The sequence below is a fragment of the Polaromonas sp. UC242_47 genome, assembly GCF_044452385.1.
Lineage (GTDB): Bacteria > Pseudomonadota > Gammaproteobacteria > Burkholderiales > Burkholderiaceae_C > Polaromonas.
The window spans coordinates 673027-729730 of the sequence record NZ_JBIOAO010000001.1 but is presented as its reverse complement, the minus strand read 5'-3'; the positions used below and the strand labels follow the sequence as shown (position 1 = coordinate 729730).

At 58.9% G+C, this 56704-nt stretch carries 53 protein-coding genes and 1 pseudogene (2 of these 54 running past the window's edge); 28 read left to right on the top strand and 26 right to left on the bottom strand.

The window, feature by feature from the left end:
* The 4 genes from ACHMXK_RS03580 to ACHMXK_RS03565 all read left to right on the top strand — a co-directional run.
* Positions 1-94: the 3' end of a Smr/MutS family protein gene (locus ACHMXK_RS03580; protein ID WP_397437748.1), read on the top strand. It extends 569 nt beyond the left edge of the window; the window shows 94 of its 663 coding nt (coding positions 570-663); the start codon falls outside the window, past its left edge; its stop codon occupies positions 92-94.
* A 300-nt stretch (positions 95-394) separates the two neighbouring features.
* Positions 395-1273 carry a response regulator transcription factor gene (locus ACHMXK_RS03575; protein ID WP_397437746.1) on the top strand — a complete coding sequence of 293 codons (879 nt, stop codon included), beginning with the start codon at positions 395-397 and terminating at the stop codon, positions 1271-1273.
* 40 nt (positions 1274-1313) lie between these two features.
* A complete protein-coding gene (locus ACHMXK_RS03570; RefSeq protein ID WP_397437744.1) occupies positions 1314-4202 on the top strand; it encodes an ATP-binding protein in 2889 nt (962 codons plus the stop codon).
* 7 nt (positions 4203-4209) lie between these two features.
* The gene (locus ACHMXK_RS03565) at positions 4210-4596 is read left to right on the top strand and encodes a response regulator (RefSeq protein WP_397437742.1); all 387 of its coding nucleotides are present in this window, start codon (positions 4210-4212) and stop codon (positions 4594-4596) included.
* Between the two features lie 150 nt (positions 4597-4746).
* On the opposite strand, the gene ACHMXK_RS03560 is transcribed toward ACHMXK_RS03565, so the two are convergent.
* A complete protein-coding gene (locus ACHMXK_RS03560) occupies positions 4747-5622 on the bottom strand; it encodes a LuxR C-terminal-related transcriptional regulator (protein WP_397437740.1) in 876 nt (291 codons plus the stop codon).
* A gap of 160 nt (positions 5623-5782) precedes the next feature.
* Here ACHMXK_RS03560 and ACHMXK_RS03555 point away from each other — a divergent pair, with 160 nt between their 5' ends.
* Together ACHMXK_RS03555 and ACHMXK_RS03550 are read left to right on the top strand one after the other, a co-directional pair.
* Positions 5783-6838, top strand: a complete 1056-nt coding sequence (locus ACHMXK_RS03555) for a class I SAM-dependent methyltransferase (RefSeq protein ID WP_397437738.1) — start codon at positions 5783-5785, stop codon at positions 6836-6838.
* A gap of 11 nt (positions 6839-6849) precedes the next feature.
* The gene (locus ACHMXK_RS03550) at positions 6850-7068 is read left to right on the top strand and encodes a DUF1059 domain-containing protein (protein WP_397437736.1); all 219 of its coding nucleotides are present in this window, start codon (positions 6850-6852) and stop codon (positions 7066-7068) included.
* Positions 7069-7264: 196 nt separating this feature from the next.
* Here the strand turns inward: ACHMXK_RS03550 and ACHMXK_RS03545 are convergent, their stop codons facing one another.
* Entirely contained in the window at positions 7265-7684 is a 420-nt protein-coding gene (locus ACHMXK_RS03545; RefSeq protein ID WP_397437734.1) for a hypothetical protein, read from the bottom strand.
* A 1430-nt stretch (positions 7685-9114) separates the two neighbouring features.
* On the opposite strand from ACHMXK_RS03545, the gene ACHMXK_RS03540 reads away from it, so the two are divergent.
* From ACHMXK_RS03540 to ACHMXK_RS03525, 4 genes are all read left to right on the top strand, one after another.
* Positions 9115-10029 carry a hypothetical protein gene (locus ACHMXK_RS03540; protein WP_397437732.1) on the top strand — a complete coding sequence of 305 codons (915 nt, stop codon included), beginning with the start codon at positions 9115-9117 and terminating at the stop codon, positions 10027-10029.
* Positions 10030-10282: 253 nt separating this feature from the next.
* Entirely contained in the window at positions 10283-10675 is a 393-nt protein-coding gene (locus ACHMXK_RS03535; RefSeq protein ID WP_397437730.1) for a hypothetical protein, read from the top strand.
* Between the two features lie 591 nt (positions 10676-11266).
* Positions 11267-14419: an SIR2 family protein gene (locus ACHMXK_RS03530; RefSeq protein WP_397437728.1), complete on the top strand. Its 3153-nt coding sequence runs from the start codon at positions 11267-11269 to the stop codon at positions 14417-14419.
* A 114-nt stretch (positions 14420-14533) separates the two neighbouring features.
* The gene (locus ACHMXK_RS03525) at positions 14534-15154 is read left to right on the top strand and encodes a hypothetical protein (RefSeq protein ID WP_397437727.1); all 621 of its coding nucleotides are present in this window, start codon (positions 14534-14536) and stop codon (positions 15152-15154) included.
* Between the two features lie 374 nt (positions 15155-15528).
* On the opposite strand, the gene ACHMXK_RS03520 is transcribed toward ACHMXK_RS03525, so the two are convergent.
* On the bottom strand, positions 15529-16911 hold the full coding sequence (locus ACHMXK_RS03520; RefSeq protein WP_397437725.1) for a PLP-dependent aminotransferase family protein: 1383 nt from the start codon (positions 16909-16911) through the stop codon (positions 15529-15531).
* 177 nt (positions 16912-17088) lie between these two features.
* On the opposite strand from ACHMXK_RS03520, the gene ACHMXK_RS03515 reads away from it, so the two are divergent.
* Both ACHMXK_RS03515 and ACHMXK_RS03510 read left to right on the top strand, forming a co-directional pair.
* Positions 17089-17322: a hypothetical protein gene (locus ACHMXK_RS03515; RefSeq protein WP_397437723.1), complete on the top strand. Its 234-nt coding sequence runs from the start codon at positions 17089-17091 to the stop codon at positions 17320-17322.
* Between the two features lie 155 nt (positions 17323-17477).
* Positions 17478-19616 (top strand): ATP-binding protein, encoded by a 2139-nt coding sequence (locus tag ACHMXK_RS03510; RefSeq protein WP_397437721.1) that lies wholly within the window; start codon positions 17478-17480, stop codon positions 19614-19616.
* Between the two features lie 737 nt (positions 19617-20353).
* Here ACHMXK_RS03510 and ACHMXK_RS03505 read toward each other — a convergent pair.
* Complete coding sequence (locus ACHMXK_RS03505; protein ID WP_397437719.1) at positions 20354-21235, bottom strand: PaaX family transcriptional regulator C-terminal domain-containing protein; 882 nt, start codon at positions 21233-21235, stop codon at positions 20354-20356.
* Positions 21232-21561 (bottom strand): Dabb family protein, encoded by a 330-nt coding sequence (locus ACHMXK_RS03500; RefSeq protein WP_397437717.1) that lies wholly within the window; start codon positions 21559-21561, stop codon positions 21232-21234. The genes ACHMXK_RS03505 and ACHMXK_RS03500 overlap by 4 nt, the downstream gene beginning before the upstream one ends.
* Positions 21562-21864: 303 nt before the next feature.
* Between ACHMXK_RS03500 and ACHMXK_RS03495 the strand changes: the two genes are divergently transcribed.
* The 6 genes from ACHMXK_RS03495 to ACHMXK_RS03470 all read left to right on the top strand — a co-directional run bounded on the left by ACHMXK_RS03495 (position 21865) and on the right by ACHMXK_RS03470 (position 27845).
* Positions 21865-22380: a flavin reductase family protein gene (locus tag ACHMXK_RS03495; protein ID WP_397437715.1), complete on the top strand. Its 516-nt coding sequence runs from the start codon at positions 21865-21867 to the stop codon at positions 22378-22380.
* A gap of 80 nt (positions 22381-22460) precedes the next feature.
* Positions 22461-23507: a peptidase M29 gene (locus ACHMXK_RS03490; RefSeq protein WP_397437713.1), complete on the top strand. Its 1047-nt coding sequence runs from the start codon at positions 22461-22463 to the stop codon at positions 23505-23507.
* A 177-nt stretch (positions 23508-23684) separates the two neighbouring features.
* Positions 23685-24911 (top strand): acyl-CoA dehydrogenase, encoded by a 1227-nt coding sequence (locus tag ACHMXK_RS03485; protein WP_397437711.1) that lies wholly within the window; start codon positions 23685-23687, stop codon positions 24909-24911.
* Positions 24912-24914: 3 nt separating this feature from the next.
* Positions 24915-26249 (top strand): carboxylesterase family protein, encoded by a 1335-nt coding sequence (locus ACHMXK_RS03480; protein WP_397437709.1) that lies wholly within the window; start codon positions 24915-24917, stop codon positions 26247-26249.
* Positions 26250-26323: 74 nt separating this feature from the next.
* On the top strand, positions 26324-27307 hold the full coding sequence (locus ACHMXK_RS03475) for a tripartite tricarboxylate transporter substrate-binding protein (protein WP_397437707.1): 984 nt from the start codon (positions 26324-26326) through the stop codon (positions 27305-27307).
* 250 nt (positions 27308-27557) lie between these two features.
* Complete coding sequence (locus ACHMXK_RS03470) at positions 27558-27845, top strand: hypothetical protein (protein ID WP_397442579.1); 288 nt, start codon at positions 27558-27560, stop codon at positions 27843-27845.
* Between the two features lie 128 nt (positions 27846-27973).
* Here ACHMXK_RS03470 and ACHMXK_RS03465 read toward each other — a convergent pair whose 3' ends face one another.
* From ACHMXK_RS03465 to ACHMXK_RS03455, 3 genes are all read right to left on the bottom strand, one after another.
* Positions 27974-28264: a hypothetical protein gene (locus tag ACHMXK_RS03465; protein WP_397437705.1), complete on the bottom strand. Its 291-nt coding sequence runs from the start codon at positions 28262-28264 to the stop codon at positions 27974-27976.
* A gap of 521 nt (positions 28265-28785) precedes the next feature.
* Entirely contained in the window at positions 28786-28989 is a 204-nt protein-coding gene (locus ACHMXK_RS03460) for a hypothetical protein (protein WP_397437703.1), read from the bottom strand.
* Entirely contained in the window at positions 28986-29645 is a 660-nt protein-coding gene (locus tag ACHMXK_RS03455; protein ID WP_397437701.1) for an SOS response-associated peptidase, read from the bottom strand. The genes ACHMXK_RS03460 and ACHMXK_RS03455 overlap by 4 nt, the downstream gene beginning before the upstream one ends.
* A gap of 33 nt (positions 29646-29678) precedes the next feature.
* Between ACHMXK_RS03455 and ACHMXK_RS03450 the strand changes: the two genes are divergently transcribed.
* The 6 genes from ACHMXK_RS03450 to ACHMXK_RS03425 all read left to right on the top strand — a co-directional run bounded on the left by ACHMXK_RS03450 (position 29679) and on the right by ACHMXK_RS03425 (position 34289).
* Positions 29679-30119 carry a LexA family protein gene (locus tag ACHMXK_RS03450; RefSeq protein ID WP_397437699.1) on the top strand — a complete coding sequence of 147 codons (441 nt, stop codon included), beginning with the start codon at positions 29679-29681 and terminating at the stop codon, positions 30117-30119.
* A gap of 3 nt (positions 30120-30122) precedes the next feature.
* Positions 30123-31424, top strand: coding sequence for a Y-family DNA polymerase (locus ACHMXK_RS03445; RefSeq protein ID WP_397437697.1), 1302 nt, complete (start codon positions 30123-30125; stop codon positions 31422-31424).
* A 45-nt stretch (positions 31425-31469) separates the two neighbouring features.
* Positions 31470-32321 (top strand): DNA/RNA non-specific endonuclease, encoded by an 852-nt coding sequence (locus ACHMXK_RS03440; RefSeq protein WP_397437696.1) that lies wholly within the window; start codon positions 31470-31472, stop codon positions 32319-32321.
* 75 nt (positions 32322-32396) lie between these two features.
* Positions 32397-32558 carry a hypothetical protein gene (locus ACHMXK_RS03435; RefSeq protein ID WP_397437694.1) on the top strand — a complete coding sequence of 54 codons (162 nt, stop codon included), beginning with the start codon at positions 32397-32399 and terminating at the stop codon, positions 32556-32558.
* A 230-nt stretch (positions 32559-32788) separates the two neighbouring features.
* A complete protein-coding gene (locus tag ACHMXK_RS03430) occupies positions 32789-33067 on the top strand; it encodes a hypothetical protein (RefSeq protein ID WP_397437692.1) in 279 nt (92 codons plus the stop codon).
* A 310-nt stretch (positions 33068-33377) separates the two neighbouring features.
* Positions 33378-34289 (top strand): GNAT family N-acetyltransferase, encoded by a 912-nt coding sequence (locus tag ACHMXK_RS03425; protein ID WP_397437690.1) that lies wholly within the window; start codon positions 33378-33380, stop codon positions 34287-34289.
* Between the two features lie 450 nt (positions 34290-34739).
* Here the strand turns inward: ACHMXK_RS03425 and ACHMXK_RS03420 are convergent, their stop codons facing one another.
* Together ACHMXK_RS03420 and ACHMXK_RS03415 are read right to left on the bottom strand one after the other, a co-directional pair.
* Positions 34740-35618 carry a macro domain-containing protein gene (locus ACHMXK_RS03420; RefSeq protein ID WP_397437688.1) on the bottom strand — a complete coding sequence of 293 codons (879 nt, stop codon included), beginning with the start codon at positions 35616-35618 and terminating at the stop codon, positions 34740-34742.
* Positions 35615-36115, bottom strand: coding sequence for a TIR domain-containing protein (locus ACHMXK_RS03415; RefSeq protein WP_397437686.1), 501 nt, complete (start codon positions 36113-36115; stop codon positions 35615-35617). Before ACHMXK_RS03415 ends, ACHMXK_RS03420 begins: the two co-directional genes overlap by 4 nt.
* A gap of 472 nt (positions 36116-36587) precedes the next feature.
* Between ACHMXK_RS03415 and ACHMXK_RS03410 the strand changes: the two genes are divergently transcribed.
* Positions 36588-37127 (top strand): hypothetical protein, encoded by a 540-nt coding sequence (locus ACHMXK_RS03410; RefSeq protein ID WP_397437685.1) that lies wholly within the window; start codon positions 36588-36590, stop codon positions 37125-37127.
* 296 nt (positions 37128-37423) lie between these two features.
* Here ACHMXK_RS03410 and ACHMXK_RS03405 read toward each other — a convergent pair whose 3' ends face one another.
* Positions 37424-38044 (bottom strand): HigA family addiction module antitoxin, encoded by a 621-nt coding sequence (locus ACHMXK_RS03405; protein WP_397437683.1) that lies wholly within the window; start codon positions 38042-38044, stop codon positions 37424-37426.
* A gap of 253 nt (positions 38045-38297) precedes the next feature.
* Positions 38298-38795, bottom strand: a complete 498-nt coding sequence (locus ACHMXK_RS03400) for a hypothetical protein (RefSeq protein WP_397437682.1) — start codon at positions 38793-38795, stop codon at positions 38298-38300.
* A gap of 65 nt (positions 38796-38860) precedes the next feature.
* Here ACHMXK_RS03400 and ACHMXK_RS03395 point away from each other — a divergent pair, with 65 nt between their 5' ends.
* The 3 genes from ACHMXK_RS03395 (at position 38861) to ACHMXK_RS03385 (ending at position 40610) form a co-directional block, all read left to right on the top strand.
* Complete coding sequence (locus tag ACHMXK_RS03395; protein ID WP_397437680.1) at positions 38861-39151, top strand: helix-turn-helix domain-containing protein; 291 nt, start codon at positions 38861-38863, stop codon at positions 39149-39151.
* A 99-nt stretch (positions 39152-39250) separates the two neighbouring features.
* Positions 39251-39739: an HAD domain-containing protein gene (locus ACHMXK_RS03390; protein WP_397437678.1), complete on the top strand. Its 489-nt coding sequence runs from the start codon at positions 39251-39253 to the stop codon at positions 39737-39739.
* Between the two features lie 586 nt (positions 39740-40325).
* Entirely contained in the window at positions 40326-40610 is a 285-nt protein-coding gene (locus tag ACHMXK_RS03385) for an antitoxin Xre/MbcA/ParS toxin-binding domain-containing protein (protein ID WP_397437676.1), read from the top strand.
* Between the two features lie 163 nt (positions 40611-40773).
* On the opposite strand, the gene ACHMXK_RS03380 is transcribed toward ACHMXK_RS03385, so the two are convergent.
* The 14 genes and pseudogenes from ACHMXK_RS03380 to ACHMXK_RS03315 form a co-directional block, all read right to left on the bottom strand.
* On the bottom strand, positions 40774-42216 hold the full coding sequence (locus ACHMXK_RS03380) for a hypothetical protein (protein WP_397437674.1): 1443 nt from the start codon (positions 42214-42216) through the stop codon (positions 40774-40776).
* A gap of 155 nt (positions 42217-42371) precedes the next feature.
* Positions 42372-42818, bottom strand: coding sequence for a TetR family transcriptional regulator (locus ACHMXK_RS03375; RefSeq protein WP_397437672.1), 447 nt, complete (start codon positions 42816-42818; stop codon positions 42372-42374).
* Positions 42815-44746, bottom strand: coding sequence for an integrase (locus tag ACHMXK_RS03370; RefSeq protein WP_397437670.1), 1932 nt, complete (start codon positions 44744-44746; stop codon positions 42815-42817). The genes ACHMXK_RS03375 and ACHMXK_RS03370 overlap by 4 nt, the downstream gene beginning before the upstream one ends.
* Positions 44736-46640, bottom strand: a complete 1905-nt coding sequence (locus ACHMXK_RS03365) for a hypothetical protein (protein WP_397437668.1) — start codon at positions 46638-46640, stop codon at positions 44736-44738. Before ACHMXK_RS03365 ends, ACHMXK_RS03370 begins: the two co-directional genes overlap by 11 nt.
* Before the next feature lie 19 nt (positions 46641-46659).
* Positions 46660-47850 (bottom strand): tyrosine-type recombinase/integrase, encoded by a 1191-nt coding sequence (locus tag ACHMXK_RS03360; protein ID WP_397437666.1) that lies wholly within the window; start codon positions 47848-47850, stop codon positions 46660-46662.
* A gap of 352 nt (positions 47851-48202) precedes the next feature.
* Positions 48203-48637 carry a group II truncated hemoglobin gene (locus tag ACHMXK_RS03355; RefSeq protein WP_397442432.1) on the bottom strand — a complete coding sequence of 145 codons (435 nt, stop codon included), beginning with the start codon at positions 48635-48637 and terminating at the stop codon, positions 48203-48205.
* 20 nt (positions 48638-48657) lie between these two features.
* Positions 48658-51204 (bottom strand): ABC transporter permease, encoded by a 2547-nt coding sequence (locus ACHMXK_RS03350; protein ID WP_397437664.1) that lies wholly within the window; start codon positions 51202-51204, stop codon positions 48658-48660.
* Positions 51201-52757 carry a C13 family peptidase gene (locus ACHMXK_RS03345; RefSeq protein WP_397437662.1) on the bottom strand — a complete coding sequence of 519 codons (1557 nt, stop codon included), beginning with the start codon at positions 52755-52757 and terminating at the stop codon, positions 51201-51203. The genes ACHMXK_RS03350 and ACHMXK_RS03345 overlap by 4 nt, the downstream gene beginning before the upstream one ends.
* Positions 52754-53770: a formate dehydrogenase accessory sulfurtransferase FdhD gene (locus ACHMXK_RS03340; RefSeq protein ID WP_397437660.1), complete on the bottom strand. Its 1017-nt coding sequence runs from the start codon at positions 53768-53770 to the stop codon at positions 52754-52756. The genes ACHMXK_RS03345 and ACHMXK_RS03340 overlap by 4 nt, the downstream gene beginning before the upstream one ends.
* Before the next feature lie 65 nt (positions 53771-53835).
* Positions 53836-54249 carry a hypothetical protein gene (locus tag ACHMXK_RS03335; protein WP_397437658.1) on the bottom strand — a complete coding sequence of 138 codons (414 nt, stop codon included), beginning with the start codon at positions 54247-54249 and terminating at the stop codon, positions 53836-53838.
* Positions 54250-54262: 13 nt separating this feature from the next.
* The gene (locus ACHMXK_RS03330; protein WP_397437656.1) at positions 54263-55453 is read right to left on the bottom strand and encodes a formate dehydrogenase subunit gamma; all 1191 of its coding nucleotides are present in this window, start codon (positions 55451-55453) and stop codon (positions 54263-54265) included.
* A 14-nt stretch (positions 55454-55467) separates the two neighbouring features.
* The gene (locus ACHMXK_RS03325; RefSeq protein ID WP_397437654.1) at positions 55468-55707 is read right to left on the bottom strand and encodes a hypothetical protein; all 240 of its coding nucleotides are present in this window, start codon (positions 55705-55707) and stop codon (positions 55468-55470) included.
* On the bottom strand, positions 55704-56324 hold the full coding sequence (gene fdh3B, locus ACHMXK_RS03320; protein ID WP_091999127.1) for a formate dehydrogenase FDH3 subunit beta: 621 nt from the start codon (positions 56322-56324) through the stop codon (positions 55704-55706). The genes ACHMXK_RS03325 and fdh3B overlap by 4 nt, the downstream gene beginning before the upstream one ends.
* 10 nt (positions 56325-56334) lie before the next feature.
* Positions 56335-56704: pseudogene (locus tag ACHMXK_RS03315) on the bottom strand (formate dehydrogenase subunit alpha) (it continues 2607 nt past the right edge of the window).

Here is a 56704-nt window from a genome sequence, read left to right as displayed (position 1 = left end):
GCTGATCCAGAAAACCGAGGTGCTGGCGTTTGTGCAGGCACGGCCGGCCGAAGGTGGCGCCGGTGCGCTGGTGGTCTTGCTGGCGCAAAGTTGAGTCGCCTTCAGTCGCTATTCATTCAGTAGCTGCTTGCGCCCGTCCCATCTGGGCTGGAGGCCTCTTTCATTAAAACCCCCCAAGAAATACAGGCGCCAGGCCTGCTTTTTGGTATCGGCCCGGCTCGCCCTTCAAACGGGACGGCCTGCGCCCGCTGCGCATGTGGATGTTGACGTCCAGCGACAGGGCCACGCCGTCCCGGCCCAGAGACACAGTCCAGGAAACAGCGCGCTCTTCCCCTGCCTGATCCGGGCTTGGTCGCCCGGACCCAGCCCATAGACTCCATTGGAAGAAAAGCCAATGGGTAGCACCCAGCCCCATGAACAGCGATCCAGCACCGTGCACGACCAAGACATCTATTCCCTGACCCCTCTGGGTGAACGCCAGCTGCGCGGGGCCATGACCACGGCTTTTCCCGCGGAAGTTGAATTGCTGGTCCGGGTGGATGGCATCCTGACCGTGGGCCAGATCAAGGCCGGCATGAAACCTGTTGCGCCGGCCAACTTCGACGCCACCTTCTCGCGGCTGATCAGGACGGGCCTGCTGCAGCTCCGGCTGGATGACCCCTTTGCCGATCAGTTCCTGATCATGCCATCGACGAAAGCGCTGAGCTGGGCCACCGCACAAGCCGATGCCGGCAGCGCATCGCTGCAAAAAGCCGGCTATTTTGTGTGTATTGCGCACCAGCGACCGCAGCGCGCCCTGACACAGCGTCAAGCGCTGTCCGTCCTCATCGTGGAAGACGAGCCCCACCTGGCCACGTTCCTGCAGCACTACCTCCGGTTTGAGGGCTTCGATGTGCGTATCGCCGCCACGCGGGCCGAAGTCGTGGCCGAACTGCGCCAGCTCCCCGTCCCCGACTTGGTCCTGCTGGACGTGAGCTTGCCCGATGTTGACGGCTTTGACATTCTGCTCAGAATGCGCCAGCACCCGGCGTTCCAGGGCGTGCCGGTGATCATGCTGACCGGCAAGGCCACGCGCGAAGCGGTCATCAAAGGGCTGGCCGGGGGCGCCAACGGCTACGTCACCAAGCCCTTTGAAGCCGACGCCCTGCTGGCAGCCGTGCGCAGCGTGACCGGCCTGCCCGCTGACCCGCCGGCCTGCCCGCCCGGCCGCAGGTTTTGGCCCCAACCCCATCCCTCCACATCCAACCCAAGCAGCGCCTGGCACTCGCCATGAGCCGGTCCAGCGCGCGCAGGCGCACCCTGACGGCACAGCCATGAAATTCAGCTTTCTGACCAAGATCAACCTGGCCCTGGGCGCAGGACTGGCCATCCTGCTGCTGATCGGCGTGGGCGCTTACACGACCATCAATGCCTTGCTGGACGACGCCCGCAGCGAGAGCGACTTGCACGACACCGTGCTCTTGCTGGAGCAGGTGGTGTCCCAGCTGAAAACCACCGAGGCCTGGCAGCACGGCGACCTGCTCACGGTCAATACCAGCGATGGGAAGGCCTACCAGCGGGCCCACTTCGCCGTCAAACCCGCACTCACCGAGGCGCGCGCAGCCGTCGCCAACACACCCTGGCTTCGACCCTGGCCGGAAATTCCCATGGCCCAGCGCCTGGAAGCCATGGCGCAAGCCCTGAGAAGCCGGCCAAAATCCGGGCTGCAGACCGCGTCCATGCTGGTTGACAGCGACGCGAATCGCCAGCTTCTTGAAAAGCTCGACCACCTGGTCGAACGTATCAAGACCAGTGAATCCCTCGCCTTGCAGCGTTCACGCGAAACAAACCAGCGTAGCGCGCAAACCATCAAACTGCTGCTCCTGGCCGGCGGCCTGCTCTCGCTGGGACTGCTGGTCTGGGCCATCGTCGTGATCAACCGCTACGAAGCCAGGCGCCGGCGGGTCGAAGCCCAGTTGTCCGACAGCGTGGCCATGAGCCGCGCCGTGACCGAAAGCATGGCCGAAGGGGTGATCACGGCCACCGCGGATGGTCGCATCGCCAACGTCAATGCCGCCGGCCTGAAGCTGTTTGGTTATCGCCTGCCGGAGCTGCTGGGGCGTCCGGTGACGCAACTGATACCGGCCCGCCACCACCCGGCGTTTGAGGTTTTTTTCAATTCCCTGCTCTCACGGCCCGAGGGTTTCAAGGTGTCCGGCCGCGAAACACGGGGCGTGAACAAAAACGGCGACGAGATGGCGCTGCAAGTGTCATTCGGCAATGTCACGGTGGACGGCAAGCGATTGTTCACGGCCATTGTGTTTGACATCACGCAAACCCAGCGCATCAGCGATGCCCTGCACGCCAGCGAATCCCAGTTGCGCCAGATGAGCGACACCGTGCCGGCCTTGCTGGCCTATGTGGACGCGGAGCAGCGCCTGCAGTTTCACAACAAGGCCTACGAAGAAAGCTTTGACCGGACCCGCGATCAGATCCATGGAAAACACCTGCGCGAAGTCCTGGGTGACACCTTTTATCAAAAGGTGAGCGACAAGATTGAAGAGGCGCTGTCGGGTCGATCGGTTCGCTACGAAGAGGCCAGAATCAACGCCCAGGGCGAGTTGCGGAACTACGACATCACCTACCTCCCGCGTTACGGTGAAGGCGAGCAGCAAGGCCTGGTGATGGGTTATTACGCCCTGGGCAACGACATCACCGAGTTCAAGCGGATTGACCGCATGAAAAGCGAGTTTGTCTCTACCGTGAGTCACGAGCTGCGCACGCCGCTGACCTCGATACGCGGCTCGCTGGGTCTGATCTCAGGCGGTGTCGCCGGCGTGTTGCCCGACAAGGCGCAAAAACTGGTGGACATTGCCAAAGACAACTGCGAACGCCTGATCCGCCTGATCAACACCATCCTGGACAGCGAAAAAATCGAGTCCGGAAAAATGCACTTCGCGCTGCAGGTGACAGCCCTCCAGCCCCTGCTGGCGCAGGCACTGGCGGCCAACGAAGGTTTTGCCGCGCAGCACCAGGTCACGCTGGCGCTGGACGCCCCCGACAGCCGCCTGCATGCGCATATCGACAGTGACTGCCTGATGCAGGTCATCACCAACCTGCTGTCCAATGCCGTGAAGTTTTCACCACCGCAGACGCCGGTTCAGCTCAGGCTGCTGCGCGTCGGTGAACGGGTGAGGGTCGAGGTGATAGACCAGGGCTCCGGCATCCCCGAGGCGTTTCGCAAGCGCATCTTCCAGAAGTTCTCGCAGGCCGACTCATCGGATGCACGGCAAAACGATGGCACCGGCCTGGGGCTGAGTATTTCACGCGCCATTGTTGAACGCATGGGCGGGCGCATGGGTTTCAGCTCGGAACCCGGCCAGGGAACCGTCTTCTTTTTTGAACTGCCCGAGTGCCACGCCGTCGCCGGTCTGGATACAAACACCACCCCCATCGCCCCCAGCTACACGGCGCCCAGGCCACGCATCCTGGTCTGCGAAAACAACAGTGAGGTCGCGGGCCTGCTCGGCACCCTGCTGGACCAGGGCGGCTTTGACGTGGACAGGGTGGACAGTGCGGCGCAGGCGCTGGAGTTGTTGACCATCCAGGCCTACGCCGCGATGACACTGAGCCCGCAACGGCCAGACCAGGCCGGCGGCGCGCTGATACGTGCGCTGCGCGGCGAAAAATACACGCACCATTTGCCCATCGTGCTGCTCTCGGCCATGGCCAGGCAGGGACAGCTGCACTTCAGCCAGCAGCCACTCCTGGTGTCGGGCTGGCTGGAAAAACCGATGGATGAAAACCGGCTGCTCCTCGGCCTGCGGCGTGCGATTGCAGGCATCGCCGGGAACAAACCACGCCTGCTGCATGTGGCCGGCGACCAGGACATACAGCGCATCACGGCCGCCCTGTCGCAGGACCTGGGCACCTTTGAATCGGCCGCCACCCTGGACCAAGCCCGGACCCATTTGCGCACCGGCCAGGTCGGCGCGGTGCTGCTTGACCTGGATCTGGGCCCGGGGGCGATCAGCGGCGCAGAGCTGCTGGCTGAGCTGGCGCCATCCCCGCCCGTGCTGATTTTTTCAGCCAGCGATGTGAGCGCCGTCCACCAGGAGCGCAGAATCGCCCTGCTGCTGAAGACGACAAGGTCCGAGGCTGAAATGAAGGCCACGCCGGCGCCGGTTCTTGCCCGCCCCACACCACGTCAACCACACCACTAGCCTCTCCATGCCGGCCACCCTTCAGCGCATTCTTTACGTCGAGGACGAGCCCCACATCCGCGCCATTGCCCAGATGGCGCTTGAAGTTGTGGGCGGTTTGACCGTTGTCGCCTGCGCCTCAGGCCGGGAAGCGCTGGCAACAGCCCCGGACGCTGGCGTCGACCTGCTTTTGCTCGACGTGATGATGCCCGGCATGGACGGCCTCAGCACGCTGCAGGCCTTGCGCCAGCTACCGGCTACCGCCCACACGCCGGTGATTTTCATGACGGCCAAGGTGCAGTCGGCCGAACTGGCCCAGTACGAGGCGCTGGGCGCGCTGGACGTGATCGCCAAGCCCTTTGACCCGATGGAACTCTCGGCGCAAATCAGGCGGATTTTCGATCGCCCGCGCTAGGCGTCCCGGACCACAACACTTTTCGTGATGCCCTCGCGGCACGCCGGGCCGGCCTGGGCGCAAGCAGCTATTGTTTTTATAGCTGCCTGCGCTTATCTCGTATGGGCGGAATGCCATTTCTTCACAAATTCTCAGAAACAGCCGGCTGACCTAGCCCGGCTGATGTGAGGACCCGATCCGTGCCGCCGAAGCCGCGGCCGGTGACAGCGCGATGTCGTTATTGCTGGAGTGCAAGGGCTCGCGCAGCACCAAACGTTCGCTGATCTCCAGCGCCCGCATCACCGCCGCCGTGCGTGTCTCCACCCCCAGCTTCACATACATGTGTTCCAGGTGTTTTTGCACGGTGCGCGGGCTGATGGACAACAGCGCCGCGATTTCGGTGTCGGTCTTGCCGCAGGCCAGCCAGTGCATGACCTCGCCCTCGCGCAAGGTCAGCGCGGGCGGGTTGAACTCGCTCAGCCAGGGCGGCGGCGCGTTGTCGTGGGACACCACCGCGGCGCCATGGCAGGCGTGGCTGTACAAAAAAGCCAGGTGCGGCCGCAACAACTCCAGCCGCTCGCGATCCCGTTCGCTGAAGTCCAGCCCGCGCCGGTTCAGCACCACACTGACCAGGGTGCGGGGGTTGCGTTGCAGCGGCACGGCGATGGCGTATTCCAGCCCGATGCGCTGGTAGTAGTCGCCATACAGGGCGCTGCGCTGAAAGTCGTGCCGGCTCACCAGGTCGGACAGGCGCCGCGTCTGCCCGCCCCCGGCCATGCCGTGGTGCAACACCAGCGGGTGCTCGAAAAAATGCCGGTCAAAACAGGCGATCTCGTCGGCCCCCAGGCGCACGCCGGGCAGGCCCACCACCTGGCGGTGGCCGGTGAACAGGTCGCAGATCGAAAGCGTGGTCAGCTCGGACGCGACATAACCGTTGAGTGCCAGCACCGCCGCGCGCGCAAAACTGGCGACGTCCTCCGCCTGCGCCTCGATACGCGCCAGCACCTGCAAGGCACTTGCGTAATCGTTGCGGGTGAGGTGGTTCATGGTGCGGCTCCCCCATGGGTCAAACATACGCATTGCTGCGTATTGGCGCCTGGCGACGGCAGGCTCAGGATGGTGAGTCAGGCGATTTTTCCGGTTCAGTATAGGAGCCACTCCCCAGCGGTGCAAGCCAGCGCAGAGGAAGAAACGTAAGGAGAAAACCATGGCTATCAACGAAGAAAAACTCAACGCTTTCATGGGGCAGTTTGTGAATGATTTCGGCGCCGTGATGCATGCCGCCACCATCGTCGTGGGTGACCAGCTGGGCCTGTACAAGGCGCTGGCCGAGGGGCCGGCCACGGCCGAGGAACTGGCACGCCGCACCCACACCGATGCACGTTATTTGCGTGAATGGTTGTCGGCGCAGGCTGCAAGTGCTTACGTCAGTTACGCGCCCGAGAGCCAGACTTTTTCGCTCAGCGAGGAGCAGTCCTTCGCGCTGGCGCAAGAGGGCAGCCCGGCCTTTATTCCCGGCGCCTTCCAGATCACCGTGGCGCAGTTCAAGGCCATCCCGAAAATGCTGCAGGCCATGCGCACCGGCCTGGGGGTGGGCTGGCACGAACATGACGCGTCACTGTTCCACGGCACCGAACGTTTCTTTCGGCCAGGCTACGCCGCCAACCTGGTGAGCGCGTGGATTCCGGCGCTGGAAGGCGTGAGTGGCGCACTGAACCGCGGCGCCCGCGTGGCCGATGTGGGTTGTGGCCACGGCGCCTCGACCATCCTGATGGCGCAAGCCTTTCCGGCCTCGAGTTTCACGGGTTTTGATTACCACGAGCCCTCCATCCTGCATGCGCGCGACGCGGCGCAAAAAGCCGGCCTCGACGGCCGCCTGCGTTTTGAGGTGGCGAGTGCCAAGGACTACCCGGGCAGCAACTACGACCTGGTTGCGGTGTTTGATTGCCTGCACGACATGGGCGACCCGGTTGGTGCCTCGAAACATGTGAGGGACAGCCTCAAGTCCGACGGCACCTGGATGATCGTCGAGCCCTTTGCCAACGACAAACTCGAAGACAACCTGAACCCGATTGGCCGGGCATTTTTTTCAGCCTCCACGTTTATCTGCACGCCCGCTTCACGCGCGCAGGAGGTGGGGCTGTGTCTGGGCGCCCAGGCCGGCGAGGCCCGCCTGCGCGATGTGGTCACACAAGGCGGTTTCCGGCATTTCCGGCGCGCCGCCCAGACGCCGTTCAACCTGATTTTTGAAGCTCGTCCCTGAAAGGAGCCACCATGTCACGCCAATACATCGATTGCCGCGAATACCCCAGCACCATGAACTGCAGCGTGGCGCTCTCGGCCGACAGCGACAAGGAATTGCTGGAAGCCGCGGTGCAACATGCGGTGGCCATCCACGGCCACACCGACTCGCCGGATCTGCGCAAGCAGCTGGCGTCCATGTTCAAGCCGGGCACGCCGCCGCTGAAAGCCGTCCAGGCCAAAGCCACCTGAAGCCTTGATTTGCTATCTATTTGAGAGCAATCTGCGCCCGTCCGGTATGGGCGGGGGGGTCTTTTTCATCTAAGAAATTGGCTCCGCCAACTTCGCATTTACAAGGAAAAATGGCCTGTAGCCCAGGCACCACCTGCGCAGACAGCTACTGAATTAATAGCAAGTCTTGAAGCAAGCAACCTGGGGCGGGCGCACCCTAGAGTGCGACCTGCGTCATGCCCCAGGTGAGCGCCCCCAGCTGGCTCAGGTTGAGTGCGATACCGGTCACATGCAGCTTGCGAAAGCGGCTGATGGCGGTCGTGTCGCCGTCGTGCATCGTTGTGCGCAAAACGTCCATGCGGGTCAGCATCACGTGGTGCAGGACCAGTGCGAGGACCGCCATACATCCCAGGCACACGGACAGCAGCGGCCGGCCCGCCAAGGCGAAAGCAATCGTCGCTGCCGTGGCCATAACCGCGATCAGGCGGTAACAGTAGTGAAACACCTGCCGGATGACGCGCGAATCCATAGCGACGTCGTGCTTGAGGATCAGCAGCGGGGTCGACCCCAGAACGGAAAAACCCAGCGACATGAGCAGCAGGACGGTCGAAATCAGCACAAACGCTTTGAGCAGCATGACAGTTCCCCAGTCGGCGGATAAGCGATTTTCACCCCCCGCTGACGGGGGGCTGACGCGGTCGCGCGAGCTTATGCAGGACAGTTGCGCATCCACTATCTGATTCCTACTAACTATTAGTAATCAGTAAGTACCTGATTCATATCAACTTTCCCTAACTCACACTTTCGGGTCTGCACGCCCCAACGACCAATTTCGTGCGAGGGTGACTCAATTGTTTGTTGGAGTGTGCGGATTCCGGCACGTTGACAAGCAGTGCCGATCTCCACGCCGAGGCCCGAAAAACCGCGACAGATGTTTATTTTCCATCGCCATCGCCACCCGGCCACAACCGGGAGTTCAACGGCGACCGCTAAGCGGACCGAAACTCGGCCGATATTCCTCAGGAAAAATTTGCCCTCTAGCGTCTAAGCCCGGTCAATGTAAAGGAGCTCAGGGGTGCCGTTACTACTTTCCCAGCACTCTTTACCTCGACACCGTGTGGACTATGCTTGATCTTCTGTGGCACATCCGAGGCGTCCCCTACACGTCGATGAGTGAAAGTCAGAAGCTCTTGTACATGCGGCGCATCCTAGGCGGGGACTTTGGCTGGGATCTCAAATTTGCTTTCAATCCCATCAAAGTGCGTAGTGCCGACGCGTCACTCGTTTCTGAGGATGACCTTAACCACTGCAGGACGAGTCTGAATTTATTTACTTGGGCATGGAACATGCTTCGCAGCCATCAAGCCCATAGTATGTTGCCCCCCGCCGAGGTCTTTGACGGGACTAACCTCTGGGCCAGGCATCCCGATCCGTGATGCCTTGGCGGCCTGCACCAGCGGGCTGGGCCAACGCTATCCGGCGTGGCGGGTCAGTTCAGTCCGGCACGGCGGTCGAAGCAGGCCAGTGCATGCAAGTGCGTATTCCGGTCTAGTTGACCACCTGTGCCGGTAATCGTTGACCAGTAATCCTATAAATTCTGGTCTTGCCATGTGGGCTGGTAACGTACACGGCAGAGCAAATTGGCACTATCGGCGATTTTCGAACGTTCGGCCCTGAGGCAGAATACGGCCAACACCGGCCGTTCGTGTGACGTCAAGCGACCGTCTGCTACAGACCGGGAGCCGTCTTTCAAAACGTCTCCGTCACCGTCGCGATTCGACCCTGAGCGGTCTTCCCGATAAAAGTCGCAGAGCCGTCATTCAATTAGCAGACCCCGAGAACCCATTGCACATCGACCTGCTTTACGCGCAAGCTATACTTCTTGTAACACATGCGTTAGCCGCGATACAAACTGCATTGCAGGGCAATGCCCCTCTGGGAAATCGAATCTTGGTAGCGGGGATACCGATAACGGCTAACCCTTCAATCGATAGAGCGTCGCCTAGCAAACCAGGCGTTGCCTCTCATGTCAAACGTTAGTCTCAAGACTCCCACCTGAAGCACTCAATGGACGAGATACTTTCAAAGCAGCATTACCGCAGGACCTTCTTCGTTGTAGTTGGGCTCGTTCTTACACTCGCGCTAGTTGCGAGGTTCTTCGTGTTGCCGTACTTCGCGCCAGCACAGTCATTAGCGGGTGAGGCTTTACTTGGTTCGTTGCTCGACAACCTTGTCGTTTCTCTGCTCCTCGCTGTTTTCCTTGGGGGCTTCGTTTTCTGGCTTACGCCTGCTGTCGTTAAGCGATCCACAATTGAAGTGATTGCGCCAAAGCAGATCAATCCACTTCTTAAATCGGCCGCGAGTGCCACCCGATCGTGGGTCTACAAAGGGGCCTGCGGACGATATACCCGAGCTACGACCATCCCGAAACTGGCAGAAGCGGCACGAACCGAAGGCCTCGGCCGGGACATCACCATCTGCATACTAAATCCAAAGAATGACAATCTGTGTGCTGCCTACGCGACGTACAGGAGGAGCCTGAAGTCCGGAAAATCTGCCGAGCCATGGAGTCGTCAACTGGTGCAGGAGGAGATTCTCGCAACGGCCATAACCGCTCTTAAGTTCCAGTTCTCAGAGCCGCTGCTACGCATCAACGTGTTTTTTGTTGACCACTTTTCTGCGTTTCGCCTGGATATCTCGGATCAGTATGTTGTTGTCACTAAGGAAGATAAGGAAGCGTCAGCCCTGCGGGCAGATGCTGGCACGTACTTCTACGATTCGTACAAGGATGACGTTCGCCTGACAGAGCGCCAATCCAAAGTGATGGTGTGCTGCGGCAAGCTTGAGTTCTCCGGAGCTCTGGATGAGAGCAAACTGCGGGAAGCGGTCAAGTGCGCAGATATTTTTGACGAAGCGAAGCTCGCAGACTTGGACATACCCAGACTCCTGACTGCCATCAACACCCCGCACGCCCCGTACTAAGACAATGGCGCCATCAATTGAGAAACTTGAGAGCGAACTTGTGCAGGGCCGAGTCAGTCTGTCCGAGTTGCTTTCTCTCCGCAGGGAACTACATCGGCCATTCACACTGCATCCGCTCGGCTTCCTCGCATGCACACTGCTGGCCGAAGGGTCTCGGAAGTTTCGCCTGCACTTCTGGCCTGTTGAAGGGGGGTCTCCGCAGTCTTCTGAATGCCAGATTCATGACCATCTCTTTCAGTTTCGGAGTTGGGTTATGGCCGGCGCAGTGGAAAACATTGAGTACGCTGTGTCGGCTGAGGGGCAGGAGTTCGCAGCCTATCGAACCGAATACATCGGCGATCGCTCCATGCTGATCAAGAGCAACAAAACTCTCAAGCTCTCGGAACTGAGACGCAGCACGTTTGGCATTGGTTCATCGTACGTCGTTCAAGCTGGTGCGCTTCACAAAACAGAACGGGTTGGTGCTGACCCGGCTTTCACGGTACTGGTAACCACTGACCAGTCCACAAATGCGCCTTTGGTACTTGGCCCCACAACTGGACTGGATAGATACGTCTATGAGCGAGAGACTTTAGACGACACAGTTGTTGAGGCCATACTTGCTGGGCTCCAGCCCTTCTTTCCTGCGGGCTACCTTCGGGTGTAGCTGAAGGCAAAGACTGAGTGGCTTCTTCTTGTCGCCAAAGATTGCTCCTTGCCGATAGTTGAAGTCCGGGCCAGGTCCATCGAACGATAGCTTCCGCTGGATTCTGTTGAAAACCTCTGCGCTGGCGGAATCTGCAAAAATCTAGAGGGCTCCGAATCATTAACCGCAACGCGATCGTCGCTCCTGGACCGTTCTAGAGGGTCAATTTTTCAGGCCACTGCAACCTCGCAGGCTCGATCGAGTTTTCAACAGAATAGCTGCATAAGCTGCCGTTCAAAGCGACGAACCGAAAGCCTGCAGGGGGAGAAAGAGTAGCCATCGGCTAACTATCGACAACATATGTACTTATCGATAGTCAGCATAGCTGCTGGCATGAGCGAACTGCGAACACTCGGTCGCTGAGGCGAAACAGAGCCCTTCTCGACCGGCACCCTGAATCCAAGCAGCACCGATCATTCGACGGGCTACGACTCGTATTGACCTCTGTGCCGAGACACTAGTGAGCAATATCGTTTTCAGGTAACCTTGTGTAAAGCCGCCGGAAGCGGTTGGTGCTCCGTTCAGGAGCACCGCACAAGTGGAGGACTGAACTTGACCCAGACGCTGTCGGTGGACGCCATGGTGCGTTCAATAGGAATGTTGAAGGACCAGCCGTTGCTGGTCTTCTTGGGAGCCGGCGCTTCCATGAGCTCGGGAATGCCATCGGCCACTCAGTGCATCTGGGAATGGAAGCGGTCGATTTTCCTCACGAACAACCCAGGGCTTGAGCGGCAATTCGATGAGCTATCGCTGCCAACGGTCCGACAGCGAATCCAGCGTTGGCTGGATGCTCAGCGGCGATTCCCCAAGGAGGGGGCGCCGGACGAATACTCGGTGTTTATCGAGGAGTGCTACACACGCGGGGACGACCGCCGTCGCTATTTTCAGGACTGGGTGAAGGCCGCGAATCCCGGCCTGGGTTACCAGTTGCTGGCGGAACTCGCCAGGCGCAGCCTAGTGAGTTCGGTTTGGACGACAAACTTCGATGGGCTCGTCGCACGAGCAGCCACCGCCCACGGGGTCACCGCCGTCGAGATCGGGCAGGATTCTAAAGAGCGCGCAACGCGGCCGATGGCCCTAGACGAGCTGCAGTGCGTTTCGATGCACGGCGACTACCGGTACGACCCGCTCAAGAACACCCAGGGGGAACTCGCAGCGCAGGAGGCTGAGCTGCACACGGCCTTGATCCCCTTGTTGAGATCGCATCCCGTGCTCATCTGCGGCTACAGCGGCAGGGACGCGAGCGTGATGGCGGCATTCCTGGAGGCTTACCAAAATCCCAAGCAGCAACGCCTGCCCTTGTTCTGGACGCAGTACGGAGACGCGGCGGCCACCGGCGATGTGGCAAGGCTGTTGGAGACCGCAGCGGGCGTCGAGCCCCAGCGTTTCCTCGTGCCTGGTGTGACCTTCGACGACGTAATGCGTCGAATCGCCTTGCATGTGACGCGGCCCGACAATCGACAGCGGGTCGACGCTATCCTCGACAGGTTCAAGGCATCGCCCACAACGCAGCGGGCGGCCTTCTCCTTGCCGAACCTGCCGGTTACCGGTCTGGTCAAGAGCAACGCGTTTCTGATGCAGCCCCCTGGTGAGCTGCTTGAGTTCGACCTAACTCAGTGGCCAGCCCGCGGAACCGTCTGGGCGGAGCTACGTGCCCTTGGCGAAGAGCATGGGTTTATTGCCGCCCCATTCCGCGGCAAAGTTTACGCGCTCGCTTCGCCGCAGCAGATTCAGCGGGCATTCGCTGGGAACCTCGCTTCCGAGGTGAAGCGGGTGCCACTCAATGACGAGGATCTGCGCTACGAGGACGGTACTGCTAACAGCCTGATGCGACGTGCGACCGCGTTGGCGCTGGCCGCGAAGGCGGGGCTGCGATGCGATCACGAGGGCCTTATATGGGACCCCAGCAACAGCAACAAGCATTGGGTGGAAAGACGGGAATGGACTGCTTATTGGGCGGTCATTTTGCAGGTCAAGACGGTGAGCGGTGCATTGGCACTGGTATTGAAGCCGACCCTTTTTGTCACCGATGCGGAAGGCCACGAAGCGCCACGGGTGGTGGCCAATGCGGTCAAGATGAAGGTGCTTGGCTACCAGCATAACGCCGAATTCAATGAGGCGCTCGAGTTCTGGCGTGGGAAGCTTCTTCCTGAGCGTGAGACTGCGCTCCGTTTCCCTGACGTGGACGAGGGCATCAAGTTCTCCGTTTCGGCTCGGCCCTTGTTCGCCAAGATCACCGACGAGCGTACAACCTCGGTCAGGCTGAACGACAAGCATGAGCGTTTGGCCTCGCAGGTTGGGCTGCAGATCGCGGAGCCGCGGCTGTCCTTCTTGCCGAAGTCGGGGAGGGGGACGGCTTTCGATACACACCCCATCCGTGGCTTGATACAGGATCGACCATTCGATGCGCTGTTGACGGAAAGCGGGATCGCCACCAACATTCGCGCCGCCCTGATCGCGCCCGCCAGGGATGGACGGCGAGTAAGCGAGTATCTCGGTAAGCTCCAGGAGGCGATTGATCCGACTCGCTCGGATGAGGACTATTTGTTGGCCTTTCCGGGTTTCAGCAACGCGTTCAAGTGCGGACTGGAGGTGACACAGCCGGGCGGTAAAGGGTTTGTGGGTCTCGACGAGCCAGCCGACTGGACGACGGCTTCCGCACGTGAGCTGGGGGCGCGGATCGCTGCGGCCGTTTCCTCATTGAAGGCAGCTGCCAACCCCAGTGTGATCTTCATCTTCATTCCTTCCCGGTGGAGTGCTCTCCGAGGCTATGACGTCGAGGGCGAAAAGTTCGACTTGCATGACTTCGTCAAGGCCTCAGCCATCCCGCAGGGCGTCGCCACTCAGTTCCTGGAGGAAGACACGCTCACACATCCCCAGCAGTGCCGGGTTCGTTGGTGGCTCTCGCTCGCGACCTATGCGAAGGCCATGAGGAGCCCCTGGGCGCTGGAGGGCCTCGACAAGGACTCCGCATATGTCGGCATTGGCTACAGCCTGCGACATCGGCCTGGGGAGGAGGGGAACGTCATACTGGGCTGCAGCCACCTCTACAGTCCAAATGGACTGGGCCTGCAGTTCCGGCTGAGCAAGATTGAAAATCCGATTATGCGCAGGAAGAACCCCTTCATGAGTTTCGATGATGCCAGGCGCCTCGGCGAGGGCATTCGTGAACTCTTCTTCGAAGCCAACCTCAGGCTGCCCAAGCGCGTTGTCATTCATAAGCAAACCCCATTCTTAAAGGAGGAGCGCGAGGGATTGCAGGCCGGCCTGGAGGGTGTGGAATGTGTGGAGCTCCTGCAGATTCACATTGACGACACATTGCGGTATGTGGCTTCCAAGGCAGACAGGGCGGGCGCTCTACAGATCGACGGATACCCGATTCATCGAGGCACCACGATCGTTGTGGACGATACGACGGCGCTCCTGTGGGTGCATGGCGCCTCGACGGCGCTTAGGGCCAATCGTTCGTACTACCAGGGCAAGCGTCGAATTCCAGCACCTCTTGTACTGACTCGGCATGCCGGGACCAGCGACTTGATGACGCTGGCCGCCGAGATCCTAGGCCTCTCGAAGATGAACTTCAACAGCTTCGACCTCTATGGGCAACTTCCGGCAACCATCGAGACTTCGAGGCGCGTTGCCAGGATCGGCGCACTGCTTGACAGGTATTCTGATCGGTCATATGACTATCGTCTGTTCATGTGAGTGGCCGCGAGGACTTAGCGTCGGTGAGATCGTATAAGTCCGGTTTGCAAACGGGGGGGAGTTGTGATCAAAAAAAAGACTGAGATAGTTTTCGTGTCGAGCTTGAAGGGGGATGTGGCGAGCAGCGATTTCTTCGCCCGGATCTTTAGTGATCCAGAGCTGAGCAGAGATTTCATGATTGCCAGGATGGGGCCAGCCAACATCAGCGACGTGCTGCGCGAATGGATTACCGAGAACGGTATTTCATCGTTGTTCAACTACCATATCACCTGCGATTCTGTGCTACATCCGGGAATTAGGGTAGACGAGATCGAAAAGCTTATTCTTGGCTTCCTAGGCGCACTGCGAGGAGTGAAGAGCCTGTTAGTCATCGACCCGTACTTCTACACGTCGGAGCCGGCAGTTCTGGCGCTATTTGAAAACATGGTGCGCGAGTTGTCGGGCTCGCTTGAGAGCGTCACGTTCTTCACTAAGACGCATTCAAATGACAAGGATCGCGCCAAGGCCGATCCCACGGCAATGCACGCGGTTCTAACGAAAGTTGTTCCGGCGATAAAGATAAAAGACGTGAAGACCGATGAGTTCCATGACCGTTTCTGGCTCGACCCTGAAAGCGGCAAGGGATTGGTCATGGGCACGTCCTTGAATGGTGTTACGAAGAAGATTGCTTTGATTGACCACTTGACGGCTGCCGATGCTACCCAGCTCGCCAGGATGGCATTAGCGCTGGTCTAGGCCGTTGAATGAATTAATCTCTGCAGAATCACTATGGGTTAATTCTGTCCATGATTCGTTAAAACCCATTGTCAGTGTCCGCTTGTGGCCGTCGAAAGCAGTCGCAGCGGCTGACTATTGATAATTGAATTTTTTCGATAATCAGCAAATGACGGTTTGCGGCCAAATCCGGCCGGTCGATGTGGCTGCCTGATAGCGGCCGCTCGGCGCCGCTCTCGACCCAAAGCAGACGTTGTCCTGCACGGCTCACGTAGCTTTCTTCCAGTCTGTCCACTTTCGCGCGTGATCTCACGATACATAAACACTGAGGCAGCAAACCCATGTGCGACCGCATTGAGAGAACTCCTGAATGATGCGCCGTGTTTTCTGGACAGTTAAACCACAGCAGCGCTGAACGACTCGGGCCGCCGCGCAAGCAGATGAGACAGCCGTTGAAGACCCGCCTGTAAGCGTCCACGGTCCTTGATGCTGCCCAAAGAGATCCGAATGGCATTCACGGATCCGCTGCCAGTGGCGAATGCCTCCGCCGGCGTGACGGCTATGCCCTCGCTGTCGGCTGCACGCGCAAGCTGTGAGGAGTTCCAATACCCCGGCAACTCTAGCCATACATGCAGGCCGTCCCCAGCGCCGCTGTACCGCCCCGCCAGAACATCCCTGGCCATGCGGTGGCGCAGACGCGCCTCCTTGCGTACGCCTTGCATCAATGTTTCAGCCGAACCGTCGAAGATCCACTGCGTGGCCAGTGCGGCCGTCAGGGGAGCGACCATCAGCGCAAATGATCTTAGCGCGACGAGGAAACGCTCGCGTTCGTGCGGGTCACGTATGAGCACGAAGGCGACACGCAAGCCGGGCGTCAGGCATTTCGACAGGGTTGAGATGTAGACCACCTGTTCCGGGGCAAACGTGGCAATAGGTGGTGGCGGGGCATCGGCAAGGAGCCAGTAGGGATCGTCCTCGACGATGCGTACATTGCAGCGCTTCGCGATGCTGGCGAGCTCCTTGCGCCGGCGTTCTGGAATGGTGATGGCGGTCGGGTTCTGTAATGTCGGATTGAGGTAGACCAGCCCAGGCTTGTGCTCGCGGCAGGCTTGTTCAAGCGCCTCAGGCAGCATCCCGTGCTTGTCCGCTGCCACCGCAATGATGCGCCGGCCGAATTGGGTCGCTGCGGCACGCAGGCCGGGATAACTCATTGGCTCTGCCAGGATCACATCGCCAGGCTCCGTCAGCGCAAGAATCAGTGCGGCGATCGCCGCTTGCGCACCCGGACAGACAACAACCTGCCCTGAATCCAGATATCCAAACATCGGTGCTAGCCATTTGGCTCCCGCCTTGCGGTCAGAGTCGCTTCCCCCACCCAAGTGGTAAGTCATCAGCAATTCAGTATCTGCCCGCATCAATACTTGAGACAAACCTTGTTTCAACATGTCGTCGAAGTCCACGCCATCCGGCGGTGGTGGGGTATTCATGCTCAGATCGAGGATAGCGGTCAATTCGACTTTCGGCGCCGCGACATAAGTGCCTCGAGCGCCGCGTCCCTCCAACAAGTGGCGGCGTCTGGCTTCGTCGTATGCGCGCGTGATCGTCGTCAGGTCGACGTTCAACTGTGCTGCCAACTGGCGCTGCGGAGGTAGACGGTCACCCGGGGTCAAAGATCCGTCTGCCACCGCCGCCTGCAAGGCATCCGCAATCTGCAAAAAACGTGGTCCGCCCTGCGCGGCCAATCGCGGCAACCAGATTGGCAAATTGTCATCTTGCATGGTTTTCAACGGCGACGTTTTGTCTCAATGTATGGAAATTGCTTTTAAGTAGTATGTCCCGGAACGTGCAGCAACACCATCCTTGTATGGCAGTCGCTGACGTTTTCGCCTCTCTCATCTGGGAGGTAGCGCTCCTCACGATAGACAGTGTCAAGTCATAGGCTGGAAATTCTCAAAATGTTCGATTGGATCCCTGTAGTCTTCGGTACGTTCAAGGCTCTCGCGCTCGGCACGTGCATGTTCTTCGCCATCAAGTGGCATTACGACCAAGGGAAGAAGGGGGCGGACAAGCGCGGGGTGCTGCGCGCGGGCGGCAAGGTGGCTGCCGTCTTCGTGCTATCGCTCCTGGGCCTGGGGCTCTTCGCCTTCGCCCTTGCCAGGATGCTCGGTTTGGACTTGAGCCTCCCATGATGGCAAAGAATGGTCGGCCGATATCCAGTCATGCGACGAACCTTGCATTCGTCGGACGACCATAACTTGTAACTTCATCGAAGATGACGGTATTGGATAATCCATGCTTCATGGTATTCCTGCGCAGTACAGCCAACGTTTGACAGAGGTGATCTATGTTTAAGCGGCGGCATTTTGGCGCCTTGTTAATTTTTGCCGTTTGCACACTCCTATCGATACTCATTTGGGCGTTTTTTGCCGTCCAGATTCGTCATGAAAGAGACGACGCAATCAACGCACAGGCGCGGCATAACGCAAATTTGGCAATGATCTTTGCTGAGCAAGCCGTAACGACAGTGCAAGATGTTGACGGTCTTCTCATGGACATGCGTCGGGCCTACCACGACAAAGGGCGCGCGTTGCGGCTCGAAGACGTGCCAGTTCCGTTGAGCGTGGCGGCGAAAGCCCTCGTCTACCGCGCGATCATCGACGAAGACGGTCGGGTGGCTATTGGGTCTCTAATCCCTGAGCCGGTCAACGTTGCGGATCGCGAGTATTTCAAGTCGCAGAAATCCAGCCAGGCCGACGATTTGGTGGTAGGTACAGCGGTTTTGGGGCGAACCACCGGCCGCCCAACTGTTCATGTCAGTCGACGCATCAACAAGCCGGGGGGCGGCTTTGGGGGGGTGGCCGTGGCCGGCCTGGATCCGACGATTTTCACCAAGCTTTACCAGAAAGTCGAGATGGGAAAGAGTGGGCAGGTCACGTTCGTTGGGTTTGACGGCCTGACTCGTGCGCGGCGCCTGGGGTCGGTCGTGAGCTTTGGTGACGACTCATCCAAGAGCCCCAACTTCCAGAAAATTGTGGCAGAAAGGGAGCAGGCGCCCAGCGGTAGCATGTTCGTCAAGAGTGCAATCGACGGGGTAGAGCGCGTGTTCAGCTTCAAGGTGATCCCTTCCTTGTCCATGGTTGTGGTTGTTGGCACGGCGTCGGAAGAAGCTCTCGCGGCGGCAACCACGCGGGCTCGTCGCTACACCCTCACAGCGGCAGGCGCGAGCCTGCTATTTTTGTTATTGGCCTTTGTGCTGTCGGCAGCTTATATCCGGCAACGCAGGCACACCTGGCTGCTGGCAGAGAGCGAGGCCAGGTACCGCGGCACTTTCGACCAGGCCGCCGTGGGCATCAGTCACACGACCCTTGACGGCCGGTTCATCCGGGCCAACGGAAGGCTGGCCAGCATGCTTGGCTGGTCCCCTGAGACGCTCCGGGAGGCCGTTGTTGCCGATGTCACGCATCCCCTGGACCTTGCCGTGGTTTCCAAATTGCGCCGCGACCTCCTCTTGATGCCCGACCTGTCCGGTCAACTCGTCACTGAATTCCGGCTTTTGCACAAAAGCGGTGCTGTAGTTTGGGCCAGTCTGGCCTCCAGCATCGCGTGCAAGCCCGACGGCAGCCCGGACTATCTCATCAGTGTCATCCAGAACATCACCGCCAGGCGGCTGGCACAGCAAGAAATAGAGCGCCTCAATCACGAACTGGAGCAACGTGTGGAGGCACGTACCCGGGACCTCAAGGAAGCCAACAAGCGGCTCGAGGCGTTCTCATACTCCGTTTCCCACGACTTGCGCGGGCCACTGACGACGATCGATGGGTTCAGTGGCTTGCTGCAGCGCCGCGAGGCGGTAAAAACCGACGAGAGCGCGCTCGCACTTGTCGGTCATGTCCGCGCTGGCGTCGCCAAAATGTCTCTGTTGATCGACGGCCTGCTATCGCTTGCTACGCTCCCGCGAGCGGGAGTGGTCCGGAAACCTGTTGATCTCACCGCCATCGCCAAATCATTGCTCAAGCAAGCCGCCCAGACAAATCCCGAGCGGACAGTTGAGGTCGGCATTCAGGAGGGAATGGTGGTGCAGGCCGACAACCGGTTGATGAACTCGATGATGGCGAACCTGATCGGAAACGCCTGGAAGTTCACCTCGAAAACGAAGCTGGCGCGTATTGAAGTGGGCTGTCAGCCTGGCTTGGATGGGCTGGTCGTCTTTTTCGTGCGAGATAACGGCGCAGGTTTCGACATGGCGCATGCTGGCGAACTGTTCGGAGCTTTCCAGCGCTTGCACACGGCCTCCGAATTCCAGGGGACCGGCATTGGCCTGGCCATTGTCAAACAAATCATAGAGATGCACCAAGGCGAAATTTGGGTTGAGGCTAAGCCGGAACTTGGGGCAACGTTCTATTTCACGATTGGCACTGACGACCTCCAGTCAACGTCAGAGAAGGATTGCGTCAGTTTGCAAAGGCCGAAAAGCTCGGTATGAGGACGATCTTTGCTGAGGAGTACAGAGACTACATCTCGCGGCACTCGATGAACTGTGTCGTAAGGGTGAACGGGCAATACCATTGCTTCTGTCCGATTTCCTCTTTCGGCTTCAAATACAACGTAGCTGGGTAGTCGTCGATTTCGATTGCCATAGCGATTGGCAAATTCGACCTCCCCCATTTCAAGGGCAAATCGCGCCAAGCCATCAACTGCCGCTACCTTTGAGACACTATTGTCAATTTTTTGCGCAGCAGCCATCTCCCATTGCGGGGCCGTATTGAGTGACTGCTTCAGAGTTGGCCCGATGACCGCAAGGGGCCTATTCTGTTGAAAAACTCGATCAAGCCTGAGAGTTTGCCGTGGTCTGAAAAATCAGCCCTCTAGAACAACCCAGGAGCGACGATCGCCAGGCGGGTATGGTTTGGGGACCCCTGAATTTCTCCAAAATTCACCGTTGAAGAGTTTTTCAACAGAATAGGCCCAAAGCTGCCTCAGGATGCGTTGGCCGGTTGAATCCAAGGCCCGTTGCAGTCCTTCCGCTCTGGGCGAGCTGACGTTCACTGGATCTCGGCATTGCGGATGGAACAGCGGACGGGCGAAGATTGTCAGTTCGTCACCGTTGCCTCGCCCGCCGGAACATGCGGCGCCTGGATATACGGGCGACCTCGTCGAGGGGCAGCCGCGAAGCGCAGAACGAGAGACCGTTCGCCCATGTGCAGCAACGACCGCAGGCCCTCATACGTACTCGTTTATGACCTGTGTGACATGTTCTGCGGCGAGTGCGTTCAGTAGGCGGTGCAAGTCGCTGAACACCTTGCGCGCCGTGATCCCGACCCAGTTCGCCGGCAGTAGTTCGTGGGGAAGCGCAGGATCCAGGAAAGGCAGCCTTCGCCACTGCGTCATCATCGGCACGTAGAGCCGGAATGCGTCGCCCGCCGTCCCGTTGCCCTCCCGCAGAAGCGCCTGCCACTGGGCGACCTCCGGCTGATAGAGCTCCACGAACTCTTGGTATTCGTTGCCCAGCGCGTCCAGGTCCCACCAACGCGATACCTTGGCACGGAGATCGCCATAGGCGCTGGGCTGGCATACGAACAGCTCGACATACTCCCAGAGCTGATGTTCTCGGATGTACTCGACCGCATCGGATTGCAGTCGAGCCGGGCCAATCGACAGTCCGGCAACGACACTGCCGAAACCCATCCGGGCGAGTCCCGCACGAATCTTGCGGCGATGCTGACGTTCACTCTCCGGTACAGAATACGACACAAGAAGCCATGGTTCATCCACCCCCATAGCGCGTGTCGAAAAGATCCGCGCGTCGCCTGCGAGCATATGCGGCTCGAGGTCTTCGGACAACGTATAGCCACTGCCGCTCGCCGTCCTCTGGCTAACAAGCACTCCCTTGGCCTTCAGCCGCGAGATGGAGGACCGCACGCTGGAGGGTTCTAGATCCAGTCCAGCGAGGAGCCGGATCACTGCGGCGATGGGAATGACCTTCCCCGCGGGCCGTGCGTACAGTCCGAAGAAGGTGAGGACGTGTCGGTAGTGCGTCGGCTGTTCATGGCTTCCGCGTTCTCGTCCCGCAATGAATTCGTCAATGGCGATTGGGGCTTTCATATCTCGTCCGTTTTGTTTGTCGGTTGCGCTCGATTGTCGAGGCTGCTATCCAATACAACGATTTCGTTGATGTGGGGACCCAGCTGCGTCATCAAACGATCGTGGGCGGCGCCGGTCCGATAGGAATCGAGCGCCGCCTCGTCCGAGAAAACGGAAACCAGCGCGTGGGTATAGGCGGTCGAGGTACGTGATTGGTTGTCGACAAGGTCGAAACGAGCCACGCCTTCGCATTCATCAGCGATGCCCTTAAAGCAGGTTTCGATCTGCGACCTGAAGGAGGCGGACACCTCCTGGTTGAACGCCATCATCACGACATGTAAATACAAGATGCTTCTCCTTCTACTGCCCGCGGCCAAGCGGCGCCCGCCGCTTGAATTCGTTCGGTAGTTTATCCGGTCGTAACGGATAAGAGACACAGCGTCAGCCGATACAAGCTGTGAGCCTCGCGCCCGCGTTACCGGAGGCCGAGGTGATGCCACTTCAGAGTACTGCGGAGCGATCAAAATTCTTCGTGTAGGTATTTACCCTTGCTAATGTTGCAAACATAGGACGATCGCAACATACTTGAGCCATATAGGTGATTGTTTTCTTTCAAACAACGTGCAGAGCACGCCCATGGAGTAATCGCTATGAAGAACGCTGTTGGATTGGACCCCAAGGTGGTGCGCGAAGCCTTCGGCCACTACCCGTCGGGAGTGGCTGCGATCGCAGCGCTGCATGCCGGACGGCCGCATGTGATCGTTGCTTCCAGCTTTTCGGTGGGGGTATCGCTGGACCCTCCGCTGGCGGCCTTTTTTGTTCAAAGGACTTCCTCGACCTGGGGCGTCCTGTCGGCGGCCCCTCGTGTGGGCGTGTCCATCCTCAGCGCAGAGCACGCATCAATCTGCAGGCAACTTGCTTCGCACGACAAGGAAGCCAGATTTCAGAACGTGCAAACAGAAGTGACGGAAGACGGGGCGCTCCACATCCTTGGCGCGCCAATCTGGTTCGACTGCAGCATTTTTGCCGTTCACCCTGCGGGTGATCACTACGCCGTTCAGCTGTTGATCCATGACTTACATCTGAAGAGAGACACCTCCCCCCTGATGTTCCATCGCTCTCAGTTCACGCGGCTCGCGAATGGTGCGCAACTCGCATGTGCCTAGCTCGCTGCGAGACGCCTCCGATCTCGGGAACGTTCCCGGTTTTGGTTCGGATATGCAATGCTTGAAATGGAGATTTGAGAATGTTGATTGAACGCATCGAAGGTAAGTGGGTCGCCGATTTTGTCGAGGTGTTCGGCCTCTGCCGCGTCAAACCCGGCGAAGTCGCGGCGATCCTATCGGAGTCGCAATCGCGTCCAGTCTTGGCGGAGCTCGCCGAGCTGGCGCTGATCCAGTTGGGTGCAAAGGTGTTCCATGTGCGCCTCGTCACTCCGCGCCTGAAGGAGGCGGTTCCGGTGCGTTCCACGGGGACGTCCCTGGCGATCGAAGGACTCGACCCAGTGATCCAGGCGCTCTCGTCGAGCCAGTTCATCGTCGACTGTACGGTGGAGGGATTGCTGCACTCCGTGGAGCGTGCCGCCTTGGTCGCCAAGGGCGCCCGGATCATGATGATCAGCAACGAGCACCCTGAAATCCTGGAACGGGTGAAACCAAGCTTGCTCGTCCAGGAAAAGGCGCAAGCAGGCGGACGCATGATCACGGAGGCGAAGTCGATGCGCGTCACCTCCGCGGCGGGTACCGACCTTACCGTCAACCTCGACGGGGTCCAGGGACGCGGCAGCGCGGGAATTGCCGACCAGCCGGGCAGCTTCGGCTATTGGCCCGCCGGCATGTGCATCTGCTATCCCAGCAATGGCAGCGTGAACGGCAAGCTTGTGCTCGACCGTGGCGACGTGAACCTCACCTTCAAGCGCTACCTGGAGTCGCCGGTCACGCTGCGCATCGAAGACGACTTCGTCACCGCCATCGAAGGCGAAGGTCTCGACGCCGAGTTGATGCGCTCCTACTATGAAAGTTGGCAGGACCGAAACGCCTACGCGATCAGCCATGTGGGATGGGGCATGGCGCCCGCCGCTCGCTGGGATTCGCTAGCCATGTATGACAAGCGTGACACCAATGGCACCGAACTGCGCGCCTTTGCCGGCAACTTTCTGATCTCGACCGGCGCCAACCCGGCGGCCGGCCGATTCAGTGCTTGCCATTTCGACTTCCCCATGCGCAATTGCACCGTCAGCCTCGACGGGCAAGTGGTCGTGCGTGAGGGCGTATTGCAGGGAGGGTTGGCATGAGTACGGAAGCCCGCAGCCAGGTTCCCGTTCGAATTTCTGACGATCCGATCTCCGGCGTCTTCGCCGTCCCAAGTCGCAGAAGGGCGCTACAGCGTCGAACCTGCTGCTCGAACGAGCATTTTCCCAGCGTCTCAAGCGCGTCACGCGCGTGGCGGCGCACCAACCCAAAGGAACATCATGTCTGCCGTCATTTCAACTGAAGATCGTATCACCGTCCATCGTCCGCCATCAGCAGAGCAAACTGCGAGTCTCGTGGAACGGGTCCACCAAATCGGGCCGGTACTGCGCGAGTACGCCATCGCCGCGGATCGGAACCGGCTCCTTCCGCGTGAATCCGTCGAAGCGCTGGAGTCCGCCGATGTGTGGCGCATTTCCGCCCTGAAACGCTACGGTGGCCATGAAGGGGGGGCGTCGATGCTCTTGGAAGTAGCCCGCGCCGTCGGGTACTACGATCCCGCGGCTGCCTGGTGCTTGGTCATTTCTAATGGATCCGTGATGTTGGCGAATCGATTCGGCGACGACTTGCTGGATGAAGTCTTCGCGAACGGCCCCATCAAGGCAGCTTCGATCTTCGCCCAGCCGCAAGGCACCGCGACGCCGCATGGTGACGGATGGCAAATCACCGGCAAGTGGCCGTTCGCCTCCAACAGCGGCAACTCCGACTGGGCCCTGGGCATCCTGTTCATCAAGGACAACGAATCCGCGCCGTCGCAGCAAATCGGCTTCGTGCTGATGCGGCGCGACGAGTTCGAGATTCAGGACACCTGGTTCACCATCGGTATGCGCGGCTCCGGCTCCAACACGATGGTCGCCGAGAACCTCTGGGTCCCGAAGAACCGTGTCATCACATTCGAGCAGCTGATGGGCAACGGTCCCGAACAGGATCCCCATGCGACGTTTGGCCGAAGGTTGACTCCGCACCTGACGATGTCCACCACCATCCAGTCGACAGCGCTGGGGGCCGCCTATGCGGCGCTGGACTATACGACGGACCTCTCCGCCAAGCGACCCGTCACTTATACGCATTACAAGAAGCAGGTGGACTCTGGCGCCTTCGTCCAGAACCTGGGGGCAGCCAGCATCAAGGTCGACGGAGCGCGCCTGCTGCTGGAACGCGCGGCTGCGGAGATCGACGCTGTGGCGGCCGGCACCATCCCCATGCCTCTGGAGCGGCGAGCCCGTCACCGGGCCGGCATCGGACATGCCGGACATGTCTTGGTAGACGCCGTCAATGACCTGTGCTGGCTGCACGGTACGGCAGCTTTCGCCGAGAACAGCCTGCTCGGGCGGATGTGGCGCGACATCAATACAGGCACCCGTCATGCGTCCATCGCAGCCCCGATGGGCTACGAACTGCATGGAAACGGCATGACCGGGACGACCTACATCTCCACCAAGCTCTAACCCATGGGACAACGCGTGGATCCAGGAACACCTTCCGAGCAAGTGCGAGTCGCAGGCACGCTGGTACACGCCTGGCACGGGCTGCGCTACGCGGTCGCCGAGGCAAGGTTCGCGCCACCGCTGCCTGCTTCCGGAAGGATCACGGCATCCCGGCAGCACGAGGTGCCGGTCTTTCCGCAGGTAGCCAGCAGGCTGTATGCCGCGATGGGGCATGGCCATGCGAACCCGCAGTCCGAGGACGCGTTCTACCTGAACATCTGGGCGCCCTCCGAGGCGCAAGGACTACCTGTCGTTCTCTTCCTCCACGGCGGGGCCTGGATGACTGGCGGTGGCGCCATGTCTTGGTACGACGGTTCGCGTCTGGCCTCCGACGGGCTCGTCGTGATTAACGTCAACTATCGCGTGGGTCCGCTGGGGCATCTCGGCCAGCCCGACGCGCATCCGTTGCCGATCCCGGCGGCGGACCTTCTTGTCGCCCTACAGTGGGTCGTCGACCATGTGAGGGCTTTCGGCGGTGATCCTGCAAGGATCACCCTGATGGGTCAGTCGGCGGGCGGCTGGTACGCACATTTGCTATCGGTCTTGCCTCAGACCCGAGGGATGATCCATCGCGCGGCGCTCTTGAGCATGGGCACCCGTGCGCCTTGGTCTCCCGGCCAGCAGATCGAAGTGACCCGAAGGGCTTGCGAGAACGTTGGCGGAGACCTGCAGCGCGCAACGGTCACCGACGTTCTCGCGGCCGGCATGTCAGCCCTGCGCCGGGAGCCGGCAAGGTTGGGCCACGCGCCATCGGCATTCCTACCGGTCAAGGGCGAGGGCGTGCCGCAGGCGCTGCTCGATGCGGACTGGGCTGCCCAGGCATGTCATGCGAAAGCCGTGTATATCCGGTTTACCGCAGACGAGTCCGCAGCCTTCTTCTTCAACCTTCCGGGGCAGCGCGACGCCACGCAGGCTCAGGTAGACGAAGCTTTGTCTCAATGGCCGCTGGCCGACTTGCCTGCTCATCTTCAACGCGATGGCGCACTCCTTGGCGCGGCATCAGGGCTGTCGCCGTACCGACAGTTGGTGAGCGCGTCGTCCTGGCGTCAGTTTCAGAGCTTTCCCGTCGCGTTCGCTGCAGCGCTTCAGCGGCAGGGGAAGAGCGTCCAGCTGGTTCGCTTCGGAACCGAGAGCGCGCTCGAAGGCTTCCACAGCGGCCATTGTTTCGATCTGCCATTCCAGTTCGGCAATCTCGAGGCCTGGCGTGACGCACCCATGCTCTCGGGGATCGACGTCGATTGGTTCGAGGCTGTGTCGGGGCCACTAATTTCCGAAATTGCTGCATTCGCCAACGGGTGACCCTTATAGCCCAAGGTAGGCGCCGTTCTTGATCGACACATCCCAAACTCCTTCTCAACCAGAAAGTACCCACCATGAAACGACGCTCCCTGATCCGTCATGCGGCACTGTCCGCCGCCGGCTTCTCCCTCGGCGCCATCGCTGCTCCCGCGATCGCGCAGCAGCAGCCCGTGCGGCTGCTCGTTGGCTTCCCGCCCGGCGGCAGCACCGACGCCGTCGCCCGGGTGTTGGCCGAAGGCATGTCGCGCCTGCTGCAACGCACTGTCATCGTCGACAACCGCGCGGGCGCAGGTGGCCAGATAGCCGCAACCCTGCTGAAGCAGTCAGCGCCCGACGGCAACACCTTGTTCCTGTCCAACAGCCATGCACTGTCGATGATTCCGCTCACGGTACGAAACCCCGGCTACGAGACTCTCAAGGACTTCGCCTCCATCGGCTTGGTTGCGATCTCCCCGGACGTGCTGAGCGTCAATCCGTCGGTCGTGGGCCCGGTGTCCGACCTGCGCGGCTTGGTGAAATGGGCCCTTGCGAATCCGCAGAAGGCAAGCATTGGGGTGCCCGCGCCGTCGAGCGATCCCGAGTTCGCTGTGCGGCTGCTTGCCAGCACATTCAAGGCAGATCTCAACCCTGTGCCTTATCGTGGCGATGGTCCCGTGACGCAAGACGTCGTTGCCGGCCAGATCCCGGCCGGCATCGGCTCGGTAGGCGCCATGCTGCCCCACGCGCGCGCAGGCAAGCTGCGCATCATCGCTGTCAACGGCCCAAAGCGACTCGCTTTACTCCCGAAAGTGCCCACGTACGTAGAGCAAGGGCTTGAAGGTTACGACACCAGTGGCTTCGTGGCCGTGTTGGCTCGTGCAGGCACGCCACAGGACATCGTCAGGCGCTACAACTCGGTCATCACCGAGATCGTCAACTCCCCCTCATTTGCAGAGAAGCTCTCGGAGCTGGCCATCGTGCCGACAAGCAGCAGCCCCGAGGAGCTGGCAGCACGCATCCAAGAGACGAGCAACGCCTTCGGCTCGATCATCAAGAGGACGGGTTTTCAGATTTCCTGACGGTCCCGGCACATGAGCTGACGAGGCGTGGTGGCGCGGGGGTGAGGCGGAAGGCTCCGGCTTCCTCATTGCCGATCTATCGGCATCTTATTGATCCGGCCCTCAAACAGATTCATGCAGCGTATTTGACGAACGGGTCCTAGAAGAAGATTTTCACGCGCTCTGGTTTGTTGGCAAGGGCGGTCATGTGTTCGGATGCTGAGGCTTGCAACTTCGCTGTGGTTCGCACCGGCAGCCCGTGCTGGAGTGGTTGAAGTCCACGGGCGCCAAGCATCTGGCGATTCACCTCGACTTGGATGTGCTCGATCCTTCGATGTTCCGCTCCTTGCTGTTCGCAAAACCGAACGTCCCTGCTGGAACATTTGATGGGGTCGCTCAGGGTGAGCTTTCGATTGAACAGGTGGTTCGGACACTGGCTGATGTGGCACAGATGGCAGACGTGGTTGGCTTGGGAGTCGCGGAGCATTTGCCGTGGGAGGCGCTTGCGTTGCAGGGCATGTTGGCACGCTTGCCTTTGATTGGAAAGTCACCTGAGTGAGTCGCTGGTCAGCAGATGTCGCTGCCCACGCTTCAAATCTCTTCCGTGTGCGACGACAGTCTGCTTTGCGACAAACCCAGAGACTGCTGTGGGCCCAGAGCCGACATTGTTAGAGGATGATCGGCATCTCAAACACCGCCTGTGAAATAAAAGAAGTAGAACGGAAAAAGAACAAGCGACCCCAGCGCGACGCCGACGGCGAAGAAGCCTCGCATTGGGCGATTAGCCGCAAAGAACCAAGCGCCCAACACGATCATCAGCACGGCGCCCGGATAGAACAAGTAATAGCGAATTTGCTCGACGTTCGGATACCCGGGAATATCGCGCGAACTGACCCCGAAAACTCCTGAAGCGCCAACGGCCAGGGCGACTAGCCAGATCACCGCTGCAATAGCGGAGCACCAGTGTACGATCCTCATCTCTTACGCTCCTTAAATGTCCGCTTCTGGCCGCTAACCGCCAATAGATTGCTCGCGAAGTATCAAGCTTCGGCAGTACAGAGCGCATCCAACACCGGACGCAATAGCTAGTGCCAAACAATAACCTGCGGGATTTAGTATCCCAATCCCGGCGGCAATCGCACATGCAATTATCCAGGCGAAAACTTGTACCGCGCACACCTTCGCTACACGAATCCATAGCGCCTTATTAAGGCTGCGCCGATGCTTGATTAGTTGAAATGCAAGCGGAGCCCAAAGTGCAGCCAGTAAGACACTAAATAAAGTGAGGACAAAAACGAATGTGAACAACATATCACTGCATGTACTTTAATGTCCGCTTCTGGCCGTATTCTGCCATCTAGGCAAACGTCTATTTCTTGACGAGGAGTATCAATTCGCTCTGCTGCATACGTCACAAATCCACATGGTCAAGACCAGAATATTTTGGATTACTGGTCGCCGATTACCGGCACAGATGGTCAACTAGACAGGAATACGCACTAGCCGGGCACAGGCGGCGTGCCACTCTGGAATTCCTCGTTAGCCACTTCGACGGGATCTCGTCGGCCATGGGCCTGCTGAGCCTGGACCGACCAAGCCGCCACTTGATGCATATCGGCCTCGTTGTTGGCCAGCAAAAGAATTTGATCGACAAACGTCCGCCGCCAGGCTTCGCCTTGGGATTCGCCTTGCAACATCTTCATGATGCCTCCTTCGGTTCAGCGGTTGCCACCAGGCGATCAGCCGGGTACTGCTGCATGTAGCTCATGCTGTTCGCTGGATCTGCATTGAGCCAGTCGTCATACGCACCCACCGGCAGGATCACCACCATACGCTTCTCGTCGTCTGGCTTGTGAAAGTTCTTCATCACCGCATGGTCGGTGGCATTGACCGTCAGCATGGTGAAGCTGTGCACTTCGCCCTCGGGGCCTTTCCAGGTCGACCACAAGCCTGCAATACCCATGGGGTGGCCGTCTGCCCGGGCGATCCGGGTGGCGACGGCCTTGCCGCTGCGCCAGTCAGGCTCATAGAAGGCATCTGCGGGAATGATGCAGTGCTTCGCCCACTTCCAGGCATCCCGGAAGCTGGGCTTTGTGGCCACTGTCTCGCTCCGGGCGTTGTACGTCCGCTTCGCCAGCTTGAGGTCATCCGCCCAGTGCGGCACCAGGCCAAACACACCACGCACCGCCTCGCGGTCAGGCACGGCTTCGTCGCCAGAAACTGCTTCTTTTGGGCGACGGATGAAGGCGCTTTCGTAGCCTGGCCAGATGTCTGTCCGGGTTAAGCCCTTCGGCGGCTCAACCTTGAAGACCTCTTTGTAGGACTGCGGGGATTTGATGGCTTCGAAATGGCTACACATGACTGTACTTTAAGCGGGGAATATACTGTATGAATGTACAGTATTTTAGAGCCCGCGCGCCCGGCGCCACTTTCCGCCGTCAGCCTGGTGCTGCCGATGGCCGGGGACACAGTGCGGGCGGGCTTTCCCTCGCCAGCCGAAGATTTTGCGGTCAAACGCATTGACCTGACCGCCATCCTGGTTACCCACCCGCAGGCCACATTTCTGCTGAAAGTCAGCGGCTTTTCCATGATCCAAGAGGGCATATTTGACGGCGACACCCTGGTGGTCAACAAGGCCATCAAGCCGCGGCATGGCCACATCGTGGTGGCCGTGGTGGACGGTGAATTCACCGTCAAAAAGCTGTACCAGCGCAACGGCCGTATCAAGCTTCAGGCTGGCAATCCCACCTTTCCTGACATCATTCCCCACGACGACCAGACTATCGAAATCTGGGGTGTCGTGACCGCCTGCATCAAGCAATTTACGGTGTGAACCATGTACGCGCTGGTCGACGGGAACAATTTTTATGTGAGTTGTGAGCGGGTCTTTCGGCCCAGCTTGCAGGGGCGGCCCGTGATCGTTCTGTCCAACAACGACGGCTGCGCCATTGCCCGCAGCAACGAGGCCAAGGCGTTGGGCGTCAAGATGGCCGCGCCATGGTTCGAGATCCGTCATCTCGCCGAGAGCCACGGGCTGGTGGCCCTGTCGGCCAACTTCACGCTGTATGGCGACATGAGTGACCGCATGATGAGCCTGGCCGCCGGCCTTGGCCCCACACAAGAGATTTATTCCATCGACGAGAGTTTTATTGGACTGGATGGGGTGCGCGGCAATCTGACCAAACGGGCATTTGACGTGCGGGCGCGCATCAACCAGTGGACAGGCATCCCATGTGGAATAGGCATAGGTTCCTCCAAAACGCTGGCAAAGCTGGCCAACTACATTGCCAAAACTGCTGAACGGAAACCCGGCAGCTATTCCGCGGATCTGGCCCAGGTGTGCAACCTGTGCGCCCTGCCTGCCAGCGACATGGACACTGTGCTGGCGGCCACCGCGGTCGGTGAAGTCTGGGGCGTAGGCCGGCGCATCAGTAAACAGCTGCAGGAGGGCGGCATCAATACGGTGCTGGACCTGGTTCGCATGGACTCAGCCACAGTGCGCAGCCGCTGGAGCGTGGTGCTTGAGCGCACGGTGCGCGAGCTGCAGGGCCAGCCCTGCATTGAGCTGGACGATGCGCCAGCGTCCAAGAAAGAGATTGCCTGCACTCGCAGCTTTGGCCGTCCGGTGACCGACCTCCAGCCATTGATCGAGGCCGTGAGCGAGTTTGCTGGCCGCGCCGCCGAAAAGCTGCGCCGCCAGGGCAGCGTGGCTGGCCAGCTCCTGGTGTTTGCTCACACGTCACCCTTCCGGCCAGGGCCAAAGTTCTCACGCAGCACTGTGGTGCCGCTGCGGCGCCCAACTGCAGACACCGCCCTTCTGGTACACGCGGCCACCGCCGGCATGCGGCAGATCTACGAATCAGGCTACCAGTTGATCAAGGCCGGGGTGATGCTGCTGGATCTGGTGCCAGGCACCCGGCGCCAGGGCGAACTAGATCTTGAAGGCGATGATGAAGACGCGGACCGGTCACGGCTGATGACGGCCATGGACACGCTCAATGGCCGGTTTGGCAAGGGCACGCTGCATGTGGCCAGCACCGGGGTGGAAGGCCCCTGCCGAGAGTGGGGAATGCGTCAAGAGCGGCGGACGCCGCATTACACGACGAGCTGGAATGATATGCCCGTGGCGCGGGCATAGCGCCAGCCATTTCGTGGTTACTGCGCAAGTTAGCATTTAGCCTCCATGCCCAAGAAAAAAAAGCCTCACAAGCGCAGCAGTCCTGCAGCCAGCGGCATAGCTTCGACACTGCGCCGCACGGCGGTCTGGCTCCTCACCGCCGGTGCAATCTCTATCCAGGCAACAAGCTGCGGATTCTTGCCTGCGCCGTCACAGCCATCCTCGCCCTCCATTGAGCGCTCTGGCTCGAACGTTGCCACCCATTTTTCAGACTGCCGCCAGTTCTTCGCTGCGGGTGTCACTCCATCGGTTCGGAAGGCCCCGATGCAGCGCGAGCTTTGCTATGAGGCCTTCGCCATCCTGCACAGCGGCGAGAGCAGGACTCCGGTGTTCGTCGCCGAGCGCCTCAACCGCGCAAGTGTCGAAGACGCCAACGAAAATCGCACCAACAAATTCTTTGCGGATGCTCGGTTGCCGCGCAGCGAGCGCGCTGAACTCAGCGACTACAAGGGCTCTGGCTATGCTCGTGGGCATATGGCGCCTGCCGGTGACATGCCGAGTCCGACCGCCATGGCGCAGTCATTCAGCCTAGCGAACATGGTCCCGCAGAACGCGAAGCAAAACTCGGGTGCCTGGGCCAAGATCGAGCAGGACACGCGCAGGTACGTACTGCGCGCCAAGGGTGATGTGTTCGTCATCACTGGGCCAGTGTTCGGCCCCGATAGCCAGACGGTCGGAGCCAACCGCGTGCGCGTGCCCACGCACCTGTTCAAGCTTGTCTACGACGTGAGTACAGGCAAGGCCTGGGCCCACTGGCAGCCGAATTCGGAAGACGCGCGTGCCGGGCGGCCCATAAGCTACGACGAACTGGCGCAACGGATCGGAATGGAGCTGTTGCCCGGGGTGGAGCTACGGTGAGGTTTTGAGGGTAAACGCGAAAGATCGCTGCAGTTCGGGCCGCATAACATGCAGTGACAACCATTGGAGATCACTTTGAAATACGCCATTGCTGTACTCGCACTTGCCTTCATCGGAATTGCCACGCCCGCTGAATCGTTCGCAAAGGGCAAAGGAGGTCATTACGCAGGTGGCAAGGGCAGCAGCCATAAAGGTGGCTCGTACGTTTCACCTAAGGGCAGCCGCTACAAAAAGTGAATCGATGTGTTCTGCAAAGTGTGAGCTACGGTATTCACGGCTCCTTGGCTGACCCGGCATAACTTTCTGCCTCAAGCTGGCTGGAGATAGGGTTTTTTCTACACCGAGAGCAGCTCGAGACAGCCACTGGACCTTTCTGATGTTTTTGCCTAGAGAGGTCAGTCCGTCGGAAAGCCGCCAAGGGCTCCTTGCGGCCAACAGCGGTCATTCCACCAAGCACCCCAATTAACATGTTCAGTTGGTTAAATAAGCAAGGCGTTAGCAGTAGCGAGGGCTTTGTGGTCCAAAGCGTCGACCGGTTCTCAATTGAATATAGAGAGGGTGCGCAGGTCGTGACCGTCGCAGTGGAACCTGGAAGCTTCGGCGGTGGACCGTCGGTCAGCATAGAGCCTGACGCGTTCTCTCACTGGGACAATCTGCGGTTAACCAATTCGGCCACCAAACAAACCCAAATGCGTGAGAACTTCGTTGCAGCGATGAAGTTTCAGGGCATCACCGTCGAGCCTTAAGAAAAAGGCAGAATACGGCCAAATCCGGCCGGTCGATGTGGCTGCCTGGTAGCGGTCGCTCGGCTCAGCTCTCGACCCGTTGCTGCGATTCACTCCAATGGCCCAAGCGACCGCTTAGCGGTGAATTCGGTCTCTACAACGAATGACAGTTCCTGGCGCAACAGGCCTATCCGCGGCACGCAACGCACGGGTTCTGCAAAGCATCGAACTTCCGCGCTCGCGCACCGTTGTAAAATATTGGGTTAGTCGAAAGAACCGTCATGGCTGCGGCCATGAAAGGCTTTCATTCTTGAAACCAAAGGTGGTGAAGATGAACAAGCCTTTCATTTCTCTGTGTCCCGAGATCACTCGGGCAAACGCGCTGACTCTGATGGACTGGTTGGAAGATGAGGACGTTACCCGCTACCTGAGCGATTCGCGCCATGTCTCCCGGTTCATCGAGCAGGTCATCGGTCGGGTCCAGTTGCCGATCCTGACCCATCTGTTCAACCAAGGCGGCCGGTTCTTCATGGCCTACGACCAGCATGACGTGCCGGTCGGCTTCGTGCGCCTCGTCAAGGTGGGCCCGGACTGCGAAATGGTCCTGGTCGTCGGCAACCGCGACAACTGGGGCCGCAAGCTCGGAGCCAGCGCCATCCGCGAAGGCATGAAGCTCGCCTTCTTCGACATGCGGGCCCAGAAGCTCATCGCCAAAGTCCACCCGGACAACGCGCGATCGCTGAAGGCCTTCCTGCACAGCGGCTTCTTGCTGGAAAGCGAAACGCCTGGGATGAAGTCGCTTGCAATGAGCTCGGAGCGCTACCTCCGTCTCTTGCGCGAAAGCCCTGCTCCGCACACCTCCGACATCTACATCACCGAAATCGACAAGGCCCGGCTCCAGAGTCTGGTCGAGATCGAACGGGGCGCGGATATTTTTGAGCTGGAGCATGAGATCGAGCGAGCCATCGTCGTCGATCCACGGCAAGTGGCGCAGGATGTCATCACGATGAACTCCAAGGCCTTGCTGATGGTGGACGACGAGGAGTTGGAAGTTGCGCTGGTTTACCCAGAGGATGCGGACGACAGTGCCGGAAAACTATCGGTTAGCTCCGGCATCGGCACAGCCATTCTGGGCTACAAGGAGGGCGATGCCTTCAGCTGGCGGATGCCGAATCGAACCTGTCATATCCGGATTGAGAAAGTGTTTTACCAGCCGGAAGCTGCGGGCGATTTTCACCTGTAGGTTTGCACGCTGCGCCACCGCCTCAGATCGCGCGTGAGCGCACGGATCGGCTGCGATTCGGCGGTCAAGGCGACTTCTCCGGACGCAAACGTAGAGCTGTCATTGAATGAAGAAAAGTGAATGACTCCTCCCGGCCGACTGCTTCAGACTGATTGCTGTCACTCGCCATCGATCTATCCAACGTCGGTTGCGGCGGGAAGCAGACGGTCGCTTCGTTCGATACCTGCGAATAAGGTACCGCGTCAATGCGGCCAATGTTCGCGACGGATCGGGTTCGCAGCGGTATAGGCGGGCATGAGAAGGTCTACATGACCCACTTCGATCCCGAGGGCGAGTTCACGGAAGCAGAGTGGGAAGCGATCCTCAAGGAGCAAGGACACGAGCTGACCAATGTAGTAGGGCCAAGCTCGACTCTCTCCACAAGGCATGGCGCGAGGCCAACGACGTCGACTAGGCGTGAAGGCTCTGTCCCAGGTAGTCCCGGACTTGGAACAGATTTAGCGAGAACTTCGACGCGTCCTCAGGGCGCACGACGATAATCAGCTTGTTGGAGAACGCTCGCTGGTTGCAGGCGTCGGTGAAGGACTGAGCGATGCGCTCGATCATCTTCTTCCGAGGATACGCGACACGTCCGCGTCCCGTGCCCATCAACGGCATAACGATGTCGCCGATCTCGGCCTTAGATGCCAGGTTCACCCACAGCTTTTCAAGCGCCTCGTCAATCATCTTCAAGTCTGACGAAGCATTCCCGTTCTCGTCCATGTGCGACATCGCCACAAGGTAAAAATTCTTGCTGTGCGCGCTCACACGAGCGACGGTGCCAATCGGATATTCCTTCTTCTTGCCAGGGCGTTTGTCGTTGATGGTGAACTGCTCCCGCGAAAGTGACACCTCGATTTGACGATCAATCTCCGTCGTTTGACCATTGAAGTAGTTCGTAGCCAACTGACCCTGTAAGCTCGTCACGGCGATCAGCCCCGACGACATGTCCGTATCGAACGTGGAGCTGGTGCTGATGATTACTTCGCCAGGGATCTTGAAGAGGTCGCCAATCAGGACTTCGACAGCAAAGTCCTTCTGCGGAATCTTATAGCTGACGCGTGAAAGGGGCCTGCGCGTAGACAACACATACATCAGCGCGAGCACGACCAAGATGATCAGCCCGTAGTAGCTGTACTGGTCCTTCTTGTAGATGTTGAAGGCATCGGCCAAGTCGACGCAAAGGTACAAAATACCCACGACAGCGAAGAACTTACCAATCGCTTCGCCGGAGAACAGTGCGTAGCGCCAATAGGCCCGAGTCCTAATCGACTCGAAGAAGTACCTCATAGTCCGAGCCGCCTATACACATCGTCGGTGTAGTAGTGGTTACCAGTCCTGCCCGCGCTGCGCAGCCCGTGGAACTCGTCGGGCCAGTGGTCCATCGCGTGTTTGATGATGTTGTGGTTGAACGAGGTGTAGACCACGAGTTGATCCCGGATCGTGGGCGGGCAACGGTCATCCATCTGCCGGCTCCCATTCAAGTTCACGCCGATGACGGGCAGACCGAGCCGCAACGCCACCTCAAGTTCCCACTTCACGAACTTGGTCAAGTATCTAGTGTTGGCTCCGATTAGCACCACGAGCAACCTGGAATTCGCAAAGCGCTCCCGAAGCTGGCGCTTGATGCTTTCTTCCTGGCTCGAATCCCGCGCTGTGTTTAGGTCGTGCGCGTTGTGGAAATTGAGCGAAAAGCCGTCATGCGCCTTCCACGCCGTCATGAGACGGTAGTAGTGCATGTCGTTGTCGCCGTCAAAGGCGATGTAGGTCTTATTTCGGTATGCCATTGGACGCTTCTTACCTCCTGTTACCGGATTTTAGAGCGTGCGGAAGGGTCGGCTACTACGGAAGAGGGCGCGACCCGTCGGTGAGCTTGTTTCAGGTCGGAGGAGCCGCGCAGAACGAACGCCCAGTTCGGCGCCCTTGCTTGCAAGCCTGCGCTCACCATCCCTCTGCAAAAGCTGGAATCGATGGCGGTTTTCAGCAGTCAAGCGGTCGCTTGTCGCTTCGTCGCAAAGGACAGCAAGCGCTGCAACCCGGTCCATCAACTTGTTGCATCGACCGGTTGAATCCAAGGCCAAGAGCAGCCGGTCGCATGACCGGCTGGCTCGACCGTCAGCTTCAGTCTGTTCAGGGGCATTCGCCAAGCACTGACGAGCGGCCGTATCTACGGTACTCAGTCATTGATTGCAAAACCGAATTGTCCGACTCATCGTCAGCGAAAATGTGCTGAACAAGCTCACTCAAAGGACAGAAAACATGATGTCGCCAGAAGAGTTCATGGCCTTGGCGAAGGCCGAACAAGATAAATGGATCAACCCGGTCGGTCGCCTAATACTTGCAGCCGCCAGCATCGAGAGGTCTGTGAACGAACTCCTCGAAGTTCTCGCACCTGAAGACGTCGAGATTTGGCGAAAGGAAGAATTCTCTGCGCGCGTTGATCGAGTCTCTGAAATCTCGAAAAGCGACTTGTCGGACACACTTGCGAAGGCCCTGAAGGATCAAAAAAGGAAGTATTGGCCCGTCATGGCCAATCGAAACGCTATCGCTCACAACCCGCTTTTCATACAAGCGTTTGGTCAAGGGCCCGATACCTTCGTTAGCGCCACCATTTTTCACCAGCAAAAGGATATGGCGTACAACTTGACTGACATTCAGAAGTTCGCGGATGACGCAGTCGCCGTTTCCGCAGAACTAATGCAGTTTGCTGCGAATTTCCCCAGAGCACTGCAAGATGAAATTGACGTTGCGAACATTCTTCTCACCGCGATGCACTTAAGAAGGCCGGAAGAGACGTAGATCAACATCAGCTATATGCTATGGAGCAAGATGATGCCAGTGGAGTCACTGCCAGATGCCGAAACTGACGCAAAGCAGTCGTTCAGCCTCCCAGGGGACAGGCAGCAACGGGCGCAAAGCCATCTGCCGCACATCCCAAAACCCGCCGTTGAGCTTGCGCATGCTAAACGACCGCTTCCCGAAGACCTAGACGACTGCAACGGGCCCGAATCCGACATTCATTGGGACAAAACCAGAGAAGTGTTTTGCGTCTAACGGAATGGTGGGTAAGCAAAAAACTCAGAAGAAGCCCAACATCATGCGCTCAAATCGGGCGCCGAGTTTTTGCGCAGCAGGCGCTTCACTTTTTCGAATCCTAATGCAGTTTTGGCCTCTAACTCTGGAGTTAATCCTCCCAGATCGGAATTGGGTGCATCAAGCCAGTGCCGAGCCTTTTTCATGGTTCCGAACGTCTTGACGGCCAGACTGTCCAACTCTTCCAGGTGCTCATAGTCCGGACTACCGAATTCCCGCCCAACAGGTGCCATTTTTTCCCAGAGGGCTAGATCCTCAGACGAGAACCTCATATCCCTAATTGAAACCTTCACACCTGCAGGCGGGATGAGCATGCCCTTGAGATCCAATACCGACTTATTTTTCAGCTTTGTCAGGATGCGACCCATTTTGGGCCTTGGCTGCTTGTTCGCCTGATAGAGGTCATATTTCCATTGCAGGCCGGCCCACAGGTCCGGCGACGTCCCCAACGCCAGCCCAAGGCGGATAGCCATGTCCGCGGAAACGCCGGATGCTCCCTTCAGTACCCGCGACAGAGTGGTTGGACTTACAGCCAATTTCCTGGCCGCCTCAGCCACAGAAGCATCGCCCAAATATTCATGAAGGACCTCTCCTGGGTGAGGCGGGGCATTTTTGCGGTTCATCTCAAAAAATCAAGTGCTTCGGCGGAGCGTACCAAATCGATGTTGGCTGAGAACATACTTGTGACCTAGTCGTGATGATTGAGTTCCGATCAATAGGATGCCTGCCGCGCTCGTTGTCGCTCAGGCCCGTCCAGCGGACCCAGTTTCGTAAGGCGGCAAGATTGCGTGGCCACGGAGTAAGCAACCCGGATAGCCCTATATCGGGAGTCTATCTGGCCCCGTTGCAACCACCAAAATAATGCAAGACACTTTGTCAGACTTGGGTTGTGTTGGTCGTGAAGCGTGTCTGCACTGTTTGATCGGTGAAGTCAAATTTCATCGATTCAATTTGAAGCTCATCAGCAGGTAATCCAACGAATGATGCCGAATACTTCTTGCCTGAAGTGGTTTCAAAAACATCCATGGGGAGGTGTGCTGAATTCGGATTCCTGCCAGCCCAAACCGCGCCAAGCCGGTCCATTCGCCAGCTTTCGGTGCCATTCACATGGCCCGGAGTAAGAATATGCACGGACTTCAAGTGGATACCATTTTCAGGTCCCATGTTGATCAACTGCTCAACACTTCTGAAGTCGGTGAACAGCATGGTGCGGCCGCATCCCAAGCCATCTTCCTCGCTTGTTTCGAGCTGATCAAAATACGCCAGGAACCACGTCTGCTGCAAAGCCAGCTCTGCAGCTGTCCAGCCGGTATCTCCCGGCGCGCAAAAAAAGGCGGACATGGGAGAGCGAAATGCGTCGCGAGTAATGAACATAGAAACTCAAAATGAACACTATAGATTGTAGCCCTATAGAGGTCATTACTAATTAATCGGAGTGCATGTCCAATGCCGCAGCATCACACAATAACTTCGCCAGAGCGCTCAAATCGATTCGAAAGTCAAAGGGTTTGAGTCAGGAGGCGTTCAGCCTCACGTCCAGCCGAACCTATGTCAGCGCCCTGGAAAGAAGCCTTAAGTCTCCAACGCTAAGCAAAGTGGATGATTTAGCGGAAGTACTGGGCGTACATCCACTGACACTGCTTGCCATGTCATATCTGCGTACACCGGACTCTACGGCCGTAGAGCGTATATGGGATCTCGTTTCTAACGAAATCTCGGAGCTTAAATAGTTCAAATCGGTCGAAAATATTGGCCCATTGAAGACGTAGCAACACGCTCCTGAAGATGCTGTATAGACTTGGGAGGAATATCTACCTCCCAAGTCTGCAATGGATTCCACCAGCCGAGCAACCAGAACCAACGCCACCATTCAGACACTGTTTGTGGACTTTGATGGCGTATTGCATCCCGAGTTCTGCCACGAATCCAAGCACTTTTTGCACAGAGATACTTTTGAAGCTGTCATGCGCGTACTGTCAAATGTCGACTTAGTGATCTCCAGCACTTGGCGCCACCATCGCTCACTGGATGAATTGAAGGCGCTCTTCTCGAAAGATATTGCCGAGCGCGTGATTGGAGCGACTCCCCGCTATGCGCGGCTTGAGGACATTCCAGAGACGCTTGAAGGCTACGAACGAGAAGCCGAATGCCACGCTTGGCTGCGTGTCAACGGACGTATTGCTCAGCGGTGGCTGGCTTTGGATGACCGTTCATGGAACTTCAGGCCTTTCAATCAGAATGTTTTTTTTGTCGATGGGAGAGTCGGACTGGATGCAGACGCGGCCAAGGCCCTTCTCGTACGTATGACATCCAACTGATTAATGCAGCGACCGGTCACGGCTGATGACGGCGATGGACACGCTCAATAGACGGGTTTGCCAAAGGCAGGTTGCATGTGGCCAACGCTGGTGTTGACGGCCCAGGCCGTGAATTGAGGTTGCGCCAGGAGCGATAGGTATCGCCACGTTGACAGCGCTTGACATGGCAACGAGCAAGCTGTTGGCAAACTCGGATCGCTGGGGCGATGATGGCGTTTTCAGCCGAGACCTGATTGACCTGGCAATGATGCGCCCGTCACTGGGCTTGCTCCGACAGGCTGTGGCGAAGGCCGAACAGGCATACGGCAGAGGACCTTACCAAGGCGATAAACAGGATGCAAACCCGCCATGGCTGGTTGGAACGATGCATGCAGGCCATGGCGATCAACATACCCAAGGCACTACTGCAGCAAAGGGTTCGTACGCTAGCGTGAGTGCTTCGCTGATGCTGGATCAGTCGTTCTGGACTGAGAGCTGCCTGGGGACAGCAGAGAGCACTGGGACGATTGCGGCAGTCAAGCGAGTGTATTCGGTCGCCGCAAGACTAGCCAGTTGATGTAATGAGGGTAAAACCTCAACGCCAATCATGAGCACCGTTCAGCATGCGCATGGCGCCGGAATTGCTGAGCAAAAGGCCCGGAATATGCAAACACCAACCACGCACAATGGTATTGCAGCAATCACACCCGCCGTGCGTGCAGAAATTACTGAAATTGCGACCCTTGCTCAAAAGGTATTTAGAAGCTCTCAGCAATCTGAAAGGTGGTTCACGTCACCCAAAGTTGGACTGCAAGGACGAACACCAATCGAGTCTATGAAAAGCCTTGATGGCTGCCGGCAAGTAAAAGCACTCATCGTCGAATGTCAATAAATTGACTCGTCCCCAATGCCACTTGAGGTACGCGCTGCATACCTGATCAGCCCTTCCTGACAATCCACGGGTAGCAGTTGCTTCAACGACAATTTTGCATAATCAAGCGATCTATGTAGATCATAGAAAATCAGACATCCATCGGCTTTGTGCAGCATGAACGCTATGCGATCAAATCATCGAAAACTGGATTCATCAGCGGGCTGATAGGGTGTCCGAGAGTGTAGTAATCATGATAGTGGTCTGCCCCTTTGCAGACAGCCAAGATCAGTCGATTGACAAGGACTTGCAGTGCCTTGTTTTCTCTTATCACGGTGATGAACTCATGCGCCTCAATGACTCCTCCGTGGGCGGCGCGATTTCTGCCATTTCTCCAAGCACGTTTCTCAACCGCCCCCATCTCGATGCCTAGATTTTCTAGAAATCGCTCCATCAGCACAGATTGCGGGGCTGTATTCAATGCACCCAACTTATTCTGAAAAATCGACTTAAGTTCGGCGGTGGCTTCAATCTTCTCGAACTCGGCGAGCAACCGCTTCTGGAGTTGCTTCCACGATTCCTTGTCAAGAAGGTTCTTCGAAGCTGGGCCCTCGATTTCAAAAAATGAGTTCTGCAGGCCTTCCACGGTAGCAGCGAAGTGAACCGCTGCAATATGAACGGGTGCTGCGCAGCCGTGCCAATATCCCCAAAGCACGCTTCTTAGATGAAACCGTTCGTACTGGTCAAAAATTGACCTAACTAGTCTTTGAAGGACCCCAGGCGTGATCCACCACTCATATTTGAGATCAAGTGGGGCCGCCGGCATTGTTGTCAGCTTGGTTGCGGCTCCGCCCAATGTGGCCGGACTAACCGCCTCGATGCAATTTAGTTCCCATTGCTCGGTGAAACCCGAATGTCCAAGGTAAACAAGGTACTTCCCAAGAGCGAACGAGAGCGCATTGCGGAGCTTCTCGCGAAACAAAGCTTCGGGACTTCCCTTGTATAGGATGTAGCCCGGCATTTCGATGTCAGATATAGAGTTCTTCGGAAACTTCCCAACGAATATTTCCATGCCCTCGATGCAAAGGTGCACACAGGACCGGTCAAAAGAGCCCCCTTCAGTCGATACGTTGATGGTGATTTCAAAACCGTCAGCTGTGAACTTCGTTAGTTTGGTCTCTGTGTCCTTCGAATCCATCACGTGCGGCCAATGGTAGATGTCGGGAAAATTCTCAAGCCAGTCAATGGTATATGCCGATTCAACGGATCTCGTTGAAGCCCATATCAGGGTACTTACGAACGCGGTCTCGACTTTTTGCGTTGCCGCTTCAGTACTCTTGTAAGACGTATTGAGCAGGCGCTGAGTTACGCCAAGTGCGGTTGCCGTTCCGCCATATTGACTCGCGAATGTCACCTTATCTGTCGATTCTCGAACTGTTCCCGCTGGTGGTGGAATCGCGGTGGAAGCACTGGTGCCATCCGAAGTCGTTTCGAGGACAAGCCTTAGATCGGCATCTCTCTTAATCACGAAACTCTTGATTGGGCCGTGCAGTGGTCCCCAATCCACAACGGAATGAGTATTCGATTGAATAACGGCGCTGAAATTCTCCCATTTCGTTGGAGTCATGTATCCCTTGAATTGATGAGGTCGGATGCAGAGATCCAAGTAAATCAAAAATTTGGCCAGACGTTTCAGCCAGACACTGAACTAGGCTTGGCAGTTATCCGAGGCTCGAGGGGGGCAGGAAGCTAATGAAATATGCAGGCCCAATTTGAGAGCCATTACGGTTTTTTAGGGGGAAAAGGATAAAGTATTAATTTGCCTGAGACCGCTGCCTTCAACAGGGTCACCTCATCTTCAAGGGCGAGGTTCAACGATGTGCTCTTGGCGATGTCCACCTCCATCTCGTCGATTTTTCGCCTCAGATCTCGGATAGTCTCGCGCGCCTTCACCAAATCTGCGGCTTTTTGGTCACGCTGCACACGAGTCGCCCGCCCCATCTGTTCCCGGATATCTTCTGCAATATCGGGGTAAGTGTTGTGAAGCAACGAGGCATTTACTCCGGCCTCCCGCGCAACTGCCGAGATGCTCATTTTCGCACCTTTATTCTTGACCCTGAGCATCGCGTACTGCAGCTCCTGAAGCGTTCTAACCCTGTCGCGAGAGCGTGCAGCATTGGTCGGCTCCGGAGCAATAACGCCTGGCTCGGCAATCGAGTTTGTCTTCATCGGGAGCCTCTCGTCAGGGCGTAATATTCCTCAGCCTGTGCATCTGTCGGCAGCGGCACGCCCAAGTCGGTCAAGACCTCTGCGGACCGTTTGATCGCTCTTCCAGATTTTTGCGCCACCGCCGGTCCACAGTCTGTGATGGCCGCCAAGCGCAAGTTGTCCAGATGGATCATCTGCCACTGGCTCGCTTGTGACGTATCGATGACGGCCTGCGAGCAGCCACCGCACATCGTTGGATCGTACAAACCCTGCCCGCGACATCCCTCAGTACCGCTCAGACACCATGCGTGTCCGGTGCTACGGATGTTCACAACCTCCGCCGTATGCCTCAAGAGCGCTTCGCGATTTTTCACGGGAGTGGCCCGGGTCCGTAGCAGCTTCTTCCCAGCCCCACCAGCTAGGTGCTCATCGGGTCTCAACCAGCCCTCCATCAACCCCACGCGGGCCGCGACCAGTTCTTCCTCCATTTCCCGGTAGAGTCCGTGATCTTGGTAGGGATTGGAGGCGTAGAGCTGGGTCCAACTGACGGAGGCGTGCTTGAGCTGCCACTTCAGGAATATCAGGCCCATGCGGCCGAGACGCGAATTGGCCACATTAAAGGCAAAGGTCCGGCGGCATTGGTGGTTGGCAAGACTCCACTCCACTCCTGCGACCTTAGCTAATGTCTTCAGTTGCGCGCTGCAAGCTCCAAGCGACATCACGTCCACCTGAGGCCCGGTTCCACGGAGGTCTGAGCCGCTATTTTTGGTCAAACCCAAGAACAGGTGTTGACCGATCTCCCGCACGCGGTTGAGTCTCTGAACCACATCGACGACCGTCATACCATTTGGCAATTCCCCGTCTTTGTTCACCCCATCCATTAGGAAGACCTCCAGCCAGCGACCTTCCTCGGCTAACCGAGCCTGGAGAGGCTCAGCGTAACGCTGCAAAACTTGCAGCGCAGATATCGCCTCAGGCGGCACAAGAAATTCCACATCACCTCGCCTAGTCTTGATCTCGCGGGTCCGAACCCAGTGATACTGCTGTCCATTCCTGACCTCCGTGCGCCAACAATTGTTTCGGACTCCAGTACTTTCGGAGTTGCGCATGCCGGAACAGATTTGCAATAGATACAGGATTGCATCACGCAGTGAAGTGAGTTCATAAGAGGATTCGGTGATATCTCCCGCATCCCGCCGCCGAAAAAGGCTTTCAGCTTCCTCCAGCCTAGACTCACAGTGGGCGAAGAGTATGCGCTGCACAGACACGGGAATCACCGGTGTCTTGCCCGTGCGGCTTGCCGGACCGTCGTCGTCGGTCTCCCCGCAGGCCTGCGGGAGGCTGAGACCGCCCCACGGATCTTCGGACAGCGGATAGAAAACCTCCGAGGAGAAGTGCCACACAAGATCAATGAAGGTGAGGCGACCGCGAATGAACGTAGGCTTGATCGAACGATGCAGATCGGCGATGTAGTCCGAGATGTGTAAAGCTCGCAGTTCACTGAAGGTACGGATACCCAATGATACGAGGTGTCTGAGCGTCCGTATGCAATCCTTAGCGGTCTTGACAACAGCGCTACCCGTCCAGGGTTTTGCGTAATCTCGGCCACGCCGTAGGACGCAGTACAGAACCGCTTTGACGTCGTCCACTAACGCTTGGGGAAGATCAACAGGCCAGACGATACGGGTAGTTTCCTTACTCCTGTTCTTGGCCTCGAACTCGGAAGAAAGATCCCACTCACGATCACCAATTCTGCTTACGGGGTACTCATTGCCTTCGGCATCTGCGACTGCGGTGACCACGATACGGTCGCGTTCCGCATGTGACAGCCCCACGAGGGTTCTTGGCTGTACAGCCAGCAACTCGAAGGCCCGCACCCGAACGGGCGGTGGCAATGAGATGACCGACGTTCCGGACGCCATAGAAACAACTTTTTGTTTAGGTGTCATGGTGCCCTTCCTGCGATCCGATGCCTGTTGCGACGGTTACAACCCCCTCGATAGTATCCCCCGGCATTGATGGTGTTATCACCCATGATGGCAGGGCGCCCCGCACGAAAGATTGATCTCCAAGGGTTCCGGAACCAGATCCACGCGCCTTGCGGCTCATGTGAATCTGGTGTACCCAGTACGGGTGCAGCCCGACCGCCGTCTTGGATCTGGCGTCCCCCACCCGACTCGCTGCAAACTGGCGTTTCGTGAAGTCATCGATATAAGGGATCGCCAGGCAGTACCGATCTCTCATTTCCTCCAGAACAGCGTCATCCGTCCGTTGCGGGCCCAAGGTGCCGTCAAGGTGATCCAGTTCCTCACTGGCAAACACCTGGAAGCTGAAGAGACGCCAGAGTTCATCCACCTCACCCACTACCGCGAAACTCGGGCAGAACAGGCACATCACGTACCTGTCGCAGTGGTTGTGTCCATCCCGTGGGGCGTTTGCTCCCATCCTTGTGTCTTGGCAACTTGCCAAGGCGGTCTGCGTCGGCGCCCTCCTGCTACCGCCCTCGAAGGGCTTGATCGGAATCACCTGGAGATGGTTTGAGCATGCGTCACCACCATTGATCGAATCGGTAGCTCGCATGAAGGCCGTAAAGTCACCGTTCATAAACTCGGCAGCTTCCGCCTTGCGGTGCTCATTCATGATGGCGTAGTTTGAGCCTGCCACGCTTGGCGTGTTGCCCATCAGGTTGGCCGTAATTACCAAGTCTCCGTCGGCATGCCTGAAACTGCGCTCGAAGTACGACTTACGAAGTCGGCTCAGATTGAGTTTGAGCGACTTGCCATCGTCCCCCCGCAGGTCGCGGCGCTTGATCAGGGAGGATATAGCTACTTGAAGGGTCTCTCGCGTCAGGCACGTGACCTTATATCCATGCCTTGGGGACTGAGATCGGTACAACCAGATCCGGTCTTTGTACTGGGCAGGGGCCTCTGATACCAACTCCTTCGAATCGTCAATGGCCCGATTGAGAACAGCACCTTCACTCAATGCGAACGCCATATCCTCTTCGGTTGCATCGGGCATGGATCGACCGATTCCCGATCGAACCTTGCGACCTCGATGCTTGAAGGTGCGAATCCGTATGGTGCCGGGCAGAAGCCCCGGTGCCACCGCATCCCGACGAATCTCAAGGAGTGGGGTCGGGGTGCATCCCTGCCGGATCGCAACCAGCAGCAGTCGCACCGCCTGTATGTCCCTTCGGCTAAGCGTCAGCCGTCCGTGGTAAACCTCAATCAGGTCTTGTTTGAGTGCTTGCGCAAGCCGCTCCTGCTCAGCTTCGCTCATGGCCGTCTGTTTGCTGGAAAAGTCCCAGGGCAATACTCCGCGAAAAAAGTAACGCTTGGGCTCGCCGGGGACCAAGCCTTGAACGAACATTTCCAGTAGAACAGCCTTGACAGCACAGAAGCACTTGCGCGCCGTATCCGTACTCCAACGGTTCAATTGCCCCTGCTTCCGCAGCCATCCGCTGAACTCCTGAACATGCAGCGATGTGAGCTCGGCGGGAGAGGCGACACGTGGAAAAGTTCGTCCTTCAGTGAGAAAACGAAAGAAATATTGGAGGAAAACCTTGTAACCGGTAACAGTACTGGTCTCGCGCGTTCCGGAAAGCAAAATACTCCGAAGAACCTCCACTGCAGCCCAGACCCATGGGTCAATGCCTCGCTCGAGCCACCCAGTAAATTCAAGAATCCTCTCATTGCGAGAAAAACGAGCATCGTCCCCCAGCAACGCACGCATATCGATACGGGCGGCGGGAGGATGCTCGCTAAAGATAAGCCCTGGCGCCTGCTCCCCAGATGCGATGACGATCCGGTCTGGACTTACTTGGTAGTTCTTCTTGGACAAGATCCCTCCCTAGATATGGCTAGTGCTTCTGCTCTGCGCTGGGGTCGCAGACTGACTGCGTCAACAACGTCGTCCTCACAGCGAACATCCTGTCAAACTCCTCCATCATGGCCAGCGCTTCGCCACCGGCAAGACGTTCGATTTGCTTAAGGTAAATCATGGTGGTCTGGACATTCTTGTGCCCCAAACGGTCACGCACGTACATCAAAGGTTCCCCCTTGAAATCTGGCCTATTCCTGAGCAGCAGCAGGGTGTGGATCGCGTAGCTGTGCCTGAGCATCAATGGACGGATGGGAAAGCCCAAGCGCTGGCCTATGTCGTGCATGACCTTGCGAGCGGAGTCCTTGCTGTATGGCTGCCCGTACGTAGTGAGAATAAGAGCGCGCGCCTCCAGCCCTTCCTTTAGCAACCGGTTTCGTTCGAAGAGGGTGTACTGGTACATGTCTTGCATCAGACTGTACGGAATATGAACAACCCTGGGTTTCTTAAACTTGATGTCCATGTCCCGGGGATCCAACCTCACATCGATCATCATCCCTGGCTTCCAGTGCGCGCAGGTGGCGGGATCTACCACGTACTTGAGGGGAAAGGTGCGTGCCTCGATTGACCTGAGCCCAACGCGGACCATCAGGTCGAGCAACAACCGTTGCGACATTGACCTAATGGACTCCCGAGCCAGCTTGATCTGGGCGCCAGTCAGGAACACCGGCTCCTTATCCCACTCGTCCAGCAGAACATTCGGACGGCTGAACACCGCCTGGCCACCTGTAACATGCCTCAAGTCATGCTCGATGCCCGAGACCTTCTTATCCTCGTAGCCAAAGGGCAAATGCTGGATGAGCCGCTTATCTAGGGCCCATTCGTAAAAGTGGGTGACGGTCTTGAGACGATCATTGATGGTTGCCGGTTCCAGCTTCAAGTCTTGCGCCTGCCAGTCCCTATAGATCCGTACAACACTCTGCCCGTGCGCAATAAATGGCTGGTCCCACGTCAGACCGTTGGTGTGCAGGTAGCGTGCAAAGTCCCAAAGCCTCCGCCCGTATGCCTCCCATGTCTTGACATCCAGCGTTTTACCCCGCCCCAGCAAGTTATCGTGCAGGTAGTCATGGAACGGGCGAGCAGGAGCCATGTCGTCGCCCAGGATCACAGGGAACCCGGGCCTCGGTCGCCCGGCATAGATGTAATCATCAGTGGTGAAGACGAGTCTCAAGCGCTTGTCATCCTAAAGGATGAAAACTGTCTTTTTGAAAGGCATCGTCCAGAGGTGTATCACACGGTCGATGGCAACATCGTCCCCCCTACCAGCCCTTGTGTCGCAGAACTTGGGCTTTCCAAGAAGTTGCGCGCAATCTCCCCAAGCAGAGCTCACGTGGACGCGCTCAGTGGTATGGTTATGTGTCGGTTTGAAACTCCAATGCACCTTCGCATAGTCGGCAAGCAAGTGCCGCGTCTGCAAAGACTCTAGAGCCCGTAAACGGATCCGTTCTGAATTAAGAAGAGCCAGCATCTTTTCCCCGCCTCCACTACCTATGGGACTGGAAAAGAATACTCTAAATACTTTTTTAGAACAACTTTTTAACTAACGGATCTTGGTTCACTAACCAGTCCGCGGTCTGGAAAAACGAGGTCCGCAGGCGCGCGCGCAAGTCCTCATCGACCCCCGTCTCTCCCATGGCCTGGTCCATACAGGCCAGCCACTGGTCGCGTTCGAGGATGCCGATGGCAAAGGGCATGTGGCGCGCGCGCAAGCGCGGGTGGCCGAATTGCTCGGTGTAATGCTGCGGCCCGCCCATCCAGCCGCAGAGAAACCAGAACAGGCGCTGGCGTGCGTTGTCCAGCGTGTTGCCGTGCGCGGCGCGCAGTGCCGTGTAGCCGTGTTCGAGGTCCATCAGGTCGTAAAAACGGTCGACCAACGCTTTCACGCGTTCTTCGCCGCCTATCCAGGCAAACGGTGTGTCAAAGGGCGGCTGGCCCGGTGGTTTTTCTTCAATCTGCATATTCATAAAAGGGAAAACAGTTATTGGGCTTTGCGCAGGGTTTCAACCACCGGCGTATTCAGCACGGAACGCAAGCCCCACCAGCCGGCGGCCAGCGCCAGCAAGGCACCGGCCAGGCTGCCAAACAGCGGCACCGTCCAGGAGCCGGTCCAGCTGAAGTCAAACACATAACGCGCCAGCCCCCAGCCCACCAGCAGCGCCACCAGGGACGCCAGAAAACCGGCCAGCAGGCCGACACCGGCCAGCTCGGCGCGCTGCACCTGGCGCAACAAGGAGGCGCGCGCACCTACGGCACGCATGATGGCAAACTCCAGCGCGCGTTCTTCACGCGTGGCGGTGATGGCCGCAAACAAGACCACCAGCCCGGCCGCCAGGGTAAAGCCGAACAAAAACTCGACCGCACGAATCACCTGGTCCAGCACACGCTGCACCTGGGCAATGGTGCTGCTCATGTCGACGTTGGTGATGTTGGGAAAAGCCTTGACCAGTTCATTGTCAAAACTGCGCGGCTTGGCCTGGCCCTCCAGCGCCGCCACCCTCTCGGGTGCACGAAAGGCGCTGATGTAGGACACCGGCACGTCGGGCAGTTGGGCCACCGGGTACATCACAAAAAAGTTGACCCGCATGGAGCCCCAGTCGACCTTGCGCAGGCTGGTGATTTTGGCCTCGCTGAGCTGCCCACCTATGTCAAAACGCAGGCTATCGCCCAGCTTGAGGCCCAGGGTTTTGGCCAGGCCGTCTTCCACGCTGATGGCGTCTTTTTCACCGGGCGTCCAGCGCCCGCCCACCACCTGGTTGTGCGAAGGCATCTCAGTACTGGTGGAGAGGTTGAACTCGCGGTCCACCATGCGTTTGGCGCGGTCGTCCTCGAAGTTGTCTGGCGTCACCACCTGGCCGTTGACCGCCACCAGCCGGCCGCGGATCATGGGGTACCAGTCGAATTTTTTCACGCCGCCATCACGCAAGGCCTGCTTGAAAGCCTCGCCCTGCTCCGGCTGCACATTGATCACAAAACGATTCGGCGCATCGGGCGGCGTGGCATTGCGCCAGCTGCTGATCAAATCGGTGCGCAGCAGCACCAGCAACATCAGCGCGAGCAAACCCACGGCCAGGGCGCTGACCTGCACCACCGCATAGGCGGGGCGCGCCGACAACTGGCGTGTGGCCAGCACCAGCCAGCGCGGCGCCGTGGCTTCGTTGACGCTGGTACGCAGCAGTTTCACCGCGACGTAACTGGCCGCCGCAAACACCAAGACCGCGGCGGCAAAACCCCCGACGGCCACCAGGCCCAGCTTGAGGTCGCTGCTGGCGGCCAGCAGCAAGGCGGCAAAGCCGGCCACACCGACCAGCAACACCGCCAGCGAGGCCGGCCGCAGGTTGCCGACATCGCGGCGTATCACGCGCAGCGGCGGCACCTGCGCCAGCTGCAACACAGGCGGCAAGCCAAAGGCCAGCAGCAGGGTCAGGCCCATGCCCATGCCAAACGCCACCGGCCAGAAGGTGGCGGCGGGCAACACGGTTTCGACCAGGCCGGCCAGCAACAAGACAAAACCATAATGAACGCCGTAACCAATCAGCACGCCCAGGGCGCTGGCGACCAGGCCGGCCAGCACAAACTCAAAGGTGTAGGCCAGCGCAATGGTGCGCTGCGGCTGGCCCAACACACGCAGCATGGCGCAGTCGTCCAGGTGTTTGGCGGCAAAACCGCGCGCCACAATCGCCACGGCCACGGCACTGAGCAAGGCCGCCAGCAAGGCCACCAGGTTGAGGAATTTTTCGGCGCGGTCCAGGGTCTGGCGCATCTCGGGGCTGCCGCTTTCCAGCGACTCCAGGCGCACGCCGCGTAACTCGGCTTTTTTGATCTCCTGCGTGGCCCACTGGACGTAAGTCTTCACCGCCGCATCGCTGCCGGCCACGGCGAGGCGGTAGTTGGTGCGGCTGGCCGGCTGGATCAGGTGGGTGGCGGCCAGGTCGGCGGTATTGACCATGACCCGCGGTGAAAAGTTGATAAATCCGGCGCCACGGTCAGGCTCCTGGACAATCACGCGGGTCAGCTTGAAACGGGCGTCACCCAGCAGCAGGGTTTGGCCCACACGCAGGCCCAGCGCATCAAACAAGGAGGCATCGGCCCAGGCGGTGCCGGGCGCCGGAATATCACGTGTGGCACTGCCGGCGCCCTCGGGGCTGTCGGCCACCGTCATCTCGCCGCGCAGCGGGTAAGCGGCGGGCACGGCCTTGAAAGCCACCAGTTTGCTGGTGCCGCCGTCTTCTTCGGGCGCGCGACCCATGGTCGGAAACGTCACGGTGCTGATCGCCTGCAGGCCCAGGCTGCGCGCCTTGGCGACAAAGGCCTCGGGTGTCACACCGTCGCTGCGGATCACGGCGTCACCGCCCAGCAGTTGACGTGCATCGCGCTGCAAGCCGCCCTTGAGGCGGTCGGCAAAAAAGCCCACGGCGGTCAGGGCCGCCACGGCCAGGGTCACGGCCACGATCAGCAGGCGCAAATCGCCAGCGCGCAGGTCGCGCAGCAGGCTGCGCCAGCCTAGCTTGAGGAAAAGTGGGTTCATGCTTGGACCATAACGCAAAGCCCCCACCCTTGGCTCACGGACGGGTTTTGTTGCCCGTCGGGATCGCCCGCAGGCGCGGCCGGCGGCGCAGCGTCCAGACGCAACTCCAGCTCACGCAACACCGGGCGGATGTTGGCGCCCACTCTGATTTGCGGATTCGAAAAGCCGTCGTCCTTGCCGGCGTCGATCTCGCGCTGCTGGATCAATGGCACGGCGCGCGCAAACGCCCGCTCGAAAGAATGGGTCTTGCGCAGCTGTTCGTCAAACATGGCGCGGCCAAAAAAGGTGAGCTCCGACAGGCGGCCGCAGCCGTACGAGGTGTGGGTGGCATCCGCCGCCGTCATGACCAGGGTGTTGTCCGTGGCCAGCACATCGATCCAGCCGCCCGAATAACAGGCTGACACAGCGATCACACGGTTGCGGATGCCAGCCTGGTCCAGCGCCGCCCGCAAGTCGGCGGGGCTGAGCGGCTCGACCTGCAGCGGCCAGTGCGAGGCGGCGAGTTTGAAGTCGCTGGCGCCGTGGGAGGTCAGGTAAACCACCAGCACGTCGTGTTCCTTGTCCATACGCTGAGCCAGCGCGTCAATGGCCCGCTGCAGGTTCAGCGGCGTGGCCCAGGGATGGGTGGCCGTGGTGCTGCCATTGTTGAGCAAATGGATCACGCGGCCACCGGCGTCAAAACGCTCGGCCAGCACCTGGCTGACCATGCTGCTCTCGCGCATGAAAACGTCCTCGGCCGCGTAAGGCGCAAACACCAGCGCGTAAACGTCGGCCACACCAGGGCGCTCCGGCGCTATCGCCGCAAGAGTGCTTTCCAACAAGGCCTGCTGGGTTTCAAAGGTTTGCTGGCTCAGGTGCAAACGGGGCTTGTTCTCTGCGGCGGCATCGCGCTCGGCATAGTCCTCCTGCCAGGCGCGATCGTTGAAATGCCAGGCCGTCAGGCCAGTAGCGGCGACCAGGGCCAACGCAAAAACCGCAGCGCGCAAGGTCAGGCCGGTGAACCGCACAATCAGCACAATGGCGGCGCCCAAAGACCAGGTCGTGAACACCGCATAAAACACCCAGTACAGCCAGGTCTGGGAAAACACCTCGCCCTTGACCCAGCCATGCGCGATGGCGCCTATCAAACCCTGGTACACCAAGATATTGGGAAGCGAGGCGACCACCCACAGCACAAAACCGGCGCCAACACCGGCCGGACGCCTGTCGCCCTCGCCGTCCGGCTGCGCGGGCTGAGACGGAAAAGCCCACCACGCCAGGCCGATGAAAAGCCCGGTAACCCACCACGCCGACAGCCAGGCTTGGACATCCAGGCGCGCGGGGCCGGCAATCCCGAGCCGGAACAGCCCGACCTCAACCAACAAAACCAGCGCGGTCAGAATCAGCGCCTGCAGCGGCGTAGGCGCGCAGCCGGCCACCCGGGGCATTAAAAAGACACCGGCACGCAAGCCCTCGACCAACCATTTCTGCAGGGGAAGGCGGGCGGCTGGGGTTGTGGCGTCTGCATCCCGTGCTGTGGGCTGTACTTCGGAGCCTATGGTGGTGTCGTTCATGGCATCACCATGGATGAAGAGGAGGAAGGTGACGGCGGCCTGGCACCAGCCAGTTCGGGCTGCAGTTTGAGCCGCTGCGGATTGGCATAACAGACAAAACGTTTGTTGGTGGCGCGGCCAATCGCGCACAGCCCCACCGATTGCGCGACCTGGTGGCCCATCTGCGTGATGCCACTGCGCGACACGACAATCGGCACGCCCATCTGGGCGGATTTGATGACCATCTCGCTGGTCAGGCGGCCGGTCGTATAAAACACCAGACCGTCCGGGCCGAAGGCGGTCGGGGAGGCGGCTAGCGTGGACTCCCCCTCTTCACCAGCCGGGGCCGCGGAACCGGCTTTGCCGGGCCGCAGGCGCAGCGCCCCCTCGGGGGGCAGCGAGGACACGTCAGTGCCGAGCGTGGGGGCTTTATTTCCCTGCATCCACATCCAGCCGGCAATGGTGTCTATCGCGTTGTGACGCCCAACATCCTCTACAAACAGCAGCATGCCGGGTTCGGCGGATGTCGTGTCGAACAACGCGCAGGCATGTACGGAACCCGCAGACTTATAGGTTGTTTCCTTGAGGCGAATGGTGTTGACTAGCGAATACAGCTGGGCTTGTGTGATGCCGGCATCGGCCGGCAGTTTGATCTGGTCAACTTCGTCCATGAGTCCGCCGAACACGCTGCCCTGCCCGCAACCGGTGGTCACCACGCGTTTTGCGGTTTTCTCTTCAATGTCCTGGATGCCATGACGGGTTTTAACGGCTGCGGCGCCTACCTCCCAGTCCACCGTGATGGATTCGATGTCGCTCACCTCTTTGACCAGGCGCTGGTTGCGCAAATAACCCAGCACCAGCAGCTCAGGATGTGCGCCCAGCGTCATCAGGGTGACCAGCTCACGCTTGTCCACATACACCGTGAGTGCACGTTCGGCGGGGATAGACACCGAGTGGTGCTCGCCGTATTCATTGACGGTGCTTATCTCGCAGGTTAGCGGCGCACGGGCTTGGGTCAAAAATGGCAGTGACATGTCCCAAGCCTAGCGCAAAAAGGCCGGCACCTTGCGGAGCCGGCCTTGAATGGGAGGGGAAAATCTCAGGATTTGTTGGCCGGATTGACCACCGCGTCAGGCTGCTTGCCACTTGGCGGGCTGGTGGCCGTGGCGGCCGGTGAATGGGCGCCCGCCGCTTCTATGGGTTTGGGCGCTTCAGGCGGCGTATAGACAAAGGCGCCCGGGTCGGCGCAGGCCGGCGTGGGCAGCGGCGGCTTCACGTCCTTGCCGGCCGCCTTGGCGGTTTTGTAATAACTGGCCGCGGCCTTGTCCTGCGACTGGCACAACTGGTAAGCATCCACCTTGCCGGCCCAGGCGGCCTTGGCGGCGGCCTCCGCGGCTTTGGCCTTGGCTTCGTCGCTGAGCGGCGGAAGTTTGGCCAGTGCCAGCGCCGACACACCCAGCAGCAAACCCGTGAACAAGCCCTTGAACAGGCCGGAAGTCAGAAGATTTTTCATGGCGTCCTCTTTTTTATACCTGCACGGTCTGGCTGGGCGGCGCGGGCTCGCTGCGTTGGGCCGGCACACGGCCTGACTTCACGTCTTCATACCAATAAGCGTGGTGTTCCTTGGCCCAGGCCTCGTCCACATACCCGCTGCGCATGGCCTTGTAGGCACCCTGCATGCCTATGGTGCCCAGGTAGATATGACCGAGGAACATACACATCATGAGCACCGTGGCCACGGCATGCACCATGTGGGCGATTTGCATGGTGGCGCGCTCGTAAACCAGGCCAGGCAGCAGTTTGTCAAGCACAAAACCCGACGACACCACCACCACCCCGAGGAAGAACACCCCGCCCCAAAAAATCAGCTTTTCACCGGCGTTAAACCGGTTGGAGGCCGGCTCGGCACCGCCTAGCAGGCCGCCGCCCTTGAGCAGCCAGTTCACATCGCCTTTTTGCGGCCAGTTGTCGCGCAAAAAGGTGAAAAACACAATCACCAGCGACACGGCAAACAGCGGACCGGCAAAGTTGTGCGCGGTTTTGAGCACATAGGTCAACCAGCCAAACAAGGTGCTGCCCATGACCGGCAACAGAAAAAATTTGCCAAAGGCCATGACCAGGCCGGAAATCGCCAAGATGGAAAACGCAATCGCATTCGACCAGTGCGCCGCACGCTCAAACGGCGTGAAACGTTCGATCTTGCGGCCCGTGTCTGCGCCGTGCGTTTTGATGCTGCCCTTGCTGAAGAAAAAAATCGCAATCGCCAGCAGAACAATCAGAAACAGCGAACCGCCATAAGGAATGATCCAGTTGTTGCGCACCTGGCGCCAGGCTTCGCCGGCATTGGTCAGGCGTGAGCCGGGGTATTGCACAAACGGCTGGATCAGGTTGCCGGCTTCGGGCGCTTCGCTTTTGGGCAGGCTGGTGTAACCGGTGATGCCCGCGCCCACGTCGCGCCACATGGGCGCGTTGTTGCCGGGCTGCACCTTGGCCCGCTCGCCGTTGTTTTGTTTGGCGTAGTTGGGGTCTGCGCTGGCGTCGGGTTTGACTTCAAAAATATTCTGGCTCTGGATGCCGCCTGCGGCCGGAGGCGCGGGCGTCGCCGGCTGTTGCGTAACCACGCCTGCTGCCGCCGGCGGACTCGCGGGCGCTTGCGCACTGGTCCAACCGGCCAACCCAAGCGCTATTAAAAATATAGCTAGTCGCGCATGTTGCATATGGCCTCCGGCTATTATTTATCCGAATTCAACTTGTTGTATTCGTTCTGGCTGTTTTGCATGCGCACCTTGAGGCCCTGCTCCCAGCTGGTCTTGTCGCCGGCTTTCCAGCCGGGCGCCGAAAAGCCGTCGTTGGTGCCCATGTAGGCGGGGACATCACTTTTGGTGCCGCTCAGGGTTTGCGGTTTTTCACCGCAGGCGGACAAGCCGGCCAGGGCGCACAGCGCAGGAATCAAGAGGGTCAGGCGCTTCATGATTTGGCTCCTGCTGGTGGCTGGCCCGCTTGCCGGGAGCCATACGCTGTTCCCCAACCCCAGACCTCGGCACCCTTGCCGCGCTGCACCACGCGGTTGCGGAAAATATCGGCCACCACGTCGCCGTCACCAGCCAACAGCGCCTTGGTCGAACACATCTCGGCGCAGGCCGGCAGCTTGCCTTCGGCCAGCCGATTGCGGCCATATTTTTCAAACTCGGCCTGGCTGCCGTTGGCTTCGGGACCACCGGCGCAGAAGGTGCACTTGTCCATCTTGCCGCGCACACCGAAAGTGCCTTGCGAGGGGAACTGCGGTGCACCAAACGGGCAGGCATATGAGCAGTAACCGCAGCCTATGCAGACATCCTTGTCATGCAACACCACCCCTTCGTCGGTACGGTAAAAACAGTTGACCGGGCAGACCGCCATACAGGGTGCGTCGCTGCAATGCATGCAGGCCACCGAGATGGATTTTTCGCCCGGCACACCGTCATTGAGCGTGACCACCCGGCGGCGGTTGACGCCCCACGGGACTTCGTTTTCGTTTTTACAGGCGGTGACGCAGCCATTGCATTCGATGCAGCGCTCGGCGTCACAGACAAATTTCATTCTTGCCATGATGTATTCCTTATGCTTTCTCGAGATTGCAGATCGTCGTTTTCGTTTCCTGCATCATCGTCACGCTGTCGTAGCCGTAGGTCGTCGCCGTATTGACGGCTTCTCCGCGCACCACGGGCGCGGCGCCCTTGGGGTAATAGGCCAGCATGTCGGCACCTTGCCAGTAGCCGGAGAAGTGGAAAGGCATCCATACCGTGTCGGCCCCCACACGTTCGGTCACCAGGGCCTGCACATTCAGGCGTGCACCGGTCGGTGTGCTCAGCCAGACGCGGCCGCCGTTGCTGATGCCGCGCTCGGCGGCAGTCTTGGGATTCACCTCGACAAAAGCTTCCTGCTGCAACTCGGCCAGCCAGGGGTTGGAACGGGTTTCCTCGCCGCCG

Excerpts from the sequence above, each read along its gene's own strand:
- ACHMXK_RS03575 (WP_397437746.1), top strand. The coding sequence starts at position 395 with ATGGGTAGCACCCAGCCCCATGAACAGCGATCCAGCACCGTGCACGAC.
- ACHMXK_RS03570 (WP_397437744.1), top strand. The coding sequence starts at position 1,314 with ATGAAATTCAGCTTTCTGACCAAGATCAACCTGGCCCTGGGCGCAGGA.
- ACHMXK_RS03565 (WP_397437742.1), top strand. The coding sequence starts at position 4,210 with ATGCCGGCCACCCTTCAGCGCATTCTTTACGTCGAGGACGAGCCCCAC.
- ACHMXK_RS03560 (WP_397437740.1), bottom strand. The coding sequence starts at position 5,622 with ATGAACCACCTCACCCGCAACGATTACGCAAGTGCCTTGCAGGTGCTG.
- ACHMXK_RS03555 (WP_397437738.1), top strand. The coding sequence starts at position 5,783 with ATGGCTATCAACGAAGAAAAACTCAACGCTTTCATGGGGCAGTTTGTG.
- ACHMXK_RS03550 (WP_397437736.1), top strand. The coding sequence starts at position 6,850 with ATGTCACGCCAATACATCGATTGCCGCGAATACCCCAGCACCATGAAC.
- ACHMXK_RS03545 (WP_397437734.1), bottom strand. The coding sequence starts at position 7,684 with ATGCTGCTCAAAGCGTTTGTGCTGATTTCGACCGTCCTGCTGCTCATG.
- ACHMXK_RS03540 (WP_397437732.1), top strand. The coding sequence starts at position 9,115 with ATGGACGAGATACTTTCAAAGCAGCATTACCGCAGGACCTTCTTCGTT.
- ACHMXK_RS03535 (WP_397437730.1), top strand. The coding sequence starts at position 10,283 with ATGGCCGGCGCAGTGGAAAACATTGAGTACGCTGTGTCGGCTGAGGGG.
- ACHMXK_RS03520 (WP_397437725.1), bottom strand. The coding sequence starts at position 16,911 with ATGCAAGATGACAATTTGCCAATCTGGTTGCCGCGATTGGCCGCGCAG.
- ACHMXK_RS03515 (WP_397437723.1), top strand. The coding sequence starts at position 17,089 with ATGTTCGATTGGATCCCTGTAGTCTTCGGTACGTTCAAGGCTCTCGCG.
- ACHMXK_RS03510 (WP_397437721.1), top strand. The coding sequence starts at position 17,478 with ATGTTTAAGCGGCGGCATTTTGGCGCCTTGTTAATTTTTGCCGTTTGC.
- ACHMXK_RS03505 (WP_397437719.1), bottom strand. The coding sequence starts at position 21,235 with ATGAAAGCCCCAATCGCCATTGACGAATTCATTGCGGGACGAGAACGC.
- ACHMXK_RS03495 (WP_397437715.1), top strand. The coding sequence starts at position 21,865 with ATGAAGAACGCTGTTGGATTGGACCCCAAGGTGGTGCGCGAAGCCTTC.
- ACHMXK_RS03490 (WP_397437713.1), top strand. The coding sequence starts at position 22,461 with ATGTTGATTGAACGCATCGAAGGTAAGTGGGTCGCCGATTTTGTCGAG.
- ACHMXK_RS03485 (WP_397437711.1), top strand. The coding sequence starts at position 23,685 with ATGTCTGCCGTCATTTCAACTGAAGATCGTATCACCGTCCATCGTCCG.
- ACHMXK_RS03480 (WP_397437709.1), top strand. The coding sequence starts at position 24,915 with ATGGGACAACGCGTGGATCCAGGAACACCTTCCGAGCAAGTGCGAGTC.
- ACHMXK_RS03475 (WP_397437707.1), top strand. The coding sequence starts at position 26,324 with ATGAAACGACGCTCCCTGATCCGTCATGCGGCACTGTCCGCCGCCGGC.
- ACHMXK_RS03465 (WP_397437705.1), bottom strand. The coding sequence starts at position 28,264 with ATGAGGATCGTACACTGGTGCTCCGCTATTGCAGCGGTGATCTGGCTA.
- ACHMXK_RS03460 (WP_397437703.1), bottom strand. The coding sequence starts at position 28,989 with ATGAAGATGTTGCAAGGCGAATCCCAAGGCGAAGCCTGGCGGCGGACG.
- ACHMXK_RS03455 (WP_397437701.1), bottom strand. The coding sequence starts at position 29,645 with ATGTGTAGCCATTTCGAAGCCATCAAATCCCCGCAGTCCTACAAAGAG.
- ACHMXK_RS03450 (WP_397437699.1), top strand. The coding sequence starts at position 29,679 with ATGTACAGTATTTTAGAGCCCGCGCGCCCGGCGCCACTTTCCGCCGTC.
- ACHMXK_RS03445 (WP_397437697.1), top strand. The coding sequence starts at position 30,123 with ATGTACGCGCTGGTCGACGGGAACAATTTTTATGTGAGTTGTGAGCGG.
- ACHMXK_RS03440 (WP_397437696.1), top strand. The coding sequence starts at position 31,470 with ATGCCCAAGAAAAAAAAGCCTCACAAGCGCAGCAGTCCTGCAGCCAGC.
- ACHMXK_RS03430 (WP_397437692.1), top strand. The coding sequence starts at position 32,789 with ATGTTCAGTTGGTTAAATAAGCAAGGCGTTAGCAGTAGCGAGGGCTTT.
- ACHMXK_RS03425 (WP_397437690.1), top strand. The coding sequence starts at position 33,378 with ATGAACAAGCCTTTCATTTCTCTGTGTCCCGAGATCACTCGGGCAAAC.
- ACHMXK_RS03420 (WP_397437688.1), bottom strand. The coding sequence starts at position 35,618 with ATGAGGTACTTCTTCGAGTCGATTAGGACTCGGGCCTATTGGCGCTAC.
- ACHMXK_RS03415 (WP_397437686.1), bottom strand. The coding sequence starts at position 36,115 with ATGGCATACCGAAATAAGACCTACATCGCCTTTGACGGCGACAACGAC.
- ACHMXK_RS03410 (WP_397437685.1), top strand. The coding sequence starts at position 36,588 with ATGATGTCGCCAGAAGAGTTCATGGCCTTGGCGAAGGCCGAACAAGAT.
- ACHMXK_RS03405 (WP_397437683.1), bottom strand. The coding sequence starts at position 38,044 with ATGAACCGCAAAAATGCCCCGCCTCACCCAGGAGAGGTCCTTCATGAA.
- ACHMXK_RS03400 (WP_397437682.1), bottom strand. The coding sequence starts at position 38,795 with ATGTTCATTACTCGCGACGCATTTCGCTCTCCCATGTCCGCCTTTTTT.
- ACHMXK_RS03395 (WP_397437680.1), top strand. The coding sequence starts at position 38,861 with ATGTCCAATGCCGCAGCATCACACAATAACTTCGCCAGAGCGCTCAAA.
- ACHMXK_RS03390 (WP_397437678.1), top strand. The coding sequence starts at position 39,251 with ATGGATTCCACCAGCCGAGCAACCAGAACCAACGCCACCATTCAGACA.
- ACHMXK_RS03385 (WP_397437676.1), top strand. The coding sequence starts at position 40,326 with ATGAGCACCGTTCAGCATGCGCATGGCGCCGGAATTGCTGAGCAAAAG.
- ACHMXK_RS03380 (WP_397437674.1), bottom strand. The coding sequence starts at position 42,216 with ATGACTCCAACGAAATGGGAGAATTTCAGCGCCGTTATTCAATCGAAT.
- ACHMXK_RS03375 (WP_397437672.1), bottom strand. The coding sequence starts at position 42,818 with ATGAAGACAAACTCGATTGCCGAGCCAGGCGTTATTGCTCCGGAGCCG.
- ACHMXK_RS03370 (WP_397437670.1), bottom strand. The coding sequence starts at position 44,746 with ATGACACCTAAACAAAAAGTTGTTTCTATGGCGTCCGGAACGTCGGTC.
- ACHMXK_RS03355 (WP_397442432.1), bottom strand. The coding sequence starts at position 48,637 with ATGCAGATTGAAGAAAAACCACCGGGCCAGCCGCCCTTTGACACACCG.
- ACHMXK_RS03350 (WP_397437664.1), bottom strand. The coding sequence starts at position 51,204 with ATGAACCCACTTTTCCTCAAGCTAGGCTGGCGCAGCCTGCTGCGCGAC.
- ACHMXK_RS03345 (WP_397437662.1), bottom strand. The coding sequence starts at position 52,757 with ATGAACGACACCACCATAGGCTCCGAAGTACAGCCCACAGCACGGGAT.
- ACHMXK_RS03340 (WP_397437660.1), bottom strand. The coding sequence starts at position 53,770 with ATGTCACTGCCATTTTTGACCCAAGCCCGTGCGCCGCTAACCTGCGAG.
- ACHMXK_RS03335 (WP_397437658.1), bottom strand. The coding sequence starts at position 54,249 with ATGAAAAATCTTCTGACTTCCGGCCTGTTCAAGGGCTTGTTCACGGGT.
- ACHMXK_RS03330 (WP_397437656.1), bottom strand. The coding sequence starts at position 55,453 with ATGCAACATGCGCGACTAGCTATATTTTTAATAGCGCTTGGGTTGGCC.
- ACHMXK_RS03325 (WP_397437654.1), bottom strand. The coding sequence starts at position 55,707 with ATGAAGCGCCTGACCCTCTTGATTCCTGCGCTGTGCGCCCTGGCCGGC.
- fdh3B (WP_091999127.1), bottom strand. The coding sequence starts at position 56,324 with ATGGCAAGAATGAAATTTGTCTGTGACGCCGAGCGCTGCATCGAATGC.